General features: G+C 73.2%; 50 protein-coding genes. 25 read left to right on the forward strand and 25 right to left on the reverse strand.

What is annotated here, in order from left to right; genetic code table 11:
- Positions 1 to 292: 292 nt before the first annotated feature.
- Together ACFV5H_RS14225 and ACFV5H_RS14230 are read left to right on the forward strand one after the other, a co-directional pair.
- The gene (locus tag ACFV5H_RS14225; protein ID WP_385194820.1) at positions 293 to 733 is read left to right on the forward strand and encodes an SPW repeat protein; all 441 of its coding nucleotides are present in this window, start codon (positions 293 to 295) and stop codon (positions 731 to 733) included.
- A gap of 129 nt (positions 734 to 862) precedes the next feature.
- Positions 863 to 1,126, forward strand: coding sequence for a GlsB/YeaQ/YmgE family stress response membrane protein (locus ACFV5H_RS14230; protein WP_385049903.1), 264 nt, complete (start codon positions 863 to 865; stop codon positions 1,124 to 1,126).
- A gap of 213 nt (positions 1,127 to 1,339) precedes the next feature.
- Here ACFV5H_RS14230 and ACFV5H_RS14235 read toward each other — a convergent pair whose 3' ends face one another.
- On the reverse strand, positions 1,340 to 2,119 hold the full coding sequence (locus tag ACFV5H_RS14235; protein ID WP_385049900.1) for a GNAT family N-acetyltransferase: 780 nt from the start codon (positions 2,117 to 2,119) through the stop codon (positions 1,340 to 1,342).
- A gap of 82 nt (positions 2,120 to 2,201) precedes the next feature.
- Between ACFV5H_RS14235 and ACFV5H_RS14240 the strand changes: the two genes are divergently transcribed.
- The gene (locus ACFV5H_RS14240) at positions 2,202 to 2,687 is read left to right on the forward strand and encodes a nucleoside deaminase (protein WP_385194822.1); all 486 of its coding nucleotides are present in this window, start codon (positions 2,202 to 2,204) and stop codon (positions 2,685 to 2,687) included.
- Positions 2,688 to 2,718: 31 nt separating this feature from the next.
- Here the strand turns inward: ACFV5H_RS14240 and ACFV5H_RS14245 are convergent, their stop codons facing one another.
- On the reverse strand, positions 2,719 to 3,354 hold the full coding sequence (locus ACFV5H_RS14245) for a chaplin (RefSeq protein WP_385194825.1): 636 nt from the start codon (positions 3,352 to 3,354) through the stop codon (positions 2,719 to 2,721).
- Between the two features lie 273 nt (positions 3,355 to 3,627).
- Between ACFV5H_RS14245 and ACFV5H_RS14250 the strand changes: the two genes are divergently transcribed.
- From ACFV5H_RS14250 to ACFV5H_RS14260, 3 genes are all read left to right on the forward strand, one after another.
- Positions 3,628 to 5,229, forward strand: coding sequence for an alpha/beta hydrolase (locus tag ACFV5H_RS14250; protein WP_385049891.1), 1,602 nt, complete (start codon positions 3,628 to 3,630; stop codon positions 5,227 to 5,229).
- Positions 5,230 to 5,459: 230 nt separating this feature from the next.
- The gene (locus ACFV5H_RS14255) at positions 5,460 to 6,554 is read left to right on the forward strand and encodes a chemotaxis protein (RefSeq protein ID WP_385194828.1); all 1,095 of its coding nucleotides are present in this window, start codon (positions 5,460 to 5,462) and stop codon (positions 6,552 to 6,554) included.
- Positions 6,555 to 6,849: 295 nt separating this feature from the next.
- The gene (locus ACFV5H_RS14260) at positions 6,850 to 8,250 is read left to right on the forward strand and encodes a PP2C family protein-serine/threonine phosphatase (RefSeq protein WP_385194831.1); all 1,401 of its coding nucleotides are present in this window, start codon (positions 6,850 to 6,852) and stop codon (positions 8,248 to 8,250) included.
- A 27-nt stretch (positions 8,251 to 8,277) separates the two neighbouring features.
- Here ACFV5H_RS14260 and ACFV5H_RS14265 read toward each other — a convergent pair whose 3' ends face one another.
- The gene (locus tag ACFV5H_RS14265; protein WP_385049884.1) at positions 8,278 to 9,768 is read right to left on the reverse strand and encodes a hypothetical protein; all 1,491 of its coding nucleotides are present in this window, start codon (positions 9,766 to 9,768) and stop codon (positions 8,278 to 8,280) included.
- A gap of 234 nt (positions 9,769 to 10,002) precedes the next feature.
- On the opposite strand from ACFV5H_RS14265, the gene ACFV5H_RS14270 reads away from it, so the two are divergent.
- Together ACFV5H_RS14270 and ACFV5H_RS14275 are read left to right on the forward strand one after the other, a co-directional pair.
- Entirely contained in the window at positions 10,003 to 11,115 is a 1,113-nt protein-coding gene (locus ACFV5H_RS14270) for an aminoglycoside phosphotransferase family protein (protein WP_385049881.1), read from the forward strand.
- A gap of 384 nt (positions 11,116 to 11,499) precedes the next feature.
- The gene (locus tag ACFV5H_RS14275) at positions 11,500 to 13,464 is read left to right on the forward strand and encodes an N-acetylmuramoyl-L-alanine amidase (protein ID WP_385194833.1); all 1,965 of its coding nucleotides are present in this window, start codon (positions 11,500 to 11,502) and stop codon (positions 13,462 to 13,464) included.
- Positions 13,465 to 13,519: 55 nt separating this feature from the next.
- Here ACFV5H_RS14275 and ACFV5H_RS14280 read toward each other — a convergent pair whose 3' ends face one another.
- The 3 genes from ACFV5H_RS14280 to ACFV5H_RS14290 form a co-directional block, all read right to left on the reverse strand.
- Entirely contained in the window at positions 13,520 to 14,017 is a 498-nt protein-coding gene (locus ACFV5H_RS14280; RefSeq protein WP_073937336.1) for a hypothetical protein, read from the reverse strand.
- 57 nt (positions 14,018 to 14,074) lie between these two features.
- Positions 14,075 to 15,004: an ABATE domain-containing protein gene (locus ACFV5H_RS14285; protein WP_385194835.1), complete on the reverse strand. Its 930-nt coding sequence runs from the start codon at positions 15,002 to 15,004 to the stop codon at positions 14,075 to 14,077.
- A 130-nt stretch (positions 15,005 to 15,134) separates the two neighbouring features.
- Positions 15,135 to 15,377, reverse strand: a complete 243-nt coding sequence (locus ACFV5H_RS14290; RefSeq protein WP_030862688.1) for a DUF397 domain-containing protein — start codon at positions 15,375 to 15,377, stop codon at positions 15,135 to 15,137.
- Between the two features lie 401 nt (positions 15,378 to 15,778).
- On the opposite strand from ACFV5H_RS14290, the gene paaK reads away from it, so the two are divergent.
- On the forward strand, positions 15,779 to 17,080 hold the full coding sequence (gene paaK, locus ACFV5H_RS14295) for a phenylacetate--CoA ligase PaaK (protein WP_385048694.1): 1,302 nt from the start codon (positions 15,779 to 15,781) through the stop codon (positions 17,078 to 17,080).
- A 13-nt stretch (positions 17,081 to 17,093) separates the two neighbouring features.
- Here the strand turns inward: paaK and ACFV5H_RS14300 are convergent, their stop codons facing one another.
- From ACFV5H_RS14300 to ACFV5H_RS14315, 4 genes are all read right to left on the reverse strand, one after another.
- Entirely contained in the window at positions 17,094 to 17,672 is a 579-nt protein-coding gene (locus ACFV5H_RS14300) for a TetR/AcrR family transcriptional regulator (RefSeq protein WP_385048697.1), read from the reverse strand.
- 51 nt (positions 17,673 to 17,723) lie between these two features.
- Positions 17,724 to 19,319 (reverse strand): phytoene desaturase family protein, encoded by a 1,596-nt coding sequence (locus ACFV5H_RS14305; protein ID WP_385194838.1) that lies wholly within the window; start codon positions 19,317 to 19,319, stop codon positions 17,724 to 17,726.
- Between the two features lie 101 nt (positions 19,320 to 19,420).
- Positions 19,421 to 21,685, reverse strand: a complete 2,265-nt coding sequence (locus tag ACFV5H_RS14310) for a tetratricopeptide repeat protein (RefSeq protein ID WP_385194841.1) — start codon at positions 21,683 to 21,685, stop codon at positions 19,421 to 19,423.
- 119 nt (positions 21,686 to 21,804) lie between these two features.
- On the reverse strand, positions 21,805 to 22,176 hold the full coding sequence (locus ACFV5H_RS14315; RefSeq protein WP_385048705.1) for a ferredoxin: 372 nt from the start codon (positions 22,174 to 22,176) through the stop codon (positions 21,805 to 21,807).
- Between the two features lie 147 nt (positions 22,177 to 22,323).
- Here ACFV5H_RS14315 and ACFV5H_RS14320 point away from each other — a divergent pair, with 147 nt between their 5' ends.
- The 7 genes from ACFV5H_RS14320 (at position 22,324) to ACFV5H_RS14350 (ending at position 28,215) form a co-directional block, all read left to right on the forward strand.
- Positions 22,324 to 22,701, forward strand: coding sequence for a DUF6479 family protein (locus ACFV5H_RS14320; RefSeq protein WP_385194902.1), 378 nt, complete (start codon positions 22,324 to 22,326; stop codon positions 22,699 to 22,701).
- A gap of 68 nt (positions 22,702 to 22,769) precedes the next feature.
- A complete protein-coding gene (locus tag ACFV5H_RS14325) occupies positions 22,770 to 23,120 on the forward strand; it encodes a hypothetical protein (protein WP_385048708.1) in 351 nt (116 codons plus the stop codon).
- Positions 23,121 to 23,352: 232 nt separating this feature from the next.
- The gene (locus ACFV5H_RS14330) at positions 23,353 to 23,859 is read left to right on the forward strand and encodes a SigE family RNA polymerase sigma factor (protein ID WP_073937349.1); all 507 of its coding nucleotides are present in this window, start codon (positions 23,353 to 23,355) and stop codon (positions 23,857 to 23,859) included.
- Positions 23,860 to 23,870: 11 nt separating this feature from the next.
- Complete coding sequence (locus ACFV5H_RS14335) at positions 23,871 to 24,404, forward strand: cellulase (protein ID WP_385194844.1); 534 nt, start codon at positions 23,871 to 23,873, stop codon at positions 24,402 to 24,404.
- Positions 24,405 to 24,529: 125 nt separating this feature from the next.
- Positions 24,530 to 25,828, forward strand: coding sequence for a glycosyltransferase (locus tag ACFV5H_RS14340; protein ID WP_385048715.1), 1,299 nt, complete (start codon positions 24,530 to 24,532; stop codon positions 25,826 to 25,828).
- Positions 25,825 to 27,099, forward strand: coding sequence for a hypothetical protein (locus ACFV5H_RS14345; protein WP_385048718.1), 1,275 nt, complete (start codon positions 25,825 to 25,827; stop codon positions 27,097 to 27,099). The genes ACFV5H_RS14340 and ACFV5H_RS14345 overlap by 4 nt, the downstream gene beginning before the upstream one ends.
- 15 nt (positions 27,100 to 27,114) lie before the next feature.
- Positions 27,115 to 28,215 (forward strand): CapA family protein, encoded by a 1,101-nt coding sequence (locus ACFV5H_RS14350; protein WP_385048721.1) that lies wholly within the window; start codon positions 27,115 to 27,117, stop codon positions 28,213 to 28,215.
- Here the strand turns inward: ACFV5H_RS14350 and ACFV5H_RS14355 are convergent.
- Together ACFV5H_RS14355 and ACFV5H_RS14360 are read right to left on the reverse strand one after the other, a co-directional pair.
- A complete protein-coding gene (locus ACFV5H_RS14355; RefSeq protein ID WP_385194847.1) occupies positions 28,196 to 28,714 on the reverse strand; it encodes a trehalase-like domain-containing protein in 519 nt (172 codons plus the stop codon). The two genes, ACFV5H_RS14350 and ACFV5H_RS14355, sit on opposite strands and share 20 nt — an antisense overlap.
- Positions 28,715 to 28,751: 37 nt before the next feature.
- Positions 28,752 to 30,581 carry a thiamine pyrophosphate-requiring protein gene (locus tag ACFV5H_RS14360; protein WP_385048727.1) on the reverse strand — a complete coding sequence of 610 codons (1,830 nt, stop codon included), beginning with the start codon at positions 30,579 to 30,581 and terminating at the stop codon, positions 28,752 to 28,754.
- 189 nt (positions 30,582 to 30,770) lie between these two features.
- Here ACFV5H_RS14360 and ACFV5H_RS14365 point away from each other — a divergent pair, with 189 nt between their 5' ends.
- Positions 30,771 to 31,157: a hypothetical protein gene (locus ACFV5H_RS14365; protein ID WP_385048729.1), complete on the forward strand. Its 387-nt coding sequence runs from the start codon at positions 30,771 to 30,773 to the stop codon at positions 31,155 to 31,157.
- A 30-nt stretch (positions 31,158 to 31,187) separates the two neighbouring features.
- Here the strand turns inward: ACFV5H_RS14365 and ACFV5H_RS14370 are convergent, their stop codons facing one another.
- Complete coding sequence (locus tag ACFV5H_RS14370) at positions 31,188 to 32,207, reverse strand: hemolysin family protein (protein ID WP_385048732.1); 1,020 nt, start codon at positions 32,205 to 32,207, stop codon at positions 31,188 to 31,190.
- A complete protein-coding gene (locus ACFV5H_RS14375; protein WP_385048735.1) occupies positions 32,204 to 33,544 on the reverse strand; it encodes a hemolysin family protein in 1,341 nt (446 codons plus the stop codon). The genes ACFV5H_RS14370 and ACFV5H_RS14375 overlap by 4 nt, the downstream gene beginning before the upstream one ends.
- A gap of 338 nt (positions 33,545 to 33,882) precedes the next feature.
- Between ACFV5H_RS14375 and ACFV5H_RS14380 the strand changes: the two genes are divergently transcribed.
- Both ACFV5H_RS14380 and ACFV5H_RS14385 read left to right on the forward strand, forming a co-directional pair.
- Positions 33,883 to 34,842, forward strand: coding sequence for a sporulation protein (locus tag ACFV5H_RS14380; protein WP_385048738.1), 960 nt, complete (start codon positions 33,883 to 33,885; stop codon positions 34,840 to 34,842).
- A gap of 75 nt (positions 34,843 to 34,917) precedes the next feature.
- A complete protein-coding gene (locus ACFV5H_RS14385) occupies positions 34,918 to 35,373 on the forward strand; it encodes a tellurite resistance TerB family protein (RefSeq protein ID WP_385048741.1) in 456 nt (151 codons plus the stop codon).
- A gap of 37 nt (positions 35,374 to 35,410) precedes the next feature.
- On the opposite strand, the gene ACFV5H_RS14390 is transcribed toward ACFV5H_RS14385, so the two are convergent.
- Together ACFV5H_RS14390 and ACFV5H_RS14395 are read right to left on the reverse strand one after the other, a co-directional pair.
- Entirely contained in the window at positions 35,411 to 36,343 is a 933-nt protein-coding gene (locus tag ACFV5H_RS14390; protein ID WP_385048744.1) for a M56 family metallopeptidase, read from the reverse strand.
- 7 nt (positions 36,344 to 36,350) lie between these two features.
- Positions 36,351 to 36,740 (reverse strand): BlaI/MecI/CopY family transcriptional regulator, encoded by a 390-nt coding sequence (locus ACFV5H_RS14395; RefSeq protein WP_385048747.1) that lies wholly within the window; start codon positions 36,738 to 36,740, stop codon positions 36,351 to 36,353.
- Between the two features lie 145 nt (positions 36,741 to 36,885).
- On the opposite strand from ACFV5H_RS14395, the gene ACFV5H_RS14400 reads away from it, so the two are divergent.
- Together ACFV5H_RS14400 and ACFV5H_RS14405 are read left to right on the forward strand one after the other, a co-directional pair.
- Complete coding sequence (locus tag ACFV5H_RS14400; protein WP_385048750.1) at positions 36,886 to 37,155, forward strand: twin-arginine translocase TatA/TatE family subunit; 270 nt, start codon at positions 36,886 to 36,888, stop codon at positions 37,153 to 37,155.
- Between the two features lie 149 nt (positions 37,156 to 37,304).
- Complete coding sequence (locus tag ACFV5H_RS14405; protein WP_385048753.1) at positions 37,305 to 37,760, forward strand: Crp/Fnr family transcriptional regulator; 456 nt, start codon at positions 37,305 to 37,307, stop codon at positions 37,758 to 37,760.
- Between the two features lie 21 nt (positions 37,761 to 37,781).
- Here the strand turns inward: ACFV5H_RS14405 and narI are convergent, their stop codons facing one another.
- From narI to ACFV5H_RS14425, 4 genes are read right to left on the reverse strand one after another with little or no spacing between them, the layout of a single operon-like run.
- Positions 37,782 to 38,549: a respiratory nitrate reductase subunit gamma gene (narI, locus tag ACFV5H_RS14410; RefSeq protein ID WP_385194849.1), complete on the reverse strand. Its 768-nt coding sequence runs from the start codon at positions 38,547 to 38,549 to the stop codon at positions 37,782 to 37,784.
- Positions 38,546 to 39,214 carry a nitrate reductase molybdenum cofactor assembly chaperone gene (gene narJ, locus ACFV5H_RS14415; RefSeq protein ID WP_385194852.1) on the reverse strand — a complete coding sequence of 223 codons (669 nt, stop codon included), beginning with the start codon at positions 39,212 to 39,214 and terminating at the stop codon, positions 38,546 to 38,548. The genes narI and narJ overlap by 4 nt, the downstream gene beginning before the upstream one ends.
- Positions 39,211 to 40,911: a nitrate reductase subunit beta gene (gene narH, locus ACFV5H_RS14420; RefSeq protein ID WP_385048762.1), complete on the reverse strand. Its 1,701-nt coding sequence runs from the start codon at positions 40,909 to 40,911 to the stop codon at positions 39,211 to 39,213. Before narH ends, narJ begins: the two co-directional genes overlap by 4 nt.
- Entirely contained in the window at positions 40,911 to 44,603 is a 3,693-nt protein-coding gene (locus ACFV5H_RS14425; RefSeq protein ID WP_385194905.1) for a nitrate reductase subunit alpha, read from the reverse strand. Before ACFV5H_RS14425 ends, narH begins: the two co-directional genes overlap by 1 nt.
- Positions 44,604 to 44,824: 221 nt before the next feature.
- On the opposite strand from ACFV5H_RS14425, the gene ACFV5H_RS14430 reads away from it, so the two are divergent.
- Positions 44,825 to 45,247 carry a pyridoxamine 5'-phosphate oxidase family protein gene (locus ACFV5H_RS14430; protein WP_385194854.1) on the forward strand — a complete coding sequence of 141 codons (423 nt, stop codon included), beginning with the start codon at positions 44,825 to 44,827 and terminating at the stop codon, positions 45,245 to 45,247.
- A 37-nt stretch (positions 45,248 to 45,284) separates the two neighbouring features.
- Here the strand turns inward: ACFV5H_RS14430 and ACFV5H_RS14435 are convergent, their stop codons facing one another.
- The 4 genes from ACFV5H_RS14435 to ACFV5H_RS14450 form a co-directional block, all read right to left on the reverse strand.
- Positions 45,285 to 45,980 carry a response regulator transcription factor gene (locus tag ACFV5H_RS14435; RefSeq protein ID WP_073937379.1) on the reverse strand — a complete coding sequence of 232 codons (696 nt, stop codon included), beginning with the start codon at positions 45,978 to 45,980 and terminating at the stop codon, positions 45,285 to 45,287.
- A gap of 442 nt (positions 45,981 to 46,422) precedes the next feature.
- Positions 46,423 to 46,872, reverse strand: coding sequence for a pyridoxamine 5'-phosphate oxidase family protein (locus ACFV5H_RS14440; protein WP_385048768.1), 450 nt, complete (start codon positions 46,870 to 46,872; stop codon positions 46,423 to 46,425).
- A 186-nt stretch (positions 46,873 to 47,058) separates the two neighbouring features.
- On the reverse strand, positions 47,059 to 47,943 hold the full coding sequence (locus tag ACFV5H_RS14445; RefSeq protein ID WP_385048770.1) for an SGNH/GDSL hydrolase family protein: 885 nt from the start codon (positions 47,941 to 47,943) through the stop codon (positions 47,059 to 47,061).
- A gap of 314 nt (positions 47,944 to 48,257) precedes the next feature.
- A complete protein-coding gene (locus ACFV5H_RS14450) occupies positions 48,258 to 48,755 on the reverse strand; it encodes a MarR family winged helix-turn-helix transcriptional regulator (protein WP_385048773.1) in 498 nt (165 codons plus the stop codon).
- A gap of 75 nt (positions 48,756 to 48,830) precedes the next feature.
- Here ACFV5H_RS14450 and ACFV5H_RS14455 point away from each other — a divergent pair, with 75 nt between their 5' ends.
- From ACFV5H_RS14455 to ACFV5H_RS14465, 3 genes are all read left to right on the forward strand, one after another.
- Entirely contained in the window at positions 48,831 to 50,957 is a 2,127-nt protein-coding gene (locus ACFV5H_RS14455) for an MMPL family transporter (RefSeq protein ID WP_385194856.1), read from the forward strand.
- Positions 50,958 to 51,119: 162 nt separating this feature from the next.
- On the forward strand, positions 51,120 to 52,688 hold the full coding sequence (locus ACFV5H_RS14460) for an SDR family oxidoreductase (RefSeq protein WP_385048901.1): 1,569 nt from the start codon (positions 51,120 to 51,122) through the stop codon (positions 52,686 to 52,688).
- 148 nt (positions 52,689 to 52,836) lie between these two features.
- Positions 52,837 to 54,210: a cryptochrome/photolyase family protein gene (locus ACFV5H_RS14465; protein WP_385194858.1), complete on the forward strand. Its 1,374-nt coding sequence runs from the start codon at positions 52,837 to 52,839 to the stop codon at positions 54,208 to 54,210.
- A 114-nt stretch (positions 54,211 to 54,324) separates the two neighbouring features.
- Here ACFV5H_RS14465 and ACFV5H_RS14470 read toward each other — a convergent pair whose 3' ends face one another.
- Positions 54,325 to 54,777: a YbhB/YbcL family Raf kinase inhibitor-like protein gene (locus ACFV5H_RS14470; protein ID WP_385194861.1), complete on the reverse strand. Its 453-nt coding sequence runs from the start codon at positions 54,775 to 54,777 to the stop codon at positions 54,325 to 54,327.
- Between the last annotated feature and the right edge of the window lie 663 nt (positions 54,778 to 55,440).

Here is a 55,440-nt window from a genome sequence, read left to right on the forward strand (position 1 = left end):
CCGGGCGGGGCCTCGCCCGCACATGCCGGCGGGGCCGGTCACGGCAGTGGGGGCGGCCGTGGTGGGGGGTGTGGGAGCACACTCAACCGCTTTGGTCTGTACCAGTCAAGGGTTTAGACCAATCATTGTGACGCGGACATGCCGGTCGACTGGCGGCGGTCGGCGGCGGGGCGGGATCGAACCCTCACGAGCTCTACACATAAAGGGGAAATAAGAGCAGAATGAACTTATGCGGCCTTTACCGCATACCGCACCAGACGCGGTCAGGCCTGCTAGCCAAAGGAGACGACTCATGGCCAACGTCTCGCACCCGCGCGGTGACATCACGAGCCACCCCGATGCCCCGGAGATGCGGGCACGGTACGACCGTATGCTCGGGGGTCGTGATGTGGCCCTCGTGGACGGGCCGGTGTTCCTGCTCGGTCTCTACTGCGCGGTGTCCCCGTGGATACTCCACTACACGACGAGCCAGCCCGCGCTCGTGACCCACAACCTGATCGTGGGCATCGCGATCGGCCTGCTCGCCCTGGGGTTCACCGCGGCCCCGGCGCGCATGTACGGCCTCAGCGGGGCCATGTGCGCCCTGGGCCTGTGGATGATCATCTCACCGTGGATCGTCGGCACCGACCCCGACGCCGGCGTCATCTGGAACAACGTCGTCATCGGCGCCCTCACCCTGATCCTGGGCACGGCCTGCGCCGCCACGGCCGTCAGGAGCGGCCGCCGGTCGTAGGAGGACCGCGGAAGGAGCCGAGCGCCGGCCCGCGTCGACCGCGGGCCGGCGTTCTCGTGTCCGGACGGGACTGTCCCGGCGGCCGGGGGGCATACGCAGTGCAGCGGAGGTCAGGAAAAGAGGGGCGAGATGGAGATCGACGGCATCATCAGCGCCATCGTCATCGGTATTGTCATCGGTGTCCTGGGCCGGCTCGTGGTCCCGGGCCGCCAGCGCATCGGGGTCCTCTGGACGATTCTCGTCGGCATCGCCGCCGCACTGATCGGCTCGGCGGTCGCCGCGGCCTTCGGGGTGGCCGACACCGAGGGCGTCGACTGGGTGGAGTGGCTGATCCAGATCGGCCTCGCCGCACTGGGAGTGGCCGCGCTGGACCGCGCGAAGGCCGGCCGCTGACGGAATCCGGCGGTCCGCGTCAGCGGCGGGACAGCCACTGCTCGTACCAGGTCACCGTGGCGTCCACGGTGACCTCGAGCGGCGTCGGCGTCACGCCGAAGGTCCGCTCTCCTCTTTCCGCGGCCACGGGGGTGCGGCGCAGCTGCTCGCGGCTGTGGCGACCGGGGCGCGGCTGCCCGCAGCCGCGCCGGTAAGCGGCGCAGCCTCCCGCAGCTAGCGGCTCGGGTGGACGTACGGTGTGGTCGTCGTCAGAGGGGTGAAGCCGAGGCGTTCCAGGATGGGGCGGCTCTGGCCGGAGGCGTCGACCTGGAGGTAGCGGTAGCCGAGGTCCGCCGCGACCCGGGCCCGGTGGGCGACCAGCGCCCGGTAGACGCCCCGCCCACGCCAGTGCCGTACCGTGCCGCCACCCCACAGCCCGGCGAACGAGGTACCCGGCACCAGCTCCATACGCGCCGCGCTCACCGGCTCGTCACCCGCCAGCGCCACGACGGCGACGACGCTGTCGGGGGCGGCGGTGAGCCGGTCGAGCAGGTACCGGTGGAACCGGGAGGCATCGGTGCCGAACGCCTTCGCCTGCGCGTCGGCCATCAGGTCGACACCCGCCCGGTCGGTGACCCGCACGATGCGGACTCCCTCGGGCGGCTCGGTGCCGAGGGCGAGACCGGCGACCTCGCCCACCATGAGCGTCTCGACCGGCTCGGGGGTGAATCCGGCCGCCACGAGCCGCTGCCCGAGGTCCACCGGCAGGTCGTGCCCGTACAGCTTCCACTCGAACTCACGGCCGATCCCGGTGAAGTACGCGATCTGCTCCGCGATCGCCGCGTCCGCGCCGGCCGCCTCCAGCGCGGACCAGACGACTCCGTTCCAGCCGTGCGCGGGGCCCGCGTGGCGCACCACGGCGCCGACGCGCTCGACCTCCGAACCGGGGCCGTCGGGCCGCACCCCCTCGCGCATCTCACGGTCGAACAGGGCGAGTACGGCAGCTTCATCCATGCGGCAGACCCCACCATGGGGTGGTGCCCGGAGCAACGGGATTACCGTTGCTGTCGTTCGAGCGTCGTGAGGAGAGCGGGCCATGGCCGTACGGGACGAGGAACTGCCGTACCTGCGGCGCTGCGTGGAGCTGGCGGCCGAGGCACTGGAGTCCGGTGACGAGCCGTTCGGTTCGGTGCTGGTGGCCGGGGACGGCACCGTGCTCGCCGAGGACCACAACCGCGTGGCCTCCGGCGACCGCACCCGGCACCCCAAGTTCGAGCTGGCGCGCTGGTCGGCGGCGCACCTGAGCCCCGCCGAACGGGCCGCGGCCACGGTGTACACCTCCGGTGAGCACTGCCCGATGTGCGCCGCCGCCCACGCCTGGGTGGGCCTCGGACGCATCGTGTACGTCGCCTCCTCCGAGCAGCTGGCGTCCTGGCTCGCCGAGCTGGGGGTGCCCGCCCCGCCGGTGCGGACGCTGCCCGTCGCCGAGATCGCCCCGGGCGTGACCGTGGCCGGGCCCGTCCCCGGACTGGCGGACGAGGTCGAGGAGTTGCACCGGCGGTTCCACCGCGGACGCGGCTGACCCGCGGTGGCCGATCGTTTCTCCGGACGGTTCAGCCGTACGTCCGCAGGCGGGCGCGGCGGTACAGGGCGACTCCGCCCAGGAAGAGCGCGGCGCCGGTGCCGAGGACCGGGAGTGTCCGGTCGGCGCCCGTGTGGGCGAGGGCCGCGGGGTGCGGCGGGGCCGTGTGCGGCACCGGGGCGGGGAGGGTGCGCGGCGGCGCGGCGGGTTCGGGTTCGGCCGGGCGGTCGGGCCGCTCGCCGGTGGTGTTCGTGGAGGTGTTGCCGGCCGACGCGTTGCCGGCGCCGGCCACGTTCACGCTGTTCCCGCTGACGTCGACCGGAAGATCCACCGGCGCCTGCACCCCGTTGCCGGACAGCACGCCCGGCGAGTCCTGCGTCCCGGTCACGGCGGAGGACCCCGTCGCCGCGCCGCCCCGCTCGCCCGTGTCCTCGTTGACGCAGGTGTTGCCCGCGGCGGGGTTGAGCAGACCCACCACGTTCACCGTGTTCCCGCACACGTTCACCGGGGCGTGCACCGGGAGCTGGATGGTGTTCCCGGAGCCCACGCCGGGCGAACCGGCCGCGACGCCCTCCGCCCCGGCATCGGCGTACGCCGGTACGGCCACGGCCATCGCGCCCGACGCCGCGGCGACGGCGATCACGCCGTTTCGGGTGACCCGTCTCATCGGTTCCCTGCCTTCCAGAGATGGTCGCGGACGTTCGCCCGCACCGGATAGAACGCGGCTGCGGCATCCGGGTTATGGCTCATCCGTATGCCGCAGCCGGTTCACCCCATCGGGCGTCCCGCCGCTCGAACCCCGGGCAAAGGCCGTCGAACTCGTGGCGGCCGAACACCGGGCCGGGGCGCCCGGCGGGCCGCCGCGGGACCGACGGGCGGGAGCCCCGGAGCCCGCTTATGGTGGGCGAGGGCGCCGGTCGGGGCGTCCCTGGAGGCATCGATGCTGGCCAAGCTGTCCAAGCGGCCCTCGGTCCGGCACTGCGCGGTGCGGCCCTCGGTCCGGCGCTGCGCGGCCGCCGGGGCGGTCGGGCTGGCCGTGCTGGGTACGGGGCTGCCGGCCACCGGCCGGGCGGATCCCGACCTCGACCGGTTCTACGACCAGAAGATCACATGGGCGTCCTGTGAGAGCGCGGACCTGCCGAAGGACCTGCAGTGCGGGACGGTCACCGTGCCGCTCGACTACGCGAGGCCCGACGAGGGCACCCTCGAACTGGCCCTCGCCCGCTACCGCGCCTCCGGCGACCCGCGGGGCTCGGTGCTGCTGAACTTCGGCGGCCCCGGCGGTTCGGGGGTGATGGGACTCGCCCAGGGCCGCAAGGACTTCCTGGGCCTGACCGAGGACTACGACGTGGTCTCCTTCGACCCGCGGGGCGTCGGCCGTTCCGCACCGGTCAGCTGCGGCGCCGACGCCACCGGTCAGGCGCTGGAGGCCACCGACGGCGAGGAGACGGCGGATCCGCGCGACACGCTGCGCAAGCTGCGCGAGGTGGCCGCCGAGTGTGCCGGGCACTCGGGCCCGGTCCTCGATCACATCGGCACCGTGGACGTCGCACGCGACCTGGACGTGATGCGTCAGGCGCTCGGCGACAAGAAGCTCAACTACCTGGGATTCTCGTACGGGACCCGGCTCGGCGCGGTGTACGCCGCCGAGTTCCCCGACAAGGTCGGCCGCATGGCGCTGGACGGCGTGGACACGCTGACCGAGCCGCCGGCCGAGCAGGGGCTGGCCAGTGCCAGGGGGCAGCAGACCGCGCTGGACAACTTCCTCACGTGGTGCACCGAGGAGCTCGCCTGTCCGTTCGGGCAGGACGCGCGCACGGCCCGCACGCAGGTCGTGGAGCTGGTCGACTCGCTCGACGAGAACCCGGTGCCGACCGACTTCGGTGACGAGTTCACCGGTCAGGACCTGGCCGGCGCCATCGGGCAGGGCCTCTACACCAAGGAGATGTGGCCGCTGCTGCAGCGGGCGCTCGCCCAGCTCGTGGAGGACGGGGACACCCGCGGGGTGGAGGCCCTCGCGACCGGGGGGATGGCGCCGCCCGTGCCGTGGCGGGCCGACCACCCCCTCGTCGACGAGGAGGACGTGCCCCTGGACAACCTGCCGGCGGCGCTGATGGCGGTGAACTGCGCGGACGACCCCGACCGTCCGGACGCCGAACGGCTGACCCGGGACCTGGCCCGGCTGCGCAGCGCCTACGAGGAGGCCTCACCGGTCTTCGGGCGGTACCGGCTCGCCCAGGTGGTGCTGTGCTACGGCCGCCCCAAGGGGACCGACTACATCCGCGAGCGGGTCAAGGACCTCGACACGCCGAAGATGCTGCTGGTCGGCACCCGGGGCGACCCGGCCACGCCGTACCGCTGGACGGTGGAGACGGCCGAGCGGCTCGGTCCCTCCGCCGTGGTGCTGGACAACCGGGCCGAGGGGCACACCGGCTACGGATCGTCCGAGTGCGTCCACCGCAGGATCGACGACTTCCTGCTCTACGGCTCCCTGCCGCGCAGCGGCAGTTCCTGCGGATCCGAGGACGACGGCCGTGTCTGAACGGCGGCCCGGCCCCGAAGACGCACAGGCCGCTTTGCTCCGAATGCCCCATTGGCGAATTCGCCCTATGGTGCTGTCGTGACTCCGCTCCCCCATCTGGGGGGGGCTTCCAACCCGAGGGTTGCGTTCCAGCCCGAACCGATCCCATACGGGACGAAAGGAAATTACCACAGACCAGGGAAGCAATTCCCCCACCGGCTGAAGCCGGTGGGTCCCGCGCTAGGAGACTGATGGAGCACGATCTGAGTCCCGCGACCCTTGCCGAGCTTCGTCGCCCGCGCCCCTACCCCGCGGTGTCCGTGCTGACGCCGACGCACCGGCGCGAGCCCCTCAACACCCAGGACGCCGTCCGGCTGCGCAACGCGGTGGCCGAGGCCAAGAAGAAGCTGGAGGCCGATCCCGCGGTCACCCGGGACCGGCGCGCCGATGTGGCCCTGCAGCTCGACCGGGCCCTGACCGAGGTCGATCTGTCGCACTCGGAGGACGGCCTGGCCATCTTCGCCGCCCCGGGCGAGCACCAGGTGTGGTCGCTCGCCCGCGCCGTGCCCGAGCGCATCGTCCTCTCGGACACCTTCCTGACCCGCAACCTCGTCTCCGCCCACACCGCGCAGCGGCCGTTCTGGGTGCTGTCCGTCTCCGCCGACCGGTGCACCCTGTGGAGCGGCGGCGTGGACCGGGTCGTCGAGGAACGCGCCGGCGGCTTCCCGCTGGCCCGGGAGCAGCGGAACTTCGACCCCGAGCGGCAGGAGCGGGTCGGCGACCAGCCGAGCAACTTCCGGGACGAGGACACCCGCCGGTTCCTGCGCGACACGGACACCGCGATGGGGAGGCTGCTGCGCGACCACCCGCGACCGCTGTACGTCACCGGTGAGCCCGCCGCCCTGTCCCTGCTGTGCGAGGCCGGCAGCGTGGCCGGGGACGCCGTGCACGTCCCGCACGGCGGGCTGGCGCACGGCACGCCCGAGGCCGTGTGGCAGGCCGTGCGGCCGGTGCTGGAGACCGAGGCCCGCAAGAGCACCGAGGACGTGGCCCGGTCGCTGGAGTCGGCCCGGGGGCGCAAGGAGTTCGCGGCCGGCGTCGACGAGCTGTGGCAGAGCGCCCGGGAGGGCCGGGTCCGGCTGCTGGCCGTGGAGGAGAACTACCGGATCACGGTGCGCGACGCCGGCGAGCATCTGGTCGTCGCCGAGGACGGTGACCTGGACGCCCGCGCGGACATCGTGGACGAGATCGTGGAGCAGTGCCTGGAGACCGGCGCCGAGGTCCGCTTCGTCCCGGACGGGGCGCTCGGGGACGCGGACGGGATGGCGGCGGTGCTGCGCTACTGAGGACGGGGCTACCCACCGGTCACCCGTACACAAACACTTGTCCGTCGAACGTGTGAATGAGTGGTGACGGGTGACCGACGGGGTGTCATATCACTTGCGTACCATGGGAGTTGAGACGCCGACAGCGTCTCTGACGTATTCCCGCGGGTAACCCGGCGAAGACGGTGGCATATGCCGTAGGCACCGCCTTATCGTGTGTTGCCGAATCCCTTACAGGCCGTCGCGGGCTGTGCCACAGTCGTAACCGCCCCTCCCTCCGCCTGAAGGCCGTACCGTTCCCGCATCGGAGTGCGTCATGCCGTCCCACCTCTCCGCGGACCGTCCAGCCGCCCCGCCGCCGGGACGCGGTCCGGTCGACGCGCTCATCTCGCAGACCCGGCGGCTCAAGGGCGAGGTGGACGCCGTACGCCGTGACACCCCGGCCGACACGGCGGATCCGCAGGAGCGCTGGCGGCGCGCTCTGTACGACCTGGCGCTGCACCAGCTCGACGACCTGGACGGGCATCTGGCGCAACTGCGGGACGAGCCGCTCCCCGTGCCGGGTCCGGCGCCGGCACCGCACGACACCCTGCTCAGCCGGGTCGGCAGCGCGGAGTGGGATCTGCTCACGGACGAGGTGCGCTGGTCCGGGGAGCTGTACCGGATCCTGGGCCGCGACCCGGCCGCCGCGCCGCTCACCCTCGACGAACTGCCCTCGCTGGTGTTCGAGGAGGACCGGCCCGGACTGACCGCGATGGTCACGGACTGTCTCGTCGACGCTCGGCCCATCGACGGGGAGTTCCGCGTCGTACGCCCGGACTACGGCGTACGGACCGTGCACATGATGGGCGAACCGGTACTCGGTGCCGACGGCAGCACCGCCTCGATGTGGGCGGTGCTGCGCGACGTCAGCGAACTGCGCCGCTGCCGACGGGCGGTGAGCGAGACCCGTGACTCGCTGCACCGCCGGCGGCACGCCGCCGCGCGGACCGAGCACCGGCTCGCGGTCGAGCTGCAGGAGGCCGTGCTGCCGACGTGGCACGGCCCCCTGCGGCTCCCGCAGGCCGGCCCGGGGACCCTCGACCTCGCCGCGGCCCATCTGCCGCCGTCGGCGCACGCACGGATCGGCGGGGACTGGTACGACGCACTGGAACTGCCCGACGGCACGACGCTGCTCGGCGTCGGCGAGCTGACCGGACACGGCGTCGGCGCCGCCTCGGGCATGGCGATGCTGCTCGGCGCCGTGCGCGGCATGGCGATGACCGGCACCGCGCCGGGACCGCTGCTGGCCTGCCTCAACCGGTTGCTGGACACCACCGCGCAGCCGGCCCTGGGCAGCGCCGTCTGTCTGCGCTACCGGCCCGAGACCCGCTCCCTGCTGTGGGCGCAGGCCGGGCACCCCGCCCCGCTGCTGTTCCGCGGCGGGACGGGGCGGGCGCTGGACGCGCCGGACGGCGTACTGCTCGGCGCCACCTCGGGCGCCTCCTACGGACAGGCCGAGGAGACCCTCGAAGCCGGTGACGTGCTGCTGCTGCACACCGACGGACTGGTGCCCGGGCACGCCGGAGCCACGGCCGTGCACCGTCTGCTCGAACTGGCCCCGCGCTTCGCCGCCGTCCGCACCGCACAGGAGTGCGTCCGGGCGGTCGTGGAGGAGTTCGGCGAGCGGGAGCGCGACGACGCCGCCTGTGTGCTCGTCGCCCGGGTCGCCCCGTAGCGATCCGCGCCGGGCCGGGCCGCCCTCTCACGCCCGGGCGGTGCCGCCCTTGCCCCTGGGCCTGGGCAGCACCAGTTCGATCTCCTCCCTGAGCTCCTGGATCCTCGGGTAGGAGGAGTACTCGGCGGTGAGCCGGTACATCTGGCGCAGCCGGTCCCAGGTGCGGCGCGAGGAGTTCTGTCCCATCGACACCAGGGCGAGGCGCGCGAACCGGTCCGCCTGTTCGGGGTCGTCGGCGATGAAGCACGCGGAGGCCATGGACAGGAAGTCGAAGATCTTCGACCGCTGCTGTGCGTCGACCCGCAGTGCCAGCGCCTTGTCCGCGTAGTGCTGGGCGTGCGTGGCGGCGTCCGGCTCGAACTCCGCGAGCGTCCGGTACGCCAGGGCCTGCATGCCGTACAGGTCCGCCTCGTTGAACAGCTGCATCCAGTTCGGCGGGGGCACGTCCCCCTTGTCGGAGACGAAGAGGTCCTCCGCCTGTCCCAGGGTGCGGCGCATCGCCTGGCCCTTGCCCATGGACGCCTGCGCCCACGCCTCGACGGTGTGGAACATGGCGCGGGTGCGCGGCAGGACCTCCTCGCCCGAGCCGGACTGGGCGAGCTTCATCAGGTCCATCGCCTCGTCGGGCCGGCCCAGGTGCACCATCTGCCGGGCCGCCCGGGACAGGGCCTCACCGGCGCGCGGCCGGTCGCCGCCCTCCCGGGCCGCGTGGGCGGCGATCACGAAGTACTTCTGGGCGGTGGGTTCCATGCCGACGTCGTGCGACATCCAGCCGGCGAGGACGGCGAGGTTGGCGGCGACGCCCCACAGGCGCCGCTGGAGATGGGGTGGGTGGTGGTAGGCGAGGATGCCGCCCACCTCGTTGAGCTGGCCGACCACCGCCTTGCGCTGGAGACCGCCGCCGCGGGCGGCGTCCCAGGCACGGAACACCTCCACGGAGCGCTCCAGCTCCTCGATCTCCTGCGAGCCGATCGGGGCGGCCTCGTACCGGTCGAACCCGGCGGGGTCGGCGCGCAGGGGGTCGTCGAGTCGGGGAGCGTCGGCGGTCAGGGCCGGATCGGTGTGCAGCCAGTCGTGCATGGCGCTGCTGAGTGCGGAGCCCGCGGTGAGCGCGGCGCCCGCGCCCACCAGGCCGCGTCGGTTGAGCATGAGGTCCATTCCCGTGAATTCGGTGAGGACCTCGGCTGTCCGCTCGGGCGCCCACGGCACTCCGTCGGGATGTTCCGCACTCCCGGGGCGTGGCCGTTTCCCCGTACGCCCGTGCCGGACCAGACCGAGATCCTCGATGGTCACGACACGGCCGAGACGCTCGGTGAACAGAGCCGCCAGCACCCGCGGTACGGGATCGCGCGGGATCTCTCCCATGTCGATCCACCGCCGCACCCGGGAGGTGTCGGTCGCCAGCTGGGGGTGGCCCATGGCCGCCGCCTGCCGGTTGACCAGCCTCGCGAGTTCGCCCTTGGACCAGCCGGCCAGGCCGAACAGGTCCGAGAGCCGGGTGTTGGGTTGTCCGCTCACGTCAAGCCCCCAGGTTCTCGGCTGAGTTGACAGTAGCCCGGTGCGGGTTGCCGGGCGACTATTCGCCAGGGTTCGCCAGGGTGCGCCAGATGGTGTGCCAGGGGCCATCGGGTGTCGAGTAGGAACGCGCCACCACGACCCCGTCGCACAGGGGCATTCCCCCAGGGTGCGCCCGGGCGGCCGGGCCGGGTGGTGCGCTGACGCCGCAGGCACACGAAGGGATCTGTATCACCCATGTACGCAGCATCGTCCTCCGTGTCCGCCCCGCCCCGGCCGCTGCGCCCCCGTCCGTCGGACAGCGGCCCCTACCTCGCCCCCGTGCGCCCGGCGAACCCCGTCCTCGGCGCCGGCAACGTACGGCGCACCGCGGGACCGGGCACCCAGCCGCTCAGCGGGAGGCTCGACCTGTCCGGCCCGCAGGGCGCCCAGCTCCGCACGGCGATCGCGTCGGTGCACCGCATCTGCCCGGAGTTCGCGCCGGTCCAGGTGCTGCGCCGCACCGGCCGGTCCGTCCTGCTGGTCGGCACCACCGGCCGGAGCACCGCGGTCGCCAAGTGCTTAGTGGACCACTCCCCCGCGTGGAGTGAGCGGATCCGCCACGAAATAGCGGCATACCGCTCGTTCGTCCGGCACCGTCCGCCTGTGCGGGCGCCCCGGCTGATCGCGGCGGATCCGGACAACGGCACGCTGGTGATCGAGCGGTTGCCCGGCCGGGTGGCGGCGCTCCAGCGGCACCCGGCCGAGGCACCGCCGCGGGCGGACATCAGGGCGGCACTCGGCGCGATCTGCCGGCTGAACTCCTGGCGGCCGCCGGCCGGGACGTTCGACGCGCCGCTGGACTACGCGGCCCGTATCTCCCGGTACCACGAGCTGGGTCTGCTCACCGACCGGGACCTGGGCGACCTGCAGAAGCTGCTGCACGGCATCGCGCTGGCCACCGGGCGGCAGGCCATGGGCCAGTTCTGCCACGGCGACGCCCTGCTCTCCAACATCCTGCTCTCACCGGCCGGTCCGGTGCTGGTGGACTGGGAGCACGCGGGCTGGTACCTGCCGGGGTACGACCTGGCGACGCTGTGGTCGGTCCTCGGGGACGCTCCGGCGGCGCGGCGTCAGATCAGCCAGATCGCCCAGTCGGCGGGTCCGGCCTCGCGGGACGCCTTCCTGGTCAACCTGATGCTCGTACTGACCCGGGAGATCCGCACGTACGAGACGGCCGTCCAGCGCTCGATGCAGGACACGTCCCCCACGGCCCCGTCCGGCGAAGAACACCGCCTCCTCCTCCGCCGCCTCCACGACGACTGCCAAATGGCCCGCCGAGCAGTACGCGCGGCAGTGGGCACCCGCTGACCCCCGACGCCGCCGCAGCCGGCTGCGCGCAGCCACACCGCCCTCCCCCCAGCTGCGGGCAGTCGTGCCTCCCCCAGCGCCTCAAGGGCCTGGGAGGTGCCCCCAGGGCGATGGGGGTCCCTCCCGCTCGAGCGAAGCCGAGAGCGGGGGAGGCACCCGGCAAGCGCCGGCCAGCGAAACCCGCCCCCGCCCGGCACCACTGGCGTACACCACTGACGCCCCGCAGGCCCGGCACCTGCCGCCACGAAAACCCCACACACCCCGATTGACAAGGGATTTCACGCCTCCCTGGGCATGATTGACGGATTATCAGCCGACCGGTACGACTGACGCACCGCTCGGCCCCATCCGGCGCACCATGCCCGATCACCCCAGGAGGCTGCATTGCGAGAACCCGCCACCGAGCCCCGCCGCGTGGCCGGGCCGTCCAGACGCGCCACCCGCGGTGCCCTCCGCGCCCTCGCCGCAGCCGCGCTGACGCTGCCGCTACTGGGCGCGGCACCCACCCCGGCCTCTCCGGGCAGCGCCCGGCTGCAACACGCGTTCGCCACCGCAGCCGCCGCGTACGACGTACCGCAGAGCGTGCTGCTCGGCGTCTCCTACCTCCAGTCCCGCTGGGACGCCCATGCCGGCGCCCCGAGCGTGACCGGCGGCTACGGCCCGATGCACCTCACGGACGCCCGCACCGCGCTCGCCGCCTCCGACCACCACTCCTCGGGCACGGAGGATCCGCGCGGCGACGAGGCCCGCCCGCCGAAGCGTCCCGAGGCACGAGCGGCGCGCACCGAAGAACTGCCCGCCCGGCTCACCACCCTGCCGAGAGCCGCCCGCCTCACCGGCCTCAGCCCCGAACGCCTGCGCGAGGACCCGGCCGCCAACGTGGCGGGCGGCGCCGCCCTGCTGGCCGATGCCCAACGCCGGCTGGGCGAGCCCGGGAGCGACGACCCCGCCGACTGGTACGCGGCGGTCGCCCTCTTCTCCGGCGCCGACGACACCGCGTCGGCGGTGGCGTACGCGAACGACGTGTACGAGGTGATCCGCACCGGCGAGGAACGGGTCACCGACGCCGGACAGCAGGTCGCCCTGGCCGCCCGCCCCGGCCTCGCGCCCGACACCGGGGCGCTGGAGCACGCCGGACTGCGCACCGCCTCCGCCGCCGGCACGGAGTGCCCGAGGACGGTGTCCTGCGAGTGGATCCCGGCCCCGTACGAGGAGTTCGGCGACGGCGACTACGGCAACCACGACCTGGGCGACCGGCCCGCCTCGCAGCGCATCCGGTACATCGTCGTCCATGACACGGAGGGCGCCTGGGAGGGCGTCCTCGACATGGTGCAGGACCCCACCTATGTGTCCTGGCAATACAGCCTGCGCTCCACGGACGGTCACATCGCCCAGCATGTGAAGGCGAAGGACGTGGCCTGGCACGCGGGCAACTGGTACGTCAACGCGGGGTCGATCGGTCTGGAGCACGAGGGTTTCCTGACGGATCCCGACGCCTGGTACACCGAGGCGATGTACCGGTCCTCGGCCCGGCTGGTGAAGTACCTCGCCGAGAAGTACGACATCCCGCTGGACCGGCAGCACGTCCTCGGCCACGACACGGTGCCGGGGACGACCACCGCCACCATCCCCGGCATGCACACCGACCCCGGACCGTACTGGGACTGGCGGCACTACTTCGAACTGCTGGGGAAGCCCCTGAAGGCCACGGCCGGCAAGCGCGCGGGCATCGTCACGATCCGGCCCGACTACGCCGCCAACCGGCCGGTCTTCACGGGCTGCGAGACCGCGGGCGAGCCGTGCGCCGGCCACGGGTCGAGCGCGGTGCGGCTGTACTCCGACCATGACGAGGACTCCCCGCTGATCAGGGACGTCGGCCTCGGCTCCGCCCCGACCACCGGGGTGAACGACCTGTCCTCGCGGGTCTCCACGGGCCAGCAGTACGCGGTCGCCGACCGCTGGGGCGACTGGACCGCCATCTGGTACCTCGGCCGGAAGGCCTGGTTCGAGAACCCGGGGAAGCACCCCACCGCGGTGCCCGCGAAGGGCAAGGTCGTCACCCCGAAGGAGGGCCTCGACTCGGTGCCGGTGTACGGAAGGGCGTACCCGGAGAAGGCCGCCTACCCGGAGGGCGTGCCGGCCCAGGCGGTGTCGCCGCTGCCGTACACGGTGCTCAAGGGCCAGAAGTACGTGACCGGAGGCAAGGTGCCCGGCGAGTACTACTACGCGGTGACCTTCGACGAGGCGTCCCACCAGGTGGTGCGGGGCGAGGACCTGTACTACGAGATCCAGTTCGGCCACCGGGTCGGCTTCGTGCGGGCGGCGGACGTGAGGGTGACGTCGTCGTAGCGGCGCGGAGGACGTAGCGGGAGGGCCGGGTTCCCACGGAACCCGGCCCCTTGTGTCAGCCCTGCTGGAACAGCTCCGCGGGAAGCGGCTTGAGGAGGGCGTACAGGTCGTCGGTGATGGGGCGGTCCCAGGCGGCGATGGTCACCAGGACGTTGTCGCTGCGGTCGAACTGCACGCAGGAGATCCGGCTCTCGGAGAGCTTGACCCGGCGCACGATCAGCAGGTTGTCGCCCTGCATCACCGGCACGTCCTCGGTGCCGACGACGGTGATCTCCTCGTCGTTCTCCAGCGCCAGCAGCAGCTGCCCGACCTCGAAGGGGACCTCGCCCTCCGGGACGTCCCGGGCCGGGGAGCCCTCGGGCAGATTGCCGATGATCATCGCGGGGCCGCGGCCGCCGAACAGGTCGTAACGCAGGAAGACGCCCTGGCAGCTTCCGTCGGGGGCGGGCAGCAGCCCGGCGCCCAGATTGCCGGGCCAGTCGCCCGGGTCCATGGCCAGAACGTCGAATTCGGGCCCGGCGGGCGTGGCACTGCGGCGGCGGAGGAACGACATGCCGCCATGGTACGTGCCCGGACCCGCGTACGGACGGTCGGGCGACGCACGTCTCCGCTACCCGGACCGCCGGTGCCGCTCGTGGTGGCGGGCCACCCGGGCGCGGTTGCCGCAGGAGGGCTTGCACCACTCCTGACGCGGGTGTTCCTTCAGGAAGTAGCGCACACAGCGGGGGGCGTGGCAGGCGCGGAGGCGTTCGCGGTCGGGGCCGGCGAGGAAGGCGATCGCGGCCTGGGCGAGTACGGCGGTCAGGTCGTCGCGCCCGTCCGGGACCGGCCGCCGGTGACCGACGGGCTCGGCCCCGCCGGCCCACTCCAGGACCGGGACGGTGGGGGTACGGGCGGCCGCCTCGTTCAGGCACCGCAACGCCTCCGCGAGCGGCAGCAGGCGGGCCTCGTCGGCGGGACCGGGCGGTGCGGGGCGGACGGCGTGCGCGAAGAGGGTACGAACGGCCGCCCGGAGGGCGAGGACGGCGGTGAGGTCGTTCTCGTCGGCGACGAAGGTGCCCGCGGCGGGAAGCGTGTGCGGGCGCGCGCGGACCCACGTGGTGAGGGCGGGTGGGTCGGTCAGCTCGTCGGCGACTCCGCCGTCGCCGTCATGGCGGACAGTGAGCGCGAGGTCCAGGGCGAGGTGGGTGTCCGTGGTGATCGAGTCCCGCATGCGGCTAATGATAAGGGGATTTGCTGCCATTAGCGTGACCCTGTGTGGAGACCGAGCGGGGGTGTGGCGCCGCTCGGCGTCTGCGAGGTGCCGCTGCGCCCGCCCGTGCCGCCCCCGCGGCACGGCTGCCCGCAGTCGGCGGCTGTCGAGGACCGGGTCCTCGTCGGGGTCGGGCGGTCCGGCCGCCAGGACCTCGGGCCGTGCCCAGGAGGCGTACCGGCGCACGTGCACGATCCGCAGCGGGGCCTCGCGCCGGCGTGCGGCGTCGAGGGCCCACTCCAGGGCGCGCAGACCGTCGACCGCCGCGACGACCGGCTGGGTGTTCATGGTTCCTCGCCTCCGGGATACGACCTTCGGTCCTCGCCCCCCGGCCGGCCCGACTCGGGCGCGGGCCGGGGACGGCACTTCGGATCGCGTGTCCGGAAAAGGCGCGGAACACCTCCCGCGGCGGCGCCGCTCACGTCAGGTCGAACTCCCCCTCCCGCGCTCCCGACACGAACGCGCCCCACTCGGCGGGGGTGAAGATCAGGGAAGGGCTCTCCGGGCTGCCGCTGTTGCGCATGGCGATGAAGCCCTCCACGAAGGCGATCTGGACATCGCCCAGGCCACGGCTGCTGGACTGCCACTGCGCGTTGCTGAGGTCCAGCTCCGGCTTGTCCCAGCCCGTGAGCGGGCGCTGCTGGGTGGTGCTCTCGGCCACGTCCGTGCTCCTCCCGATTACCGTCGTCCGCGGGCCAGCCTAGCGATCGGTCCCTGCCCCCGACAGGCCGCGAGAAGTACCTTTCCGCGAGGACGCCGGGGCGGGCGGGGCGGACCCGAGGCGGCGACCCGGCCGCGTCCGGGGAGGCGGCCGAGAGCGAGCCGCCGGTGGTGGTCACGCCGCCGGGCCGGTTCGGCCGGCGGCACCGGTGGCCGCGTACGGCGCGCGGCGTCACCGTACGGACCGCGGGGTGAGGCGGTGCGCCGGTGAGGGGCGGCGGGGGCGAGAAAAGTGCAGGCGGACTCTTGCCCCCGGGCCAGTGGCCTGACTTACTGATCCCGGAAAGATCGACCGAATGATCGGTCGTCCGAATTGGTACGACAGGTGGGAGGACGGTCCCGATGACGGAGGCGGCGGACCTGCTGGACCCGGCGGAACGACTCGACCCCGAAGGGCTGCGCGCGCTCCAGCTGGAACGGCTGCGGAGTTCCCTGCGGCACGCGTACGACAACGTGCCGTTCTACCGGGAGTCCTTCGACAAGGCGGGCGTCCACCCGGACGACTGCCGCTCGCTGTCCGACCTGTCCCGTTTCCCGTTCACCACCAAGGCGGACCTGCGGGAGAACTACCCGTACGGCATGTTCGCGGTGGGCCGCGACCGTATCCGCCGTCTGCACGCCTCCAGCGGCACCACCGGACGCCCCACGGTCGTCGGCTACACAGAAGGTGACCTTTCCATGTGGGCCGACATGGTGGCCCGGTCCATCCGCGCGGCGGGCGGCCGCCCCGGGGACACGGCACATGTGGCCTACGGCTATGGCCTGTTCACCGGTGGCCTGGGCGCCCACTACGGCGCCGAACGGCTCGGCTGTACGGTGATCCCCGCGTCCGGCGGGATGACGTCCCGTCAGGTGACGCTGATCCAGGATCTGAAGCCCGAGATCATCATGGTGACCCCGTCCTACATGCTCACCCTGCTCGACGAGTTCGAGCGGCAGGGTGTCGACCCGCGCTCCACCTCGCTGCGGGTGGGGATCTTCGGCGCGGAGCCGTGGACGGAGCGGATGCGGCAGGAGATCGAGGAGCGGTTCGCGATCGACGCGGTCGACATATACGGGCTGTCCGAGGTGATCGGCCCGGGTGTCGCGCAGGAGTGCGTGGAGACCAAGGACGGTCTGCACATCTGGGAGGACCACTTCTATCCGGAGGTCGTCGACCCCTTCACCGGTGAGGTCCTTCCGGAGGGCGAGCGGGGCGAGCTGGTCTTCACCTCGCTCACCAAGGAGGCGATGCCGATCGTCCGGTACCGGACGCGGGACCTGACCCGTCTGCTGCCGGGGACCGCCCGGGTGTTCCGGCGGATGGAGAAGGTGACCGGCCGCAGCGACGACATGGTGATCCTGCGCGGGGTGAACCTCTTCCCCACACAGATCGAGGAGATCGTGCTGCGCACCCCGGGCGTGGCACCCCACTTCCAGCTCCGTCTCACCACGGAGGGCCGTATGGACTCCCTCACCGTCCGCGCGGAGGCCCGTCCCGGCGCGGACGCCACGACACGGGATGCCGCCGCCCGGTCGATCGTGGCGGCGGTGAAGGACGGCATCGGCGTCTCGGTGGGCGTGGAGATCGTCGAACCGGAGACGCTGGAGCGCTCGGTGGGCAAGATCCGGCGGATCGTGGACCTGCGCGGGAAGCGGGACTGACGGCCCGTCCCGGCTACTCGGCGGCCACGATCCGCTCGACCGCGGCCGTCACCAGCCGCTCGCGCTCGTCCGGGGTGAAGACGTCCGGCAGGGTGAGCTGTTCGACGATCAGCCAGTTCAGCGCCAGGTACAGCAGCTTGACGGCCATGGCGTCGCCGGGCAGGCCCGACCCCTCGTGGTAGCGGACGTTGGCCTCGACGTCGGCGCGGACCCGCTCGGTGAGCACCTCGCGGAGTTCCGGACGGCGGGTGGCCTCCAGCCGGAGTTCGAGCAGGGCGAGGTATCCGGTGCGGAAGGCGGCGACACGGCCGACCACTTCCCGCATCAGCCCCGCGTAGGTCTCCCGGTCGCGCCCGGCGGACCGCTGCCGGGCGATGAGCTCCTCGTCGGGCTGGAGCCGCTCGTAGACCCGGGCGCCGGCCTGGGTGAGCAGGTCGTCGCGCGAGCCGAAGTAGTTCGACGCGGTGCCGACGGGTACGGCGGCCTCGGTGTCCACCGCCCGGAACGTCAGCCCCCGGGCGCCCTCACGGGCCAGCACCTCGATCGCGGCGTCCACCAGCGCGGCCCGGCGCTGCTCGTTCCGTCTGACCACTGCCCTCACTCCGCCCGCAGCATCTGCCATCACACCACTTCAGGCAGAGTACTACGCCCGGAGTCGTCCGTCGGCGCATCCCCCCTCCCCCGCCTCCAGCACCGCCATCGCCGCGTTGTGTCCCGGTACCCCGCTCACCCCGCCGCCGCGCACCGCGCCCGCGCCGCACAGCAGGACGCCTGCGTGCCGGGTCTCCACGCCCCAGCGGCCGGTGCCCTCCTGGGCGTGGGGCCAGGACAGGTCGCGGTGGAAGATGTTGCCGCCGGGCAGTCCGAGGTCGCGTTCCAGGTCCAGCGGGGACCGGGCCTCCAGACACGGGCGGCCGTCGGCGTCGGTGGCCAGGCAGTCCACGAGGGGTTCGGCGAGGTGGGCGTCGAGCTGGGCGAGCGTCGACTTCAGGAGTTCCTCGCGTACGGCGTCGTTGTCCCGTTCGAACAGCCGGGCGGGGGTGTGCAGTCCGAACAGGGTGAGGGTCTGGTAGCCCCGGGTGGCCAGGTCCGGGCCGAGGATCGTGGGGTCGGTGAGCGAGTGACAGTAGATCTCCGAGGGCGGGGCGGCGGGCAGCTCACCGGCGGTGGCCTGGGCGTGGGCGGCGGCCAGTTGCCCGTACCCCTCGGCGATGTGGAAGGTGCCGGCGAACGCCTCGCGCGGGTCGACGGAGGTGTCGCGCAGCCTCGGCAGCCGCTCGAGGAGCATGTTCACCTTGAGCTGGGCGCCCTCGGCGCGCGGCGGGGGCGTGTCGCCGGTGAGCCTCGCGAGTTCCTGCGGGGAGGCGTTCACCAGGACGTGCCGTGCGGCGGCGACGCCCTCGCCGTCGGCGGTGCGGTGGGTGACCTCGGCCGTGCGGCCGTCGGTGTCGACGCGCACCGCCTCATGGCCGGTGGCGATGACCGCGCCGGCGGCGCGGGCGGCGTCGGCCAGGGCGTCGGTGAGGGCGCCCATGCCGCCGACCGGTACATCCCAGGCGCCGGTGCCGCCGCCGATGACGTGGTAGAGGAAGCAGCGGTTCTGCTTCAGCGAGGGGTCGTGGGCGTCGGCGAAGGTGCCGATGAGGGCGTCGGTGAGGACGACGCCGCGCACCAGGTCGTCGGCGAAGCACTCCTCGACGGCGACGCCGAGGGGTTCCTCGAAGAGGGTCCGCCAGGCCTCCTCGTCGTCGACGGCGCGGCGCAGTTCGTCGCGGGTGGGCAGCGGCTCGGTGAGGGTCGGGAAGACGGCGCGGGCGACGCGGCCGGTCATGTCGTAGAAGCGCCGCCAGGCCCGGTACTCGCTCTCGGAGCCGGTGAGCCGGGCGAACGCCTCGCGGGTGCGCTGCTCGCCGCCGCCGACGAGCAGCCCGGTGGGCCGTCCGTCGCGTTCGACGGGGGTGTACGAGGAGATGGTGCGGGTGATCGGCCGGAAGTCGAGGCCGAGATCCCGGACGATCTTCCGGGGCAACAGGCTGACCAGGTACGAGTACCGGGACAGCCGTGCGTCGACGCCGGTGAACGGGCGGGTGGACACCGCCGCCCCACCGGTGTGGTCCAGCCGCTCCAGCACCAGCACGGAGCGCCCGGCCCGGGCGAGGTAGGCGGCGGCGACGAGGCCGTTGTGGCCTCCGCCGACGATGACGGCGTCGTAGGTCCGGGTTGCCTCGGGTGCGGTCATGGTCCTTCGTAACACGCGCCGTTCCGCACCGGCCAGACACGCGCCGGTCCGCACCGGCCGGACACGCGCCGGTCCGCACGGGCCGGACACGGGCCGGAGTCTCACGCCCCGCCGGCCGCCCCCTGCTGCCGCAGTTCCGCCACCCGGCGGTACAGCTCGGCCGCCTCCGCGCCGCGGCCCAGCCGCTCCAGGCAGTGGGCCTCGTCGTTGCGGGCGGCGAGGGTGTCGGCGTGGCCCGCGCCGAGGACGCGTTCGCGGGCCTCGGCGACCCGCCGGTACTCGGTCAGCGCCTCCGCCCAGTGGCCGAGCCAGCCCAGCCCCACGGCCACCTCGCGGCGGCTGACCAGGGTGTCCTGGTGGTCGGCGCCGAGGACCCGCTCGCGCAGCGCGCAGACCTCGCGGGACTCGGCGAGGGCGTCCACCCAGCGGCCGAGCCGGCCGAGGTTGACGCCGATGCCGTGCCGGGCGCGCAGGGTCTCGGGGTGGGTGGGTCCCTCGACGCGGGTGCGGTCCCCTACCAGGGCGCGGTAGAGGTCGAGGGCCTCGGCGGTGCGGCCGAGCCGGCCCAGGCCGATGCCGGTCTCGTAGCGGGCGGCGAGGGTGTCGGCGTGGTCCGGGCCGAGGGCCCTGGCGCGGGCCTCGGCGACCTCGCGGTAGGTCTCCAGGGCCTCCGTCCAGCGGCCCAGCTGACCGAGGGTGTAGGCGACGTCGTAGCGGGTGACGAGGGTGTCGGGGTGCTCGGGTCCGAGCACGCGGGCGCGGTCGGCGGCCACCTCGCACGCCATGCCGTACGAGTCCTCCAGGCGGCCGAGCCGGCTGAGGTTGAAGGCGAGGTTGTGGCGGCAGCGCAGGGTGTCGGGGTGGTCGGGTCCCATGGTCCGCTCGCGGGCGGCGAGCACCGACAGATAGACCTGGTGGGCGTCGAAGGGGCGGCCCAGCTGGGCGAGGACGTACGCCATCTCCTGGCGGGCGGCGAGGGTGTCGGGGTGGTCGGCTCCGAACGCGCGGATGCGGGCCTCGGCGACCTGCTTGTAGGCGCGCAGCGCGTCGGCGGCGCGACCGGTGCGGCTGAGGGTGAACGCGACCTCGTAACGGCTGGCGAGGGTGTCGGGGTGGTCGGGGCCGAGGAGGTGCTCGCGCTCGGCGGCGACCGCGCGGTGCACCTCCCCCGCCTCCGTCCAGCGGCCGAGGCGCCCCAGGCTCAGGCCCGCGTTGTGCCGTCCGGCGAGGGCGGTCAGCGCCTCCGGTGAGGGGGAGGACGGCCCGTCCGCCGCGGGCCGCGCGCGGGGGCCGGTGGCGGGGCGGGCGATCCACTCGCCGGACAGGCCGGCCGCCGGGTCGGGGGGTGTGGTGCGCAGTCCGGCGCCGGCCGCCTTGTGTCCGGTGGTCATGCCGCGGGTCCAGGACGGCAGCCGGGCCGCGCGCCCCACCGGCTCGGGCTCCTCGAAGAGGTACGGACGGACCGCACCCGCGAGTGCCTCGGGCGGGCCCGTCGGGCCCGGGACCGCCGCCGGCGCGGCCCGCAGCGCGCCGACCCGGCGGGCCAGTTCACGGGCGCTGTCCGGCCGCCCTCCGGGCTCCTTGGCCAGCAGGTCCAGGATGATGCGTTCCAGCCGCTCGGGCAGTTCGGCGCGGTGGCCGCGCGGCGGACGGGGCGGGGTGTCGCGGTGTCCGACGAGGACCGCCCAGGCGTCGTCGAGGTCGAACGGCGGTACGCCGGTGGCGATCTCGTACAGCACGCAGCCGAAGGAGTACAGGTCGCTGCGCCGGTCCACCTCCGAGCCGCTGATCTGCTCCGGCGACATGTAGTGCGGGGTGCCCATGGCGACGCCGGTGCCGGTCAGCCGGGACGTGAAGCCGATGTCGTGGCCGAGGCGGGCTATGCCGAAGTCGCAGATCTTCACCGTGCCGTCGTCCAGCCGCACGATGTTGGCGGGCTTGAGGTCCCGGTGCACGACGCCCTGGTCGTGGGTGTAGGCGAGGGCCTCGGCGACCTGCTCGGCGACCTCCACCACCTCGTCGACCGGCAGCGGATGCTGTCTGTTGTCCTCCAGGAGCTGGCTGAGGTTGCGGCCCTGGAGCAGCTCCATCACCAGATAGAGCACGCCCTCGGACTCCCCGAAGTCGTGCACGACGGTGATCCCCCGGTGCTGCAGTGCCGCGGCCACCCGGGCCTCCCGGCGGAACCGCTCGCGCAGCACCCGGCCGAACGACCGGTCCTGCTGCGGGCCGACGGGTTTGAGGCACTTCACGGCGACCTGCCGCCCCAGTGACTCGTCCCGTGCCCGCCACACCTCCCCCATGCCGCCGCGTCCGACCCGGTCGATCAGCCGGTACCGGCCGTGGATCAGCCTGCTGTCCCCCATCTCCTTCGCCCGCCCCCGTCGCAGTCCGTCCCGCCCTCCCCTGGCTCGTCCAGTATGGCGACAACTCGCCCGAGTTTGTACGGTGCCACGACGCCCGGCCCGCTTCGCCCACCGACGGGTCAGTTCAGAGTGGCGAGGAACTCCGTGCAGGCCCGTGCGCAGGCGCGGCACGCCTGTGCCGTCTCCTCCGCCCCGGAGCAACCGTCGAACACCTGCGCGCTCTCCAGGCACACCTGGCGGCACCACTCCACCTGGACGCGGATGGTCGCCTCGTCCACCTGGTTCTGCTCGGACAGCACCCGGCAGGTCGCGTCGCAGACCTCCGCGCACATGATGCCCTTGCGTCGTACGAGTTCCTGGTTCTCGGTGCCGTCCGGGTCCACGAGGCTCGCCCGCGTCGCGCAGGACCGCGCGCATTCGGTGCATGCCTGGGCGCACGCGAAACGGTCCTCCAGGAACCGGAACAGCTCTTCCTGGGATGTCGTCGTCACATCGCGCGGGTAGCCGCCGCCCCGGCGGTCAAACCCGGTGTCCCCGAGGGTTCCGCGCGGTGTGCGGCGGTTTCGCGCCGGGCGCCCGTGCGGCGCCGTGAGGTGAGCAGGTTGGTGGACGGGACCGGGGGGTACCCGCGGGCCATGATGAACACCGCGTGGATGGAAACGGCCGACCTTGCCGCGGGCCGCGGCGCCCTCGGTGCGGGGCTCGTGGTGGCGGGTGTGGTGGTCCTGGCGCTGCTGATCGGCATGTTCGCCTTCGGCAGCCGCCGGGTCAGGAACAGCACGGTGCGTCGGCCCGGCCCGGAGGAACAGCCCCGGATGCCCGAAGGGGGCCCGGTCCGGGAGACACGGGAGCGGCGGGAGCCGGACGAGGTGCCCAGAAGCGGCGAGCGGCTGCTGCCGCACGAACTGAAGGGCCACGGCAACGCCGGCAGCCGTACGAGCGCGTCGCAGGAGCGGCCCCGTTGGGACGAGGGCAGCAGCGGGGCGTTCGGCAGTGGCGGGTCGGGGGGCCGCTGACCGTCCCGCTCCCCCGTCGGCCCGCCGCCGACGGCTCCGCAACGTCGTACACCAGGGAAGTGAGAACCATGGCAGATTCCGCCCGCAACGCCCTGCCGCTGCCCGATTACGACCATCTGCCCATCGGCGGCCTGGAGAGCCGGATCCGCTCGCTGTCCGCGGGCGAGGTCGAGGAGCTGCTGGCGTACGAGCGTTCGCACGCCGACCGGGTTCCGGCGACCGGGCTGCTGAAGGCCCGGCTGGAACAGCTGAACGCGGGTGCCGAGCCGACGTCCGGCGACCCCGGCGCGCTCCGTCCCGAGCAGGGCGCCGGCCGGTCCGGGTCCCCGGTCTCGCCCGCCACCTCGCCGCAGCCGTCCAGCCCGCCGCCGCACGGCACCCCGGACCAGCGGGGCAAGCCGAAGGGCGACCGTACGTAGGCAGGGCCGGCCGCCGCCCCGGGGCGGGCCGTACGTCCATCGACCGCTGTGACGCGGTCACGGGCGTACGGCCCGCCCTTTCGCGTGTCCGAGGCGGGCGTGTCCGAGGCGGGCGTGCCCGAGGTGAGTGTGTCCGAGGTGAGGTGGATCACAGCACTTGGGTGCATCGTTTCGCCGGGTCATGAGTCTTTGTCTCAGGTGTAAGGGGTTGTTCGGACACGGGGCGGTGGGGATGGAGCGGTTTCGGGTGGACGGCTTCGACGAGTTCGTGGCTGCCCGCTGGTCGGCGCTGCTCCATGTCGCGCGGCTGCTCACCGGCGGTGACCGGCAGCGCGCCGAGGACCTCGTCCAGGAGGCCCTGGTGAAGCTGTGGTTCGTCTGGCCGAGGGTCGCCGAGCAGGCCCCGGAGGCGTATGTGCGTCAGGTGCTGGTGCGGATGGCGGCCCGTTCGGCCCGGCGCCGCTGGTGGGGGGAGCGCCCGGTGGGCGAGCTGCCCGACCGGGCCGGGCCCGGCGACGTGTCGTCGGCCGTCGCGGAGCGCTCGCGGCTGGAGGCCGCGCTGGCGCTGCTGCCGCCCCGGCAGCGGGCCGCGGTGGTGCTGCGCTACTGCGAGGACCTGCCCGAGGGGCAGGTGGCGCAGGCCCTCGGCTGCCCGGTGGGCACCGCGCGCTCCCACGCGTCGCGCGGTGTGGCGCGGCTGCGGCAGATCCTGTCCGACACCGTCAGGCCCGTGGGGTGAGGGGAGAAGCGATGGACGACTTCGAGCGTGAGCTGACGCGCATGATGCGTGACACCCGGCAGCCGGCTCCCTTCCGGTCCGAGCACCAGGAACGCCTGTACGAGGGCATCCGGGTCCGCCGCCGGGCCCGGATGCTGTGGCGGGCCGGCGGCTCGGCCCTCGCGGTGGCCGGGCTGAGCGTCGGGCTGGCCCTGCTGCCCGGCGCCGACTCCCGGTCCCTGCCGGCCGACCGCGGGCCGCTGCCGGCGACCGGTCCGACGCCGCCGGTGTCCCCGGTGCCGACGACGTCCGCACCGGACACGGAACCGAGCGTGTCCCGGCCGCCGACGAACACGCCCGGGACGACGGACACCGGCACCACGTCACCCGGGTACGGCGGCACGCCGACCTTCTTCCCGTCGTCCACCGCGCCGGGCACGACGGGGCGGGCCACGACGGCACCGTCACCGCCGGTCTCCACCGCACCGCCGACCGCCCCGCCGTCCACACCACCGGCGCGGGGGCCCTCCGCCTCGGCCGGTGAGGAGTCGGCCGGCAGCGGCTAGCCCCTTCCGTCCCCGCCCGTGGGCGACCCCGCCCCCGGGCCGTTCCCCCGACCACCACTCGGGCGCGGCATGCCCGTACCAGGGCCCCGTCATGCCGTACGCCGGAAAGAGACCGTGAACCCGTCATGAGAACCGCGAGGCGGTCGGCACCGACCGACCGCCGCTCATCCGCCGCGTCCGCGGCGCAGGTGGCGCTGCCGCGCCGGGCGCCGCTGCCGGCGCACCATCCGGAACCCGTCCTGGACGTGGTCGTGCCCGTGCACAACGAGGAGAACGACCTGGAGCCCTGTGTCCGGCGGCTCCACGCGCACCTCGCGGAGACCTTCCCCTACGCCTTCCGGATCACCGTCGCCGACAACGCCAGCACGGACCGCACCCCGGTGATCGCCGCGCGGCTGGCCCGGGAGCTGCCGGGGACGGAGTGGATACGGCTGGCCGAGAAGGGCCGCGGCCGGGCCCTGCACACCGCCTGGTCCCGGTCGTCCGCGCCGGTGCTCGCCTATCTGGACGTGGACCTGTCCACCGATCTCGCGGCCCTGCTGCCGCTGGTGGCCCCGCTGATCTCCGGGCACTCGGACATCGCGATCGGCACCCGTCTGGCCCGCGGCTCCCGGGTGGTGCGCGGACCGAAGCGGGAGATCATCTCCCGCTGCTACAACGGGCTGCTGCGCGGCACCCTCGCCGTGAGGTTCAGCGACGCGCAGTGCGGTTTCAAGGCGGTACGGCGGGACGTCGCCGAGCGGCTGCTGCCGCTGGTCGAGGACCGGGGGTGGTTCTTCGACACCGAACTGCTGGTGATAGCCGAACGCGCCGGGCTGCGCATCCACGAGGTGCCGGTGGACTGGGTGGACGACCCCGACAGCCGGGTCGACATCCTGTCCACGGCACTGGCGGACCTGCGCGGCATGGCCCGGCTGGGGCGCGCGCTGGCCGGCGGCCGGCTGCCGCTGGCCGCGCTGCGCCGCCCCGGGGAACTCGACGAGGCCGCCGGGCTGCCGCCCGCGCTGGTCCCGCAGCTGGTCCGCTTCGCCGCGGTCGGGGTGGCCAGCACCCTGTTCTACCTGCTGCTGTACAGCGTGCTCCGGCCCGCCGCGGGCGCCCAGGCGGCCAACGCGCTCGCCCTGCTGGCCAGCGCCGTCGCCAACACCGCCGCGAACCGGCGGCTCACCTTCGGAGTGCGCGGCCGGACCGGGGTGCTGCGCCACCAGCTCAAGGGGCTGGCGGCGTTCCTGGTCGGCCTCGCCCTCACCAGCGGTTCGCTGGCCGTGCTGCACCGCGCGGCGCCCGGGGCCGGGCCCCGGGTGGAGCTGCTGACGCTGGTCGCCGCCAACCTCGCCGCGACCCTGCTGCGCTTCCTTCTCCTGCGGGCCTGGGTGTTCCCCGGCCGGCGCTCCCGCCGTACGACAGGATCCCCGACCTCATGACCACCGCCCCGACGAGCCAGGCCGGTCCGGCCCCGTCCCCCGCGCCCCGGCCCGGCACCGCCCCGCCGGCCTCCCAGGACCCGCGCGAGCGGCTGCGCCGTGCCGCCGTGCGCCACGGGCCCGTCCTCGCGATGTACGGCGTGCTGAAGCTGGTGGGCTTCGCCGTCTTCATGTTCCTGCTGGACTCGGCCGGCGACTTCCGCGAGAAGCACCCGCGGTTCGGCGGCGGCGCCCACACCTGGGACGTGCTGGGAAGCTGGGACGGCTGGTGGTACCAGCAGATCGCCCTGCACGGCTACGACCCGGCGCTGGAGCCGATACCCGGCGCCACCGGGCTGATCACCCTGGAGGGCAACTCGGCGGCGTTCTTCCCGCTGTACCCGGCGCTGATGCGGATCGTCTCGGAGGTCACCGGGCTCGGCCCGTACGGCGCCGGGATGACCGTGTCGGTCGTGTTCTCCTTCGTCGCGGCGCTCGGCATCCACGCCGTCACGGCCCGGCTGGGCGGGCACCGGGCCGGTCTGGTCGCCGTGGGGCTGTGGGCGGTGTGGCCCGGTTCCGGCGCGGAGTGGGCCGTGTACTCCGAGTCCGTGTACACGGCGCTGGCCGCCTGGGCCTGCTACGCCGTGATGACCCGGCACTGGCTCACCGCCGGGGTGCTGACCTTCACCGCCGGCCTCGCCCGGCCCACCGCCGTCACCCTGGTCGCCGCCCTCGCCGTCGCCGGACTGCTCGCGGTGCGGCGCCGCGAGGAGGGCATCCGCCGCCCGCTGGTCGCGGTGGCGATCGCCCCGCTGGGCGTGGCCGGTTATCTGGGCTGGGTGGGCTACCGGATGGGCGACTGGGGTGGCTACAACAAGCTCCAGGACGGCGCCTGGGCCCACAAGTTCGACTGGGGCCGGCACACCCTCGACGTGCTGACCTCCGTGCCGGTGGGCCACTCCGACTATCTCTTCGCGATGCCGTTCGAGGACATCATCGGGGTCGGGGTGGTGCTGCTGGTGCCGGTGCTGACGGTGCTGCTGATGCGGCTGCGTCCGCCCGCCGTGCTCGTCGTGTACACGGTGCTGTCGTACCTGATGGTGATGGCCACCCAGCAGTACTTCGGCAACGTCTCCCGCTATCTGCTCCCGCTGTTCCCGCTGTTCGTCCCGCTCGCCCTGGCCATGCGCCGGCTGAAGTGGCCCTCGCTGGCCGCGGTGCTGGGCACGGCCGCCCTGGCCTCCGGCTCGTACGCGGGATACGTCCTGTTCGAACTGGGCGTGCCGTAGACCTACCGTGGAGACATGGACGCCGGGACGGTGACGCTGTTCCTGTGCGGGGACGTGATGCTCGGGCGCGGGATCGACCAGATCCTCCCGCACCCGGGCGATCCCGCGCTGCGGGAGGACTTCGTCCGGGACGCGCGCGGCTATGTGGAGCTGGCGGAGGCGGTGAGCGGCCCGGTTCCCCGGCCGGTCCCGTTCTCGTGGCCGTGGGGCCGGGCGCTGGAGGTACTCGGTGGGGCCGCCCCGGACGTGCGGATCGTCAATCTGGAGACCTCCGTCACGCGGAGCGACGCGTTCGCGCCCGGGAAGGCCGTCCACTACCGGATGGACCCGGCCAACGTGCCCGCCGTGGAGGTCGCGCGGCCCGACGTGTGCGTCCTGTCCAACAACCATGTGCTCGACTTCGGCCGCCCCGGGCTCCGGGAGACGCTGGACGTGCTCCACGGCGCGGGCCTGAGGACGGCGGGCGCGGGACGGGACGCCGACGAGGCGTACGCGCCGGCGGTGGTCCCCGTCGAGGGCGGCCGGGTGCTGGTGTTCGCCCTGGGGACGATGTCCAGCGGCATCCCGCCGAGCTGGGCGGCGACGGCGGAGCAGTCCGGGGTGGCGTTCCTCGCGGAGCCGTCGGCCGCCGCGGCGGAGGCGGTCGTCCGGCGGGTGCGGCAGGCGAAGCGTCCGGGGGACGTCGCGGTGGTGTCCGTGCACTGGGGTTCGAACTGGGGCCACCATGTTCCGCGGAGCCATGTCGGCTTCGCCCACACGCTGGTCGACGGGGGTGTGGACGTCATCCACGGCCACTCCTCGCACCACCCCCGCCCGGTCGAGATGTACCGCGGCCGGGTGATCATCCACGGCTGCGGCGACTTCGTCGACGACTACGAGGGCATCACCGGCTACGAGGAGTACCGCGACGACCTGCGGCTCGCCTGGCTGCTGTCGGTGCCCCCGGACGGCGGGCGCCCGTCCGGGCTGCGCATGGTGCCGCTGAGAGCGCGGCGGATGCGGCTGGAGCCCGCCGCGGAGGACGAACGGGCCTGGCTGCGGGAGACCCTCGACCGGGTCAGCGGCGTGGACATCGCCCTCGACCCGGACGGCGCGCTCACCCTCGCCCCCCGGTGACCGTGTCGGCCGCGCCCGCCGGGGGCACCCGTGCCCGGCCGAGGCAGGAGGTCCCGTATGGCGGACCTGCCGCAGCAGCACCAGGCGTCCCGTGCCGGCGGGGGCGGCGAGGGCCTCGCGGCAGGAGACGACGGCGTCCCCCACGATCCAGCGGCTGACCCGGATGAGGGTGCCGTCCTCGTAGTAGCCGCCCCACACGTTCCAGGGGTCGCCGGGGGACACCCGGTAGGTGCCGCCGAGGAGCGCGGCGAACACGGCGCCGTCGTGCCAGGCGGGCGCGCACGTTCCAGGGGTCGCCGGGAGACACCCGGTAGGGGCCCGGCCCGCCGAGGAGCGCGGCGAACACGGCGCCGTCGTGCCAGGCGGGCGCGCACATCCACACGATCGATCCACGGGGGTCGACCAGCGCGCCGCGCTCGCCGTCGGCGATCAGCGCGTAGTCGCGCAGCGCCCAGGGCCCCTCGCCGGCCCGTCCCCCGTCTTCACTCGCGTCGTTCACTCTGGCGGTACGCTCCCCTGCCGTCCGGTCGGCCGGCTCACCTGCCGGCGCTGTCGTCGGCTCCGGCGCCGGGACGGCCGCCGCGGTGCCGGGTGCCCGGCAGCATCTCCTGCACCTTGGCCTTGAAGCCCTGCTTCACCATGGAGGCGCGGTCGCTGTCGCCCTTGAGCACGGCGAAGGCCGCGGCCTCGATCTGGTCCAGCTCCGCGTGCGGCGGGATCGGCGGCACGGCGGGGTCGGTGCGGAAGTCGATGACGAAGGGCCGGTCGGCCGTCAGCGCCCGGTCCCAGGCCGCCTCGACCTGCTCCGGCTTCTCCACGCGGACGCCCTCCAGCCCGATCCGCTGTGCGATCTCGGCGTAGGGCAGGTCGGGGATGGCCTGCGACTCCTCGAACTGCGGTGCCCCGGACATCGCCCGCATCTCCCAGGTGACCTGGTTCAGGTCGCGGTTGTTGAGGACGGCCACGATCAGCCGCGGATCGGACCAGTTCCGCCAGTACTTGGCGGCCGTGACCATCTCCATCATGCCGTTCATCTGCATGGCGCCGTCGCCGACGAGGGCGATGGCGGGGCGTTCCGGGTGAGCGAACTTCGCGCCGATGGCGTACGGGACACCGGGTCCCATGGTCGCGAGGGTGCCCGAGAGGGAGCCGCGCATCCGTCCGCGCATCCGCAGGTGGCGGGCGTACCAGTTGGCGGCGGAGCCGGAGTCGGCCGTGACGATCGCGTCGTCGGGGAGCCTGCCGTCGAGGGCGTGCACCACGTACTCCGGGTTGATCGGGTCGGCGTCCACGGCGGCGCGCCGCTGCATGACCTCCCACCAGCGGGCGACGTCCTTCTCGATCTTCTCGCGCCAGGACCGCTTCTTCTTCCGCTTCAGCTGCGGCAGGAGGCGGCGCAGCGTCTCGGCCGCGTCGCCGACGAGGTTCACCTCGAAGGGGTACCGCATGCCGATCATGTGCGGGTCGATGTCGATCTGTACGCCCCTCGCCTGGTCCAGCTCCGGCATGAACTGCGTGTACGGGAAGCTGGAGCCGATCATCAGCAGGGTGTCGCAGTCCTGCATCAGCTCGTAGGAGGGCCGGGTGCCGAGCAGGCCGATGGCTCCGGTGACGTAGGGCAGGTCGTCGGGGAGCACGTCCTTGCCGAGCAGGGCCTTGGCGACGCCCGCGCCGAGGACGTCCGCCAGCTCCTCCACTTCGGCGCGGGCGCCGCGGGCGCCCTGGCCGATGAGGACGGCGACCTTCTCACCGGCGTTGAGGACCTCGGCGGCCCGCTCGATGTCGGCGTCGGCGGGCACGGGCGCGTACCGGCCGATCCCCATGCTGGACGGCACCATCTTGAAGGCGTGCGTCGGCGGGCTGTAGTCCAGTTCCTGCACGTCGGCGGGGATGATGACCGCGGTGACCGTGCGCCGCGCGTAGGCGGTGCGGAAGGCGCGGTCGATGAGGTTCGGGAGCTGCTCGGGCACCATCGCCGTCTCGCAGAAGTCGGAGGCGACGTCCTTGTACAGGTTCTGCAGGTCGATCTCCTGCTGGTACGAGCCGCCCATGGCGCTGCGGTTGGTCTGCCCGACCAGCGCGACGACGGGGACGTGGTCGAGCTTCGCGTCGTAGAGGCCGTTGAGCAGGTGGATGGCGCCGGGTCCCGAAGTCGCCGCGCAGACACCGGCTTTGCCGGAGAACTTCGCGTAGCCGACGGCCTGGAACGCGGACATCTCCTCGTGCCGGGACTGGACGAACCTCGGATGGTCGTCGGCTCGTCCCCACGCCGCCAGGAGACCGTTGATGCCGTCGCCCGCGTAGGCGAAGACGTGGTCCACCTCCCACTCGCGCAAGCGCTGAAGGATGTGATCGGAAACCTTCATGCCGGCCATCGGCCTTCCGTTCCGCCGGTGCGCGCCCGCTCGACGGGGCCACGCAGCACGCTGTCAGGGAGGGTGACGGGTTCCGTGCGGTGCCCGGCGCAAACGTCGTGCCGCCCGCCGGGCCGGGTACCGGTGTCCCGCAGTACGCTGGCCGCATCCGGCCACCGGGAGCTTTGATCGGGAGCTTTGATGTGGAGACGCGGGAAGCACGCACGGCGTTCCGAGACCCTTCCGCTGGAGCTGTGCGACCTCTGCGGGAGGACCTTCCCGGCCGGTGAGGAGGTGGGCGGACACGTTCCGGACTCCTCCTCCGCCCACCCCACCGACACCTGGTCCGACGGTCTGCGCCGGGTGACCGCCTGCTGCGAGGCGCATCTCGACGTGCTCCGCGAGGCGTACCGGAGCCGCCCCTTCGTGGAGGAGGAGCTGTGGGCGGCGAAGATCACCCGGGTGCTGACGTCCGGTCCGCCGGTGCTCACCATGGTGGAGCTGGCCTGCCGGACCGGGCTGCACGAGCCGGACATCCGGCGGGCCATCGCCTGGCACAACGAGCGACGCCGCCGGATGGAGGGGTGACCCGGAGCCGGGACCGGCCCGTGGTGGGCCTTATGCCGCCTGTGGCTGCAGGAAGCGGGCCAGCAGGTCGTCCAGGCTCACCATGCCGGTGAGCAGCCCGGAGCCGTCGCGGACCACGGCCAGCGAGGCCCGGCGGCGGCGCAGCAGGTCGATCGCGTCGGCGACCGTGGCGTCGTCCGTCAGCTCGGGCACCGGGCGGGCCAGGGCACGGGCGCCGGCCGCCCGTCCCCGGGCGCGGGCCACCACGGCGTCCCGGGCGTGCACCGCGCCGAGGACCGTGCCGTGCTCGCGGACCAGGAGCCGGGTGCGGTCGCGCTCCGCGGCGACGCGCAGGATCTCGTCGACGCCGGCGCCGCCGTCCACCGAGACGATCTCGGACGCCGGTACCTGCAGCTCCCGTACCGGGGTCTGGGGTTCGGTCAGCGAGCGCGTCAGCAGCTCCGAGTCCGTCTCACTGATCAGGCCGAGCCGCTCGGACTCCGCCACCAGATGGGTGAGCTGCTCCCGGTTGTGGACGGAGGCCAGCTCGTCGCGCGGGGTGACCCGGCACAGCCGTACAAGGGCGTTGCTCATCCTGTTCAGCACCGAGATCAGCGGTCGTACGGCCTTCACCACGGCCCGGAAGGGCGGCGACAGCAGCATCGCGGACCGCTCGGGGTGGGCGATGGCCCACGACTTGGGGGCCATCTCGCCGACCACCATGTGCAGGAACACGACCACGATCATGGCGACGGCGAAGGCGACGCCGTAGCTGAGCGCGCTCGGCAGGCCCAGCTTGTGCAGCAGCGGGTCGAGCTCGTGGGAGATCGCGGGCTTGGACACCGAGCCCAGGCCCAGGGTGCACACGGTGATGCCGAGCTGGGCCCCGGCCAGCATCAGGGACAGCTCGCGCATACCGGCCAGGGCGGCCTTGGCGCCCGACCGGCCCTCGGCCGCGGCCTTCTCCATGCGGTGCCGCTTGGCGGCGACCAGCGCGAACTCGGCGGCCACGAAGAATCCGCTGCCGATCAGCAGCAGCACGGTGACGAAGAGCGCCATCGGGAAACTCATGCCTGCTCCTCCGTCGTCCTGTGGTCCTGCCGCCGGATCCGTACCCGGTCGGGTACGTGCCGGTCGAGGGTGCGTACGTCGATCACGGCGGCGGTGCCGTCGGGCAGCTCGACCGTGAGCCGGTCCCCGATGGCGGGGAAGCGGCCGAGCCGGTCGACGACCAGGCCGGCCACGGTGTCGTAGTCCTCCTCCTCGGGCAGTGCGACGCCGGTGGCCTCGGCCACCTCGTCCAGCCGCCGGCCCGCGTCCACCAGCCAGCCGTCGCCGTCCGCGACGGCGACCTGGGTGACGGTGTCGGTCTCGTCCGCGATGTCGCCGACGAGTTCCTCGGCGATGTCCTCGTAGGTGACGATGCCGGCCACGCCGCCGTGTTCGTCCAGGACGACCGCGAACTCGTCGCCCCGTTCCCTCATCTGGGTCACGGCGTCGGGCAGCGGGAGGGTGTCCGGCAGCAGCAGCGGGCGCCGGGCGAGGGCGCCGGCCGTGGTGTCCGTCAGCCGGTCCGCGGGCAGGCGCATCAGCTCGGCCACGCCGAGGACGCCGCCGACGTCGTCGGGGTGGTCGCCGAGCACGGGGTAGTTGGAGTGGCCGTACTTGGCGATGAGGTCGACCGCCTCGGCGGCGGTGGCGTCCTCCCGTACGAAGACGGCGTCCACGCGGGGCACCATCACCTCGTCCAGCGTCCGGTCGGAGAACTCCAGGGCGTGGTCGAGCAGCGCGGCGGTGTCCTCGGGCAGCGCGCCCTGCTCGTGGGACTCACCGATCAGGTGGCCCAGCTCCTCCAGGGTGGCGCCGTGGTGCAGCTCCTCCACCGGTTCGATGCCGACCCGGTGCAGCAGCCTGTTCGCCGCGCCGTCGAAGACGCGCACGAGGGGGCCGACGACCTTCAGATAGGCCAGCGTGGAACCGGCCAGTGCCTTCGCCAGCCGTTCCGGCACGGCGATGGCCAGGTTCTTCGGGGCCAGCTCGCCCAGCACCATCTGTACGACCGTGGCCAGCACGAAGGCCAGCACGACCGCGATGCCGCTCACGGCCGCGTCGGGAAGGCCCAGGCCCGACAGGGCGGGCCGGAGCAGGGCGGACACCGAGGGCTCGGCGATGAAGCCGACGACCAGTCCGGTCACGGTGATGCCGAGCTGTGCGCCCGACAGCATGAAGGACAGCCGCTCCAGCACCGTCAGGGCGCGGGCGGCCTTGCGGTCCCCGGACTCGGCCTCGCGCGCCAGGGCGAGGCGGTCGGCGGAGACGTAGGCGAACTCCTGGGCGACGAAGTATCCGGTGCCGGCGGTCAGGACGAAGACGGCCAGCAGGCCCAGGAGAGCGTTCGCGGCACTCATCGAACACCATCCCGCCGTGTGCCGTGCTCAGGGGGTGCCTGGCGGGATGGTCCGGGACTGTGCCCCGGGGGGTCCGTCGGTCTGGCGGACAAGTACGTGCTCCTTCTGTGGGTGTGCGAGTACATAACGATTCCGGCTGTGCCAGTGTTCCCGGACGCGCGGGACGACACGGGTGGAAGCAGGATGTCCTGCCCCCGCGCCAACTGTAAAGGAAACGCAAAGTCCCCTCGGATCGATCCCCTATGCTTCTACTCGCTTGTAGAAGTTATATCGCGGGCCGCCCCGTGGGCGGCACCCCCTTCACGGAACACACGCACATTTAAGGAGTGGACGCCACCATGGTGTTCAAACGACTGCTCGGCTCGCTCGGCGTGGGCGGCCCCACCGTCGACACGGTGCTCGACCCCGGTCCGGTCCGGCCCGGCGGCGCGCTCACCGGCCAGGTCCGCCTCAAGGGCGGACAGGCCGGTTTCGACATCGAGGCCATCACGCTGGAGCTGGTGGCGCGGGTCGAGGCCGAGCACGAGGAGGGCGAGAGCGAGGGTGCCGTCGCCTTCGACCGGTTCACGGTCGGCGGCGGCTTCCGGCTCACCGAGGGCGAGGAGCGCGACGTGCCGTTCAGCGTGCCGCTGCCCTGGGAGACCCCGGTCACCGAGCTGTACGGACAGCCGCTGGGCATCGTGCTCGGCGTGCGCACCGAGCTGTCGGTGGCGGGGGCGAAGGACAAGGGGGACCTGGACCCGCTGACCGTCGGCCCGCTGCCCGTGCAGGAGGCGATCCTGGAGGCGTTCGGCGCGCTCGGCTTCGGCTTCGGGTCGGCCGACCTGGAGTACGGGCGCATCGGCGGCACGGGGCAGCGGCTGCCCTTCTACCAGGAGATCGAGATCGTCCCGTCCGCGCGGTACGCGGACCGGGTGAACGAGGTCGAGGTGACCTTCCTGGCCGGTCCGGGCGGCATGGAGGTCGTCCTGGAGGCCGACAGGCGCGGCGGCCTCTTCTCCGGCGGCCACGACGCGCTGACCAGGTTCACCGTCGGCCTCCACGACTCCCGGGACTGGACCGCCGAGGTCGACGGCTGGATGCGTGAGCTGGTCGAGCGGCGGGCGTCCCACGGCTCCTACGACCCGCACGTCCCGCACGGCTCCCACGACGACCACCACCGCTCCGGCCCGGGCATGGGCACCGCCGTCGCCGCGGGCGCCGCCGGTCTGGCGGTCGGCGTGGTCGGGGGCATGGTCGCGGCGGAGGTCGTGGACGAGATCGGGGACTTCTTCGAGGGCGAGGAAGAGGAGGAGTGACTTCTACATTACTGTAGAAGTTACGGCGCCCGGTGCACTTCGGTCCGGGCGCCTCCCGACCCGTACGGAGTACTCATGGCCCTGTGGGACCGCCTCAAGGAGTCCGCATCCCAGATGCAGACCCAGCTGACGGCCAAGAAGAACGATCTGAAGAGCGGCGCCTTCCGCGACGCGAGCATGGCGATGTGCGCCCTGGTGGCAGCCGCCGACGGCACCGTCGATCCGTCCGAGCGGCAGCGCGTGGCCCAGCTCATCGCCGCCAACGAGGTGCTGCAGAACTTCCCCGCCGACGACCTGCGCCGCCGCTTCGAGGACAACATCGGCAAGCTGACCGCCGACTTCGCCTTCGGCAAGGTGAGCGTCCTGCAGGAGATCGCCAAGGCGAAGAAGAAGCCCGCCGAGGCGCGGGCGGTCGTCCAGATCGGCATCGTCATCGGCGGTGCCGACGGCGACTTCGACAAGGACGAGCGGGCCGTGGTCCGCGAGGCGTGCTACGCCCTCGACCTGCCGCCGCACGAGTTCGACCTCTGAGCGGCCCCGGCCCCGCGGCGGCCGGCCCGCCGCGGGGTCACAGGGGCGTGGCCGCGTACAGGATGAGGACCATCGTCACGGCGGAGTTCGCGGACGACATCGCGGAGGCGGCGGTCCCCGCAGCGGCGCCCCACACCGCCAGGCCGACCAGCGTGAACAGCGACGGCAGGCGGCGCGCCGCCGGAGCGGGCCCGAGCAGGGCCGCCACCCGGCGCGGCACCGGGCCCGCCGCCGCGAGGCCCGCCAGCGTGGCCACCGGGGTGCCGCGCGACACCAGGGCCGCCTTGCCGATCGCCCGGGCCACGGTGCGGCGGCTGCCGACCGTCCGCGCCGCGTCCTCGTCCGCCCACCGCTCCGTCGTGTACGCCACCGCCGTGCGCAGCGGCCGAAGGAAGGGGTTGGCGCGCGCGGCCAGCCGGACGGCGAGCAGGAAGCGGTGGTGGCGGGCGGCGAGGTGGGCCCGTTCGTGGGCGAACAGCGCCCGGCGCTCGGCCGGTTCCAGGTGCTCCAGCAGCGCCGTGGTCACCACGACACGGTCCCGTCGGCCGCCCGGCAGCGCGTAGGCGTAGGGCACGTCGTCCGGCAGGACCGCCACCTCCGTCCCCCGCAGCCCGGCCAGCGCCCGGTGGGCGCGGCGGCGCACCCGGCCGTGCCGCCACAGCGTCCGCCCGCACGCCGCCAGCACCGCGCACAGGGCGGGGATCGCCACCTTGCCGGCCACCTCGTCGTACGGCACCGCCGCGCGCACCTCGGGGTCCGACCAGCCGTCGGGGAGCGGGTTCCCGGGAAGCTGGGCGGTGCCCACCACCATCAGCAGTCCCAGGCACACCGTGCTGCACACCGCCATCACCGCGGCCACCCCGGTCAGCAGCCGGGTCGCCGTGCGCGGGTGCAGATGCTGCTCGGCGAGGCGCGCGATGGGCCACGCCGTCAGGGGCAGCACCAGCGGCAGTAGGACGAACACCCCCATGGCGGCCTCAGTCTTCCCCTTCGTCCCCCGGCTGGCCCAGCAGCTCCCGCAGGAGGCGTTCGTCGTCCGGTCCGAGGCCGGTGACGAAGCTGGCCAGCACCGCCTCCCGGTCGCTCTCGGCGTCCAGCACCCGGCGCATCCGGTGGGCGGCCAGGCCCGCCTGGTCGGAGGCGGGCGTCCAGGCGAAGGACCGGCCCGTACGCTCCCGGGTGACCACGCCCTTGGCCAGCAGCCTGGTCAGGATGGTGATGACGGTCGTATAGGCGAGGCCGCCGCCCAGGCGTTCCTGCACCCAGCCGGCTGTCGCCGGGCCGTCCGCCTCCCGCAGCGCCGCCAGGACCAGCGCCTCCAGCTCGCCCTGTCCCCGACGCCGGGAACCCTCCCGCTGTTCCGCCACGCCCCGCCTCCCTTCCGCCGCCGCCTGTTCGCCGGGCAGACATCGTATAGACGCCCCCGGAGTCCGTACGCCACCCCCACTCTTCTCTACAGTGATGTAGATTCTGCCCGGGCCGCCCGTGCCACGGAGAAGGAGCAGTGCACCCATGTTCGGACTGAGCGAGCTGGCCGTCATCCTCATCGTCGTCATAGCCGTCCTCGCCGCCAAGAAGCTCCCGGAACTCACCCGCTCGGCGGGCAAGTCGGCCCGCATCCTCAAGGCCGAGGCGCGCGCGATGAAGGAGCAGGACAAGGCGGAGGAGGCGCCCGCGGCCCCCCGGATCATCCAGGGCGAGACGCTGCCGCCGTCCGCCCCCGGTTCCGAGCGGACCGGGCGGACCGGCGACACGCCGCCGGAGGGCCGTCCGGCCGGGTGACGGGCCCGCCCCGCCCGCCGGTTGGGCCGAAGGTCCCTCGGACGGGGCCGGGCGGCCCGTGGCGTCTCCCGCCGGCCGGGCCCACGCTGACATCAGGGGCACCGAAGCCGCCGTTCCGCTGTGGCGGCGGGCACGGAAGGAGACGGGCGATGACTTCCACCACCACTCTGAGCGCGGGTCTCCCGGCCGCGTACCGCGAAGGACTGATGCGGCACGCCCGCGAGGTCTCCTTCCCGGCCGGGGTACGCCTGTTCGAGGAAGGACGGCGCGCCGACCGGTTCTGGATCGTCCGGACCGGAACCGTCGCCCTCGACCTCCAGGTCCCCGGTCACCGCGCGGCCGTGATCGAGTCGCTGGGCCACGGCGAGCTGATCGGCTGGTCCTGGCACTACCAGCCGCGCATGTGGCACCTGGGCGCCGGGACCACGAGCCCGGTGCGGGCCTGGGAGTTCGACGCGGAGGCCGTACGGGCGCTGTGCGACGAGGACCCCGAGTTCGGCCGCATGATCGCCGTGTGGGTCGGCCGGGTGGTCGCCCAGCGGCTGCACGCCACCCGGGTCCGGCTGCTCGACCTGTACGCCCCGTACGGCAGCGGAAGCGGCTGACGTCCGTGAACGGCGGCCCGGTCAGCCCGTGCGTTCCCAGCCCCGGTGGGGTGCGCGGGCGCCCAGCCGGACGTCGCGGCTGCGGTAGACGATGTAGGGACGGGTGAGGTAGCCCAGCGGGGCCGTGAGCATGTGGACGAGCCGGGTGAAGGGCCAGGCGGCGAAGAGCAGCAGGGCGCTGACGGCGTGCAGCTGGAAGAGGACCGGGGTGCCGGTCATCAGGTCCGGGTCGGGCTGGAAGTAGAAGATCGAGCGGAACCAGGGCGAGATGGTCTCGCGGTAGTCGTAGCCGCCGCCGACGATGTTCGCCGCCACGGTCGCGGCCAGGCCCAGTCCGATGGTCACCGTCAGGGAGAGGTACATCGCCTTGTCGTTGACGGTGGTGGCGGAGAAGACCGGGCCGACGGTGCGCCGCCGGTAGACCAGGATGGCCAGCCCGCCCAGGGTGCAGACCCCGGCGACGGTGCCGAGGACCACCGCGAGGACGTGGTAGGCGTGCTCGCTGACGCCGACCGCGTCGGTCCAGCTCTCGGGGACGACCAGACCGCCGATGTGGCCCAGCGCCACGACGAGGATGCCGAAGTGGAACAGCGGGCTGCCGATGCGCAGCAGGCGCCGTTCGTAGAGCTGGGAGGAGCGGGTGGTCCAGCCGAACTTGTCGTAGCGGTAGCGCCAGATGTGGCCGAGGACGAAGACCGCGAGGCTGACGTACGGCAGGACGACCCACAGCAGGATGCCGCCGGTGCCGGACTCCACGGCCAGGGTGACGGCTCGCTCGGGTGCGGTCATCGGGGGCCTCCTGCCGGTGGGGCGGGCGTGTACCGGGGCGGCGCGTAGGGGTCGAGGCCGACCTGTTCCTCGGGCGGGCCCTCGGCGGCGAGCCGGGCGACCGCCTCGCGTTCGTCACCGGCGAGCGCGGGCAGCGTCGCGGAGACGGAGTCCAGCAGGACGGCCCACGGGGAGTCCTCCTCGCGCAGGGCGAGGCGGAGCAGTTCCAGGCCGGCCCGGTGTTCGGTGAGCAGTCTCAGTCCGGCCGCCGGGTCGGTGGCGGCGAACTCCAGGACGACGGCGAGGTGGTCGGGCAGTTCGTCGTCGGTCAGCCGCAGGCCGCCCTTGGCGTAGGTCTGCTTCAGCCGGACCAGGGCGAGGCCCCGTTTGCGGGTGTCGCCGTGGGCGTAGTACGTGAGGTACGGGCAGCAGCGTCTGCGGTGGTCGAAGGTGGCGACGTAGGCGGTGGCCAGTGCCTCGGTGCCGGTGTTCTCGGCGTGCTCGGTGAAGCGGAGCAGGGGGTCGCGCACCGGGACGGGCAGTTCGGGGGCGGCCCGCCGGGCCAGGGTGAGGTGGCCGGCCCGCTGTTCGTCGGGGTAGCCGAGGAGCAGGGACTGGAGCTGCCAGGCGTACGGGTGCCACGACCGGACGCGTTGGGCGGGCTTGAGCTTGAGCCGGTTCCTCATGGCCTGGGTTCGACCTCCCCGCCGCTGTCCGGGCTGTCGCCCCGCTCGGCCCGGTTCGGCGGGAAGAGCCCCGGCGGGCTGCTCTTGCCGTCCCAGTTCAGGAGGTTGACGCGGCCGGCCTTGTCCGCGGGGGCGGCGTGGGTGTCGGAGAGCTGCCGGTCGCGCAGGGCACGGTAGTTCTCGACCGCGATGGGCGCGGCGCCGCCGGACGCCTCGCCGAAGGGTCCTGAGCCTCCCATGCCGGGGCCGCCCTCGTAGTCGAGGCTGCACTCGGTGGCCAGTTCCTCGAGGCTGTGGGCCTGTTCGGCGTGGGCGGGCGGGATGACGTACCGCTCGTCGTACTTGGCCAGGGCCAGCAGCCGGTACATGTCGTACATCTGCTCCTCGCCCATGCCGACGGCCTCGGGGACGGAGGCGTCCGGCTCGCGGCCGAGGTTGATGTCGCGCATGTAGGCGCGCATGGCGGCGAGGCGGCGCAGCACCGCGTCCACGGGTGCCGGGTCGCCGGCGGTGAAGAGCTGGGCGAGGTAGTCGACGGGGATGCGCAGGGCGTCGACGGCGGCGAACAGGTTGCGGTGGTCCTCGGCGTCCCGGCCGGTGTCCCGTACGGCGTCGACGACCGGGGAGAGCGGCGGGATGTACCAGACCATGGGCATGGTGCGGTACTCCGGGTGCAGCGGCAGCGCCACCTTGTATTTATTGATCAGGGCGTGGACCGGCGAACGCCGGGCGGCCTCGATCCAGTCGCGGGGGATGTCCGCGCGCTCCGCCGCGGCGATCACCTCGGGGTCGTCGGGGTCGAGGAAGACCTGCCGCTGGGCCTCGTACAGGCCGGTGTCGTCGGGGGTGGAGGCGGCTTCCAGCACCTTGTCGGCGTCGTAGAGGACGAGCCCGATGTAGCGCAGCCGGCCGACGCAGGTCTCGGAGCAGACGGTGGGCAGGCCGACCTCGACGCGCGGGAAGCAGAAGGTGCACTTCTCGGCCTTGCCGGTGCGGTGGTTGAAGTACACCTTCTTGTACGGGCATCCGGTCACGCACATCCGCCAGCCGCGGCACTTGTCCTGGTCGACCAGGACGATGCCGTCCTCCTCCCGCTTGTAGATCGCGCCGGAGGGGCAGGAGGCCGCGCAGGACGGGTTGAGGCAGTGCTCGCAGATGCGCGGCAGGTAGAACATGAAGGTCTGCTCGAACTCGAGCCTGATCTTCTCCGAGACCTCGTCGAGGAGGACGTCCTTCTCTCCGGTCGCCGCCGATCCGCCGAGGTCGTCGTCCCAGTTGGCCGACCAGGAGATCTTCATGTCCTTGCCGGTGATCAGGGACTTGGGGCGGGCGACCGGGGTGTGCTCCTGCAGCGGGGCGTTGGTCAGGGTCTCGTAGTCGTACGTCCAGGGCTCGTAGTAGTCGTCCAGGGAGGGCAGGACGGGGTTGGCGAAGATGGTGATCAGCTTCTTGAAGCGGCCGCCGGCCTTGAGCGCGAGCCGGCCCTTCCTGTTGAGCTCCCAGCCGCCGCGCCACCGCTCCTGGTCCTCGTAGCGGCGGGGGTAGCCCTGGCCGGGGCGGGTCTCCACGTTGTTGAACCACACGTACTCGACGCCGGTGCGGTTGGTCCACGCCTGCTTGCAGGTGACCGAACAGGTGTGGCAGCCGATGCACTTGTCGAGGTTCATCACCATCGCCGTCTGGGCCATGACGCGCATCAGTACTCCACCTCCTGGTTCGCGCGGCGGCGGATGACGGTCACCTCGTCGCGCTGGTTGCCGGTCGGGCCGAGGTAGTTGAAGGCGTAGCTCAACTGCGCGTAGCCGCCGATGAGATGGCTGGGTTTGATCAGCAGGCGGGTCAGGGAGTTGTGGATGCCGCCGCGCCGGCCCGTGGTCTCGGTGCGGGGGACGTCGATGAGCCGGTCCTGGGCGTGGTACATGTACACGGTGCCCTCGGGCATCCGGTGCGAGACGACCGCGCGGGCGGCGACGACGCCGTTGCGGTTGACGGCCTCGATCCAGTCGTTGTCCCGTACGCCGATCCTCGCCGCGTCCTGGGTGCTCATCCAGATGGACGGGCCGCCCCGGGACAGGGACAGCATGAAGAGGTTGTCCTGGTACTCGGAGTGGATGGACCACTTGTTGTGCGGGGTCAGGTAGCGCACGGTCACGCCTAGTTCGCCCCTCTCGCCGAGGCGGGGCTCGCCGAAGAGCGCGTGCATGTTCAACGGCGGCCGGTACACCGGGAGTTGTTCGCCGAGGGCGGCCATCCAGTCGTGGTCGAGGTAGAAGTGCTGGCGGCCGGTGAGGGTGTGCCAGGGCTTGAGCCGCTCGACGTTGACGGTGAACGGGGAGTAGCGCCGCCCGCCGGTCTCGGAGCCGGACCACTCGGGCGAGGTGATGACCGGGACCGGGGCGGCCTGGGTGTCGGCGAAGGTGATCCGCTTGCCCTCGTGCTCGGCCGCCAGGTCGGCGAGCCGGGTGCCGGTGCGGGCCTCCAGGGCGTGGAAGCCCTGGGTGGCGAGATGGCCGTTGGTGGTGCCGGACAGGGCGAGGATCGCCTCGCAGGCGTGCGCGTCACGGGCGATCGACGGGCGGCCGTCGGCCGCTCCCCCGCGCACGGTGCCGTTCTTGTGCCTCAGGTAGTCGAGTTCGCTGTCCACCTTGAAGGTGATGCCCTTGGTGGTGGCGCCCAGGGAGTCCAGCAGGGGGCCGAGGGCGCCCATCTTGTCGGCGACCGCCGCGTAGTCGCGTTCGACGGTGATCAGCTTCGGCATCGTGCGGCCCGGAACCGGTTCGCACTCCCCCGCCTTCCAGTCCCGCACCCTGCCGTGCGGGGTGGCCAGCGCGTCGGGGGTGTCGTGCAGCAGCGGCGCGGCGACCAGGTCCTTGCGCACGCCGAGGTGGTCGGCGGCCTGACGGCTGAACTCCTCGGCGAGGGTGTGGAAGATGTCGAAGTCGGTACGGGTCTGCCAGGGCGGGGCGATCGCCGGGTTGAAGGCGTGCACGAAGGGGTGCATGTCCGTGCTGGACAGGTCGTACTTCTCGTACCAGGTCGCGGCGGGCAGCACGATGTCGGAGTAGACGGTGGTGCTGGTCATGCGGAAGTCGAGGGTGAGCAGCAGGTCGAGCTTGCCCTCGGGGGCCTCCTGGCGCCACACCACGTCCCGGGGACGGGCGCCGGGCGGCGCCTCGGCCGCCCGCACCGCGTGGTCGGTGCCGAGCAGGTGCTTGAGGAAGTACTCGTTGCCCTTGGCCGAGGAGCCCAGCAGGTTGGCCCGCCACACGGTGAGCACCCGGGGGAAGTTCTCGGGCGCGTCCGGGTCCTCGCCGGCGAACTTCAGCCGCCCGGCCTTGAGTTCCTCCACCACGTGGTCGCCGGCCGGGCGTCCCGCGGCGTCGGCCTCGTCGGCCAGGTCCAGCGGGTTGCGGTCGAAGGTCGGGTACGACGGCATCCAGCCGAGCCGCGCCGACTGCGCGATCACGTCCGCCGTGGTCCTCCCCGCGAAGGGGCCTTCGCCGCCCGCCGCGGCCAGGGTGTCGGCGGAGAACGGGTCGTAGCGGAACTGGTCTCCGTGCAGGTACCAGTAGGCGGTCTGGATCATCTGCCGGGCGGGACGGTTCCAGTCGGAGGCCGTCGCGATCGTCGAGTAGCCGGTGATCGGGCGGACCTTCTCCTGGCCGACGTAGTGCGCCCAGCCGCCGCCGTTGACGCCCTGGCAGCCGGTGAGGGTGGTCAGGGTCAGGAACGCCCGGTAGATGGTGTCGGAGTGGAACCAGTGGTTGGTGCCCGCCCCCATGACGATCATCGAACGGCCGCGGGACTCCTCCGCGTTGGCGGCGAACTCACGGGCGATCCGCGCCGCCCTGCCCGCGTCCACGCCGGTGATCGCCGCCTGCCAGGCCGGGGTGTACGGCTCGCTCGCGTCGTCGTAGCCGGCGGGCCAGCTCCCGGGGAGCCCCTCGCGGGCCACGCCGTACTGGGCCAGCAGCAGGTCGTACACCGTGGTGACCAGCCGCCCGGCGACCCTGCGCACGGGGACCCCGCGCCTCAGGCGTGCGGCGCCGCCGTCGGGGGCGTCGAAGCGGGGCAGTTCGACGGCGACCGGCGCCTCGCCGCCGCTCTCGGCGGACAGCAGGGGCCGGGTGTCACCGAGGTCGAGGTTCCACTTCCCGGCGCCGGACTCGCCGAAGCGGTCGCCGAGGGTTCCGTTCGGCACCACCGGCGCACCCGTGGCCTCGTCCAGCAGGACCGTCCGGAACTCCGCGTGCTCGGCCCGGGCGTGCGCGCCGCCGAGGTCCGCGGCGGTCAGGAACTTGCCCGGCGTGTACGTGCCCGGCTCCGCCCCGTCCCCGGTCGCCTCGTCCAGGGTCACCAGGAACGGCAGGTCCGTGTACCGCTTGACGTAGTCGGTGAAGTACGGCGTCTCCCGGTCGGCGAAGAACTCCTTGAGGACCACGTGCCCCATGGCCATCGCCAGCGCGCCGTCCGTGCCGGGCTGCGCGGGCAGCCACTCGTCGGCGAACTTCACGTTGTCCGCGTAGTCCGGCGACACGGCGACGACCTTCTGGCCCCGGTAGCGGGCCTCGGCCATCCAGTGGGCGTCCGGGGTGCGGGTCACCGGCAGGTTGGAGCCCCACATGATCAGGTACCCGGCGTCCCACCAGTCCCCGGACTCCGGTACGTCGGTCTGGTCGCCGAACACCTGCGGGGAAGCGACGGGCAGGTCGGCGTACCAGTCGTAGAAGGAGAGCATCACCCCGCCGAGCAGGGAGTAGAAGCGGGCCCCGGCGGCGTGGGAGACCATCGACATGGCGGGGATCGGGGAGAACCCGGCCAGCCGGTCCGGGCCGTACTCCTTGATGGTGTGGACATGCGCGGCGGCGGCCATCTCCGCCGCCTCGGCCCAGGTCGCCCGCACCAGGCCGCCCTTGCCGCGGGCCCGCTTGTAGCGGCGGGAGCGCTCGGGGTCGTCGACGATGTCCGCCCAGGCCGCCACCGGATCGCCCAGCCGGGCCTTGGCCTCGCGGTACATCCCCAGCAGCACACCGCGCACATAGGGGTAGCGCACACGGGTGGGCGAGTACGTGTACCAGGAGAAGGCCGCTCCCCGGGGACAGCCGCGCGGCTCGTACTCGGGGCTGTCCGGGCCGACGGACGGGTAGTCCGTCTGCTGGGCCTCCCAGGTGATGATGCCGTCCTTGACGTACACCTTCCACGAGCAGGAACCGGTGCAGTTCACGCCGTGGGTGGAACGCACCACCTTGTCGTGCGACCAGCGGTCCCGGTAGAACTCGTCCGCCTGGCGGCCGCCCTTGCGGTGCAGCGAACGCAGATCCCCGGAGACCTCGGCTCTGGAGAAGTAGCGGCGGCTGCGCACCAGCGCCTCCGCCAGCTCGCCGTCCATGCCCGCCCGGGCCCTCGCCGTGCCGGTCTCCGTGCTCACCGTGCCACTCCGCTCCGGGCAGCACTGCCCGTTCGAATCGTGATCGGTTACACCGCACACGACTGTACGACCCGTGCCCCCGGGAAGGTCAACAGCCACACCATGAACGTGGAAAGGGGCCGGTCGGATGGCGGGGCCGGTCGGCCCCACCGGCTCACCGGGCTCGCGGGCGCGACGGAGGGATGCCCCAGAACGATGCCTTCCGCGCGCTCGGCCGGCAGAAGTGCCTCCGCCTGCCGGCCGGGGTGCCGCTCGGCCGTGTGATCCGCACCGGGCAGGCCCTGCCCGCGGTCCTGCCCGTCAACTTCTCCCTGGACACGGACGCCTCCGTGCTCCTGGCCACCTCCCCGGGCTCGGACCCCGTACGCGCCGTCGACGGCACCGTGGTCGCCTTCGAGGCGGACGAGTTCCACGCGGAGAACCGCTCCGGCCGGAGCGTGGTCGTCACCGGACGGGCCGCCGTGGTGACCGGTCCGGCCGGGCACGAACGGCTCGTACGGACCGGTCCGGCCTCGTGGACGCCGCTGCGGGAGACGGTGTTCGTGCGCATCGGGGCCGAGATGGTCACCGGACGCGGGATCGGGGGAGCGACGGCCGGGCGGTGAGCCGCGGCGGACGGCCGGCGCGGCCCGCCGCGTGCCGTCAGCGGCCCTCCTGCCGCAGCCGGTCCTGGACCTGGGTGGCGATGACGGCGGCCTGGATGCGGCGCTCCACACCGAGCTTGGCCAGCAGCCGGGAGATGTGGTTCTTGACCGTCTTCTCGGCCAGGTACAGCCGCTGGCCGATCTGGCGGTTGGTCAGTCCCTCACCGATCAGGGCCAGGATCTCGCGCTCCCGCTCGGTCAGCCCGGGCAGCGCGTCCGGCTGCTCCTCCTCCTTCTGCTGTCCGCCGCGCAGCCGGGCCATCAGCCGGGTGGTGGCGCTCGGGTCGAGCAGCGACTGGCCGCGGGCCACCGTGCGTACGGCGGTCACCAGGTCGGAGCCGCGGATCTGCTTCAGCACGTATCCGGAGGCACCGGCCATGATCGAGTCGAGCAGGGCCTCCTCGTCGTCGAACGAGGTCAGCATCAGACAGGCCAGGTCGGGCATGGCCGAGCGCAGCTCGCGGCACACGCTCACCCCGTCCCCGTCCGGCAGCCGTACGTCCAGGACCGCGACCTGGGGGCGCAGGGCGGGAACGCGGACCAGGGCCTGCTCCGCGGTGGCGGCCTCGCCGACCACGGTGATGTCCGGTTCGTCGTTCAGCAGGTCGTGCACCCCTCGCCGGACCACCTCGTGGTCGTCCAGCAGGAAGACCCGGATCGGGCTGTCGGGTCCGGGCTGCTCGCCGTCCGCCATCGATTGCTCCTGTTCCGCGCTGTGTGATCGTCCACGCCGTCCGAAATCCCCCGGCCCTCACATCCTGCGCAATCCCGGGCCGGGAGGCCAGGGCCGATCGGCCCCACTCGCGCGGGTGGGAGCGAGGTGGCGTCTCCGCCGGTGGGCGGGGGCGTCCGGGGCCCCGGTGCCGTGGGCCGGCGGCTGTCGGAGCGGTCGGGGTACCGGCGCCGACGAAGGGCGGCCGCGTCCGGGCGCTGCCCCGTCACCGGGCAGCGCCGGCGCCCGCGGGGCGAGGAGGGCCGCACCGCGGGCCGGGTGGTGGCCGGCGAACGGGTTCACCGGCATGCCCGGCGCACACGTGCGCGCGAGCGGCGGGCGTGGGATCCGGCCCGGTACGGGGACGGGGCCCGCCCACCCGGACGGCGGGGCAGGCCGCCCCCGCTACGGGCCCCGTCGGCGCTCATCCGTCCGCGACCGCCAGGCTCACCCCGTACAGGGAGCGTCCGCCGACGAGTTCGCGCCCGGTGACCAGCTCGGCCTCGACGCGGACGAAGACCTCCCGTGCCGAGGGCACCCAGGAGACCGGCACGGTGCGGGCCAGGCGCCGGTGTTCGGCGGGGTCGGTCACCACCGTGGCCGGGCCCGTGACGACGACGCTCCAGCCGGACCGCCGGGCGGCGTCCACGTCGTCGGCCTCGAAGGCGACCACCGCTCCGTCGACCGCGCGGACCAGTTCCGAACCGGCGGCGGTACGCAGCAGGACCGCGCCGTCGTCGTCCAGGCGGAAGTTGACGGGCAGCACGGCGGGCAGGGCCCGGCGCGTGAAGACGACACGGCCGACGGGCACCCCGGCCATCAGCTGCAGGCACTCCTGCCGCCCGAGTTCACGGAAACCGTCATCGGGATACATCGCCGGCCCTCCTTCGCCCTTCGTCCGGTGCGGCGCTCCCGCCTCCTTCCACCTTGAGCCGGGCTCGTCCGGAAGACGAGGGCCGACGGTCCCGCTTCCCCCCGGAGAACGGCCCGGCCGTCACGGGCGGCGCGGTTCGGCCCGTACCGCGTGCTCCGGACACCTCCGCCGCTCACGTCGCGGGAGCTACGAGGCTTCCGGGAGCGCGGTGCCCGTCCCGCGGACGGCCGTGGCCAGGGCGTCTCCGATGGCCCGGGCCCCCGCGGCGTTGGGGTGCAGGGGTGCGGCCGGGCGGGTGGGGACCAGGCCCTCGATGTAGCGGTCGGCGGGGGCGGCGCAGATGTCGTGTCCGATCCCCAGGGTGTAGGTGTCGACGAAGGTGGCGCCGTGCTCCTCGGCCGTGCGTCTCAGGACGGCGCCGAGGTGGTCGACCACGCCCTGGACGTAGTTGGCGTCCTGCTTCCAGAAGGGCTGGGCGGGGTGGCAGCCGTCGGTGCGGAGGTAGTTGCCGTAACCGACGACGAAGACCTCGGCGTCCGGCGCGCGCCGGGCGATCTCGTCCAGGACGGTGCCGAAGACCGGCGCCCAGGCGTCGATGCGGGCCCTGATCCTGTCGGTGCCGCCCGCGGTGTTCTCCTCCGCGCAGCTGGTGCCGTAGGGCGGGGGCAGGAAGTTGACGCAGTCCAGCGCTTCGCCGAAGACGCCGGCGTCGTTGGCGCCGATGGTGATGCTGACGATGTCGGCGGCGGGCGTGAGCGCGTCGTACTGGGGGGCGGTGCCCGGGTACTGGGACGTGCTCAGGTGGTCGGTGGCGGCGGCGGAACAGGTGACGTCGGTGAGGTGCGCGCCGAGGGCCTCGGCCGCGATGTGCGGATAGCCGGCCAGGGAACGCAGGCACATCGGGTCGGCCGGGTCGGGCGGCGGCACCAGCGGTGCGGCCGCGTAGGAATCGCCGAGCGCGACATACCGCGGGGGTTCGGCCTCGGCCGACGCGGCCGTGACCGGTGCCGCGGCCGACAGGGCACCGGTGGACAGCGCGGTGGCCAGGACCATGCGCAGGGTCGTCTTCAAGGACGCCTCCGTCCGGCGGGTCGGAATGCAGGGGTATGCCTCGCGATGAGCATGCCCGAGCGGGCGTGCCGCCGCACGGCGGACCGCTGCTCGGTACTCCCGCCGGATGACGGCGTGCGGCACGACCCCTGGTGCTCGCCGCAGCCGGTACGGCCACTGGCGCCGTCCGGCGTGGCGGGCCGGGACTTCCCCGTCGGTCGGCACAGTGCGCGCACAGGGGGCGTGCGTCGCCGCGTCGTGAGCCGGACCCGGCTCGCGGGGAGCGACGCGGGTGAAGCCGCTCAGGACGAACGGCGCGCCCGTCGCGATGTCACTCAGCCGCGGCGCAGCAGGACGAGTTCGCGGTTCATCTCGGCGAGGAACCGGACGATGACCGTGAGCTCGTCGGGCGTGAAACGGCCCCGCGCGGTGTCGGTGCTCCGCGCGAGCGGCCGGAAGTACTCCCTGGCCAGCCCTCTGGCCGCCTCCGCGAAGTGCAGGTGGACCACGCGACGGTCGTCGGCGGCCCTGACCCGGTGGATGTGCCCCGCCCGCTCCAGCCGGTCGACGCACGCGGTGACCGCGCCGGACGTGAGGTTGAGCTGCCTGCGCAGCCGGCCGGGCGTCATGGGCTCGCCCGTACCGTCCGGATCGGCGTCCAGGATCGCGATCAGGGCCTGCACATCGGTGAGGTGCAGGCCGTGCGCGTGGGCGAACTCCTGAGCGACACGGTTGAACTCGTTGTTCATCCGACGCAACAGCACGGCGAACGACTGCAACCCCGTCGGGTCGTCCACTTGAAGAGGTGTCGAAGGGGTATCCGGGCCACTCATGCCCCCAGTATAGGATCACTCAATCATTGAGATACTTATTCATCGACACACTTCTTCCCACTGTTGAGGATGTTCATGAGAACCACACCGCGCTGGGCCCGGTGGACCGTGCCCCTCGTTCTTCTGCTGGTCTGGCTGGGCGTGGGCGGAACGCTCGGGCCGTACGCGGGCAAGCTGGGCGAGGTGGCCACCAACGACCAGGCCTCCTTCCTGCCGCAGAGCGCCGAGTCCACCAAGGTCCTCGAGGAGCGTGAGGCGTTCGACCAGTCCGAGACCCTGCCGGCCATCGTGGTCTGGACGGCGGACGGGGGCCGGGTCACCGAGGCGCAGCGGGCAGCCGCCACCGACTCCGTCGGCGCGCTCGCCGGAAGCACCGGGGTCGTCGGCCGGCCGTCACCGGCCCTGCCCTCCGAGGACGGTCAGGCCCTCCAGGCCGTCGTCCAGCTCGAGCCCGAGCTGGGCGAGGAGTTGCCCACGGTCCTCGACGAGGTGCGTGCGGCGGCGCGGAAGGTGCCGGGCACCGAGGCGCAGATCGCCGGCCCGGCCGCGAGCCAGGCCGACCTGTCGGACGCGTTCGCGGGCATCGACGGACTGCTGCTGGGCGTGGCGCTCGCCGCCGTGCTGGTGATCCTCCTGCTCGTCTACCGCAGCGTCCTGCTGCCGTTCCTGATCATCCTCGGTTCCGTCTTCGCCCTGGGACTGGCCTGTGCCGTCGTCTACGCGCTGGCGGAGCGGGACGTGGTCCGCGTCGACGGACAGGTGCAGGGCATCCTGTCCATCCTGGTGATCGGTGCCGCCACCGACTACGCCCTGCTGCTGGCCGCGCGCTTCCGCGAGGAACTCGCCGTGCGCGGGGACCGGGCCGCGGCCGCCCTGGCGGCGGTGCGGCGCTCGTTCGGCGCGATCACCGCGAGCGCCGCCACCGTGGCGCTCGGGCTGCTGGCCCTGCTCGCCAGTGACCTCACGAACAACCGCGCCCTCGGGCCGGTCGGCGCCATCGGCATCGTGTGCGCCGTGCTCACCACCCTCACCTTCCTGCCGGCCGTACTGGCCCTGCTCGGCCGTACCGCCTACTGGCCGTCCCGTCCGAAGGCGTCGGACGCGTCCGCGGAAGGCCACGCGGTGTGGCGCCGGGTCGCCGCGCGGGTGGACGCGCGGCCACGCCTCACCTGGGTCGTGACCGGGCTCGTCCTCGCCGCCCTGGCGGCCTTCTCGCCCACGCTGTCCGCGAAGGGCGTACCGCTCGACGAGATCTTCGTGAACGACGCCCCCTCCGTCGCCGCCCAGGAGACGCTCGGCGAGCACTTCCCCGGCGGCTCGGGCAACCCGGCCGTGATCATCGCCGACGCCGGCCGTGCCGACGCGGTGACGGCCGCCGCGAAGGACACCGCGGGCGTGGCGTCGGCGGGCGCGGTCTCCGCCTCCGGGCGGCCCGGTACCGGTGAGCCGCAGGTCGTGGACGGGCGGGTCCGCATCGACGCCACGCTGGACGCGGCGGCGGACAGCGACGCGGCCAAGGAGACCGTCGAACGGCTGCGCGACAGCGTGCACGCCGTCCCCGGGGCCGACGCCCTGGTCGGCGGGTACACGGCACAGCAGTACGACACCCAGCAGACCGCCGCGCACGACCGCACGGTGATCGTCCCCGTCGTGCTAGGCATCATCCTGCTGATCCTCGTGCTGCTGCTGCGCTCGCTGCTCGTACCGGTGCTGCTGGTGGCGACCGTCGCGCTCAACTTCCTGGCGACGCTGGGGGTCTCCTCCCTCGTCTTCGAGCACCTCCTCGGGTTCAGCGGGACGGACGCGTCCGTTCCGCTCTACGGGTTCGTGTTCCTGGTGGCCCTCGGCGTCGACTACAACATCTTCCTGATGTCCCGGGTGCGCGAGGAGGCGCTCGCGCACGGCTCGCGGCAGGGTGTGCTGCGCGGACTGACCTCGACCGGCGGCGTGATCACCTCGGCGGGTGTGGTGCTGGCCGCCACGTTCGCGGCCCTGACGGTCATCCCGCTGGCGTTCCTCGTACAGATCGCCTTCATCGTGGCCTTCGGCGTACTGCTCGACACGCTCGTGGTCCGCTCGCTGCTGGTGCCCGCGCTCGTGATCGACATCGGCCCCCGCGCATGGTGGCCCAGCGCCCTGGCACGCGAGGACACCGCGCCCGCCGGGGAGCCGAAGCCGTCGGCGCAGGGACCGCGGCGGTGACCTGAGCGGTGCGCGGCCCGGCAGCGGCGCCGACGCGGGCCGGGGACCCGCTGCCGGGCGCGTTCGGCAGAGGACGCCCATGCGCACCATGGCCGCCGCACTCATGATCGGACACAAGAGGGAAGTCGTACCGCACACCTGAGAGGAGCACTCGTGGCGGACATGGACGGACAGCGGAACGGCGAGCGGCTGCGCTGCCTGGTCACCGGGGCCTCCGGATACGTCGGCGGACGTCTGGTGCCCGAACTGCTGCAGGCCGGTCACCGGGTGCGGTGCCTGGCCCGCTCCCCCGGCAAGCTCCGCGACCACCCCTGGGCCCAGGACGCCGAGACCGTCCGCGGTGACGTCACGGACGCCGCCTCCGTCGCCGAGGCCATGCGCGGGGTGGACGTCGCCTACTACCTGGTGCACGCCCTCGGAACCGGCTCCGGTTTCGAGGACACCGACCGCCGCGCCGCCCGGATCTTCGCCGAGCGGGCACACGCCGCCGGAGTACGGCGGATCGTCTACCTCGGCGGACTCACCCCGGCGGGCGTACCCGAGCGTTCCCTCTCCCCGCACCTGCGCTCCAGGGCCGAGGTGGGACGGATCTTCCTTGACGCCCCGGTGCCCGCCACGGTACTGCGGGCGGCGGTCGTCATCGGTTCGGGGTCGGCGTCGTTCGAGATGCTGCGCTACCTGACCGAGCGCCTGCCCGTGATGGTGACCCCGAGCTGGGTGCGGACGCGGATCCAGCCGATCGGGATCCGCGACGTGCTGCGCTACCTCGTCGGCTCGGCCACCATGCCGTCCGACGTCGACCGGGCCTTCGACATCGGCGGGCCGGACGTACTGACCTACGAGGAGATGATGCGCCGTTACGCCGCGGTCGCCGGGCTGCGACGACGGCTCATCGTCCGGGTGCCGGTCCTCACCCCGGGGCTCTCGAGCCACTGGGTGGGCCTGGTCACCCCGGTGCCCGCCGCCATCGCCCGGCCGCTGACCGAGTCGCTGCGCCACGAGGTCGTCTGCCGGGAACACGACATCGCCCGGTACGTGCCCGACCCTCCGGGCCGGCCGCTGCCCTTCGACGAGGCGCTGGCCCTGGCGCTGCGCAAGGTCCGGGACGCCCAGGTGGCCACCCGCTGGTCGTCCGCGGCCGTGCCCGGCGCCCCCAGCGACCCGCTGCCCACCGACCCCGACTGGGCCGGCGGCAGCCTCTACCAGGACGAACGGCAGCTGCCCGTCGACGCGTCCCGCGCATCGCTGTGGAAGGTCGTCGAGGGCATCGGCGGCGACAACGGCTGGTACTCCTTCCCGCTCGCCTGGGCGGTCCGGGGCTGGCTGGACCGGTTCGTCGGCGGGGTCGGCCTGCGCCGCGGACGACGGGACGCCGAGCGCCTGCGGGTCGGTGACTCGCTGGACTTCTGGCGCGTCGAGGAGATCGAGCCGGGCCGTCTGCTGCGGCTGCGTGCCGAGATGCGGCTGCCCGGACTCGCCTGGCTGGAGATGTACGCCGAGACGGACGCCGACGGCCGCACACGGTACCGCCAGCGTGCCCTGTTCCATCCACGCGGACTGCTGGGCCACGTCTACTGGTGGAGCGTCTCGCCGTTCCATGCCGTCGTCTTCGGCGGCATGGCCCGCAACATCGCGCGGGCCGCCGCCAAGGACATGCGCGCGTACGGCGGACGGGCAGCGCGGGCCGGCCTCGCCGGGCGCGCCGGGTCCGCCAAAGGATTCCGCAAGTAGACGGTGTCGTACGGGGGTTGTACGGGTGTCGCGTCCGCGTCTCGTCGCGGACGCGGCGCCGGCGGGCCGTTGCCGGCGCCCCGCGTCCCGATCCGGCCCACCGGCCCTGGTTCCCTCAGTACCGTCTCGTCCCACCGGGAGTACCTGCATGACCTGCGCGGTCGTCCTGTTCACCTCGGATCTGCGTCTGCACGACCATCCGCCGCTGCGCGCCGCGCTCGCGGCGGCCGACGAGGTGGTCCCGCTGTTCGTCCTCGATCCCGGCGTGCACGCCGCGGGCTTCGACGCCCCCAACCGCAACGCCTTCCTCGCCGACTGCCTGGCGGATCTGGACGCCTCGCTGCGCCGGCGCGGCGGCCGGCTGGTCGTGCGCAGCGGACCGGTCGCCCGGGAGGTCGGCGCGGTCGCGGCCGAGTGCGGTGCCAAGGAGGTCCACATGGCCGCGGCGGTGACCGGCTACGGCCACCGCAGGGAGGAGCGGCTGCGCGGCCGGCTCGACGCCCGTGGTGTGGCCCTCCATGTGCACGACGCCGTGATCACCGCCGTTGAGCCCGGGCGGGTGACGCCGTCCGGCTCCGACCACTACGCGGTGTTCACCCCCTACTTCCGCCGCTGGTCCGCCGAACCCCTGCGGGAGGTCTGCCCTCCGCCGCGCACCGTGCGCGTGCCGGACGGGGTGCGGGGCGAGCCGCTGCCGTCCCGCGACGCGCTCCCCGGTCTCTCCCCGGGCCTTCCCGCGGGAGGGGAGAAGGCCGGCCGGGAGCGGTTCTCCCGGTGGGTACGGTCAGGGATGTCCGCGTACGAGGAACGGCACGACGACCTGGCCGGCGACGCGACGTCACGGCTGTCGCCGTTTCTGCACTTCGGTGCCCTGTCCGCGTCGGAGCTCGTGCGGCGGGCCCGCGCGCACGGTGGCCTTGGCGCGGAGGCGTTCGTACGGCAGCTGTGCTGGCGGGACTTCCACCACCAGGTGCTGGCGGCACGCCCCGAGGCGTCCACCCGCGACTACCGCACCCGGCACGACCGGTGGCGGGGCGAGGCGGAGGCCGCCGAGGACATCGCCGCCTGGCGGGAGGGCCGTACCGGCTATCCGGTCGTCGACGCGGCGATGCGCCAGCTGCGCCACGAGGGCTGGATGCACAACCGGGCGCGCCTGCTGACGGCGAGCTTCCTGACCAAGACGCTGTACGTGGACTGGCGGATCGGCGCCCGGCACTTCCTCGGCCTCCTCGTCGACGGCGACGTCGTCAACAACCAGCTCAACTGGCAGTGGGCCGCGGGCACCGGCACGGACACCCGCCCGCACCGCGTCCTCAACCCGGTCGTCCAGGGCAGGCGCTTCGATCCGCGAGGAGCCTACGTGCGCCGCTGGGTGCCCGAACTGCACGACGTGGAGGACCGTTTCGTGCACGAGCCCTGGCGGCTCCCGGAGGACCGACGCGCCCGCCTCGACTACCCCGAACCGCTGATCGACCTCTCCGACGGGCTGGCACGCTTCAGACACGCCCGCGGTCGCGACTGAGTTCGCCCACGTCATCGCCGACCCCGCCCCGTCGCGACCGGGCGTACGCCCGCGGCTGCTCCGCCCCGGTGCCGCCGTCACGGCGCACGCGGTACCGGTGACGGGACGACGGCGTCAGCGTCGGTACAGGCCGACCAGGGTGCCGCTGGCGATCTGCTGCTTGTCCAGGACACCGTGGACGTCGTCGGCCGTGGCGTCGTCCGGTACGGACACGGGGGCCGGGAGGGCGTAGAGGCGGAAGAAGTAGCGGTGCGCTTCGTCGCCCACCGGCGGCCGGGGTCCGCCCCAGCCCTGTTCGCCGTAGCCGTTCCGGTGCGGGTGGCTGCCCGCGTGCGTCTCGTCGGTGTTCAGTCCACCGCGGTGCGGGTCGATGCCCGTGACCAGCCAGTGCACGAAGGTCCCCGACGGGGCGTCCGGGTCCTCGCACAGCAGTGCGAGTTCCACCGCCTCGTCGGGCACTCCGGACCAGGTCAACGGCGGGGAGACGTCGTCACCGTCCTTGGCGTGACGGCGGGGGATCATGGTGTGATCACTGAACGCGGAGCTGCTGAGTTCGATACCGGCCATGCCTGGTGAAGTACCACAAAAGGGGCGGCTCACACGCGTCGGGGTCCTCCTTCCGGCTTCCGGCCACGGCCGGCGGCCCCTGGCTTCGACGCGGAGAGAGCCGCGGCCGGCCGGCCCGTGGTGGCTCCGAGTGCCCGACGGGCCGCCGGGTACGCGGAGCGGGTCGTACGCACCGGATCGTCCGACGCCACTCGAGGAAACGGAGAACGCACATGACGGACAGCGGCACTCCGATTCCGGAGAAGCCCGGCGATTCCGAGCGCAAGGTCCGTTTTCCGCTTCTGTCCGGTGCAGGCGCGGGTGGTGCGGTCGGCGTCGCGGATGCCGCCTTTCTCCGGACCGCGGCCTCGCGTCCCTCCGGACCGTGGCCTCGCACTGGTCATCTGTGCACCTCGAAGCCGCCGCGGCCGTCGAGCCGCACCTCGCGCACCTCGTCGAACCCGTCCTCCGGTGACGGTCTGCGCAGGCGTTTCATCGTGGCCAGGACTCCGACGTCCGGAACGCGCCCGCGGCCCGCGCGGGCGGAATTGCGGCGTAGCGAGCGTCAGCTCCGCGGCCGCGTCCCCGCCGTGTCCCGTACGTGTGCGGGGCGGGACTCTCGCCTTCACCGGCTCGCTCGGGATGCCGGCTCGCGTGACCTTCGCAGCCGCAAGGCCGATACTG

Origin of the sequence: Streptomyces sp. NPDC059787, assembly GCF_042732315.1 — a bacterium.
GTDB classification, from domain to species: domain Bacteria; phylum Actinomycetota; class Actinomycetes; order Streptomycetales; family Streptomycetaceae; genus Streptomyces; species Streptomyces atrovirens.

Bases quoted from the DNA above. Each gene is read 5' to 3' on its own strand.
- ACFV5H_RS14325 (WP_385048708.1), top strand. From the start codon at position 22,770: ATGGCAGATTCCGCCCGCAACGCCCTGCCGCTGCCCGATTACGACCAT.
- ACFV5H_RS14280 (WP_073937336.1), bottom strand. From the start codon at position 14,017: ATGTCGTTCCTCCGCCGCCGCAGTGCCACGCCCGCCGGGCCCGAATTC.
- ACFV5H_RS14350 (WP_385048721.1), top strand. From the start codon at position 27,115: ATGGACGCCGGGACGGTGACGCTGTTCCTGTGCGGGGACGTGATGCTC.
- paaK (WP_385048694.1), top strand. From the start codon at position 15,779: ATGACGGAGGCGGCGGACCTGCTGGACCCGGCGGAACGACTCGACCCC.
- ACFV5H_RS14390 (WP_385048744.1), bottom strand. From the start codon at position 36,343: ATGGGGGTGTTCGTCCTACTGCCGCTGGTGCTGCCCCTGACGGCGTGG.
- ACFV5H_RS14450 (WP_385048773.1), bottom strand. From the start codon at position 48,755: ATGAGTGGCCCGGATACCCCTTCGACACCTCTTCAAGTGGACGACCCG.
- ACFV5H_RS14385 (WP_385048741.1), top strand. From the start codon at position 34,918: ATGGCCCTGTGGGACCGCCTCAAGGAGTCCGCATCCCAGATGCAGACC.
- ACFV5H_RS14230 (WP_385049903.1), top strand. From the start codon at position 863: ATGGAGATCGACGGCATCATCAGCGCCATCGTCATCGGTATTGTCATC.
- ACFV5H_RS14470 (WP_385194861.1), bottom strand. From the start codon at position 54,777: ATGGCCGGTATCGAACTCAGCAGCTCCGCGTTCAGTGATCACACCATG.
- ACFV5H_RS14235 (WP_385049900.1), bottom strand. From the start codon at position 2,119: ATGGATGAAGCTGCCGTACTCGCCCTGTTCGACCGTGAGATGCGCGAG.
- ACFV5H_RS14360 (WP_385048727.1), bottom strand. From the start codon at position 30,581: ATGAAGGTTTCCGATCACATCCTTCAGCGCTTGCGCGAGTGGGAGGTG.
- ACFV5H_RS14465 (WP_385194858.1), top strand. From the start codon at position 52,837: ATGACCTGCGCGGTCGTCCTGTTCACCTCGGATCTGCGTCTGCACGAC.
- ACFV5H_RS14330 (WP_073937349.1), top strand. From the start codon at position 23,353: ATGGAGCGGTTTCGGGTGGACGGCTTCGACGAGTTCGTGGCTGCCCGC.
- ACFV5H_RS14310 (WP_385194841.1), bottom strand. From the start codon at position 21,685: ATGGGGGACAGCAGGCTGATCCACGGCCGGTACCGGCTGATCGACCGG.
- ACFV5H_RS14345 (WP_385048718.1), top strand. From the start codon at position 25,825: ATGACCACCGCCCCGACGAGCCAGGCCGGTCCGGCCCCGTCCCCCGCG.
- narI (WP_385194849.1), bottom strand. From the start codon at position 38,549: ATGACCGCACCCGAGCGAGCCGTCACCCTGGCCGTGGAGTCCGGCACC.
- ACFV5H_RS14370 (WP_385048732.1), bottom strand. From the start codon at position 32,207: ATGAGTTTCCCGATGGCGCTCTTCGTCACCGTGCTGCTGCTGATCGGC.
- ACFV5H_RS14255 (WP_385194828.1), top strand. From the start codon at position 5,460: ATGGAGCACGATCTGAGTCCCGCGACCCTTGCCGAGCTTCGTCGCCCG.
- ACFV5H_RS14250 (WP_385049891.1), top strand. From the start codon at position 3,628: ATGCTGGCCAAGCTGTCCAAGCGGCCCTCGGTCCGGCACTGCGCGGTG.
- ACFV5H_RS14405 (WP_385048753.1), top strand. From the start codon at position 37,305: ATGACTTCCACCACCACTCTGAGCGCGGGTCTCCCGGCCGCGTACCGC.
- ACFV5H_RS14430 (WP_385194854.1), top strand. From the start codon at position 44,825: ATGCCCCAGAACGATGCCTTCCGCGCGCTCGGCCGGCAGAAGTGCCTC.
- ACFV5H_RS14335 (WP_385194844.1), top strand. From the start codon at position 23,871: ATGGACGACTTCGAGCGTGAGCTGACGCGCATGATGCGTGACACCCGG.
- ACFV5H_RS14400 (WP_385048750.1), top strand. From the start codon at position 36,886: ATGTTCGGACTGAGCGAGCTGGCCGTCATCCTCATCGTCGTCATAGCC.
- ACFV5H_RS14380 (WP_385048738.1), top strand. From the start codon at position 33,883: ATGGTGTTCAAACGACTGCTCGGCTCGCTCGGCGTGGGCGGCCCCACC.
- ACFV5H_RS14245 (WP_385194825.1), bottom strand. From the start codon at position 3,354: ATGAGACGGGTCACCCGAAACGGCGTGATCGCCGTCGCCGCGGCGTCG.
- narH (WP_385048762.1), bottom strand. From the start codon at position 40,911: ATGCGCGTCATGGCCCAGACGGCGATGGTGATGAACCTCGACAAGTGC.
- ACFV5H_RS14240 (WP_385194822.1), top strand. From the start codon at position 2,202: ATGGCCGTACGGGACGAGGAACTGCCGTACCTGCGGCGCTGCGTGGAG.
- ACFV5H_RS14305 (WP_385194838.1), bottom strand. From the start codon at position 19,319: ATGACCGCACCCGAGGCAACCCGGACCTACGACGCCGTCATCGTCGGC.
- ACFV5H_RS14440 (WP_385048768.1), bottom strand. From the start codon at position 46,872: ATGTATCCCGATGACGGTTTCCGTGAACTCGGGCGGCAGGAGTGCCTG.
- ACFV5H_RS14365 (WP_385048729.1), top strand. From the start codon at position 30,771: ATGTGGAGACGCGGGAAGCACGCACGGCGTTCCGAGACCCTTCCGCTG.
- ACFV5H_RS14425 (WP_385194905.1), bottom strand. From the start codon at position 44,603: ATGGACGGCGAGCTGGCGGAGGCGCTGGTGCGCAGCCGCCGCTACTTC.
- ACFV5H_RS14340 (WP_385048715.1), top strand. From the start codon at position 24,530: ATGAGAACCGCGAGGCGGTCGGCACCGACCGACCGCCGCTCATCCGCC.
- ACFV5H_RS14455 (WP_385194856.1), top strand. From the start codon at position 48,831: ATGAGAACCACACCGCGCTGGGCCCGGTGGACCGTGCCCCTCGTTCTT.
- ACFV5H_RS14320 (WP_385194902.1), top strand. From the start codon at position 22,324: ATGAACACCGCGTGGATGGAAACGGCCGACCTTGCCGCGGGCCGCGGC.
- ACFV5H_RS14270 (WP_385049881.1), top strand. From the start codon at position 10,003: ATGTACGCAGCATCGTCCTCCGTGTCCGCCCCGCCCCGGCCGCTGCGC.
- ACFV5H_RS14375 (WP_385048735.1), bottom strand. From the start codon at position 33,544: ATGAGTGCCGCGAACGCTCTCCTGGGCCTGCTGGCCGTCTTCGTCCTG.
- ACFV5H_RS14225 (WP_385194820.1), top strand. From the start codon at position 293: ATGGCCAACGTCTCGCACCCGCGCGGTGACATCACGAGCCACCCCGAT.
- ACFV5H_RS14260 (WP_385194831.1), top strand. From the start codon at position 6,850: ATGCCGTCCCACCTCTCCGCGGACCGTCCAGCCGCCCCGCCGCCGGGA.
- ACFV5H_RS14435 (WP_073937379.1), bottom strand. From the start codon at position 45,980: ATGGCGGACGGCGAGCAGCCCGGACCCGACAGCCCGATCCGGGTCTTC.
- ACFV5H_RS14285 (WP_385194835.1), bottom strand. From the start codon at position 15,004: ATGAACACCCAGCCGGTCGTCGCGGCGGTCGACGGTCTGCGCGCCCTG.
- ACFV5H_RS14460 (WP_385048901.1), top strand. From the start codon at position 51,120: ATGGACGGACAGCGGAACGGCGAGCGGCTGCGCTGCCTGGTCACCGGG.
- narJ (WP_385194852.1), bottom strand. From the start codon at position 39,214: ATGAGGAACCGGCTCAAGCTCAAGCCCGCCCAACGCGTCCGGTCGTGG.